This is a genomic window from Nonomuraea sp. NPDC004354 (assembly GCF_053602555.1).
Window position 1 is genome coordinate 968,613 of the sequence record NZ_JBSGDV010000002.1, and the last position, 56,342, is coordinate 1,024,954.

Genomic DNA, 56,342 nt, shown 5'->3' on the forward strand with positions numbered 1-56,342 from the left:
TCGGCCTGTCGCCGATCTTCGCCAAGGAGGCCTACCAGTCCGGCGCGAGCGTGACGGAGCTGCTGACCGGCAGGTTCGTCATCGCCGCCGTCGTGCTGTGGGCCATATGCGCCTGGCGCAGGCCCGCGCTTCCGACGAGAAAGGTGATCGCCACCGCGGTGGGGCTCGGCGCCGTCGGCTACGCCGTCCAGGCGCTGTGCTACTTCGGCGCGGTCGCCAGGATCGACGCCTCGCTGGCCGCGCTGCTCCTCTACACCTTCCCCGCCCTGGTCACCGCCCTGGCCGTGGCGCTGCGCAGGGAGTCGCTCGACCGGCGCAAGCTCGCCGCGCTCGCCTGCTCGGCCGTGGGCCTGGTGCTGCTGCTCGGCCTCGGCGGGGTGGCCGAGGGCGGGACCACCGGCGTGCTGCTCGCGCTCGGCGCGGCCGTCGCCTACTCCCTCTACCTCACCGTCGCCGACGGCCTGCCCGCCGACGTCGACGTCTACCTGCTGTCGGCCATCGTCTGCACGGCCGCCGCCATCACGCTGGGCTTCGCCGGCGGCTTCCAGGTGCCGGCGACCGCCGAGGGCTGGCTGTGGACGGGCCTGCTCGGCCTGGTGTCCACCGTGCTGGCCATGGCGACCCTGTTCGTGGGCGTGCGGATGCTCGGCGCGCCCACCGCGGCGATCCTGTCGTGCGCGGAGCCGGTGGTCACGCTGCTGTCCACGTCCCTCGTGTACGGCGAGATCCTCACGCCGGGCCAGCTCGCGGGCGGCGTCGCGGTCCTGACCGCGGTGCTGGTGCTGCGGCTAGACCTCGACTTTGTACGGCAACGCCAGCTCGTCGGCAGGCACGCCCCTGATGCCCCAGTTCACAGCGGGCATCTCGATGATCGTTAGCTCGATGTCGTCGGTCGTGATCCCGAGGGCCGGAGCCTTCGCGAACACCTCGCGGATCAGCGCCCGCTTGGCCTCGTCGCTGCGCCCGGTGAAACAGACGATCTCCACGATGAGGTAGCCGTCGCCGCGCTGCGGGCAGATCAGGTCGTCGGCGTCGAGCAGCAGGAAACGGTGGAACCTCTTGTCCTCCGGCAGCCCCCACGCCTTCGTGACGCACGCGTGCAGCAGGTCGGAGACCTCCCGCTGCCGCCCCGCCCACACGTCCCGCCGTCCGAAGACCTTCACCTGCGCCATGTCGGGCACTATACAAAAGTGGTACGTATCCTCCTCGCCGATGACGAGGCCATGATCAGGGCCGGGGTCGGCGCGATCCTCAGCGTGGACCCCGCCTTCCAGGTAGTCGCGGAGGCGGGCGACGGCAGGCAGGCCGTCGACCTCGCGATCAGTCACCGGCCCGACGTCGCCCTGCTCGACATCCGCATGCCGAAGCTCGACGGCCTCGCCGCCGCGGCCGAGATCCGCCGGGTGGCCCCCGCCACGGCGGTCATCATGCTCACCACCTTCGGCGAGGACGACTACATCGCCAAGGCGCTCGACGTCGGCGCCAGCGGCTTCCTGCTCAAGGCGGGTGATCCGCGCGAGCTCATCGCGGGCGTCCACGCCGTCGCCGGCGGCGCCGCCTACCTGTCGCCCAAGGTCGCCCACCGGGTCATCACCCAGATCAGCGGCGGCAGGATGGGGCGCGGCGCCCACGCCCGCGACCGGATCGACGTGCTCACCGAACGGGAGAAGGAAGTGCTCGCCCTGGTCGGCGAGGGGCTGTCCAACGCCGAGATCGCCAGGCGGCTGTTCATCGTCGAGGGCACCGTCAAGGCCTACGTCAGCACGATCCTCACCAGGCTGGAGGTCCGCAACAGGGTGCAGGCGGCGATCGTCGCCTACGAAGCGGGCCTCGTGATCGGGGTCACCGGGGACCGATAGCCTGGCCTTGATGTACCGACTCCTGTTCACGCAGGTCTTGCGGCGGTTCGACGCCGAGGCCGTGCACCACGCGACCGTCAGAGCGCTCGCGCTGCTCTCCACGTTGCCGCTGCTGAAGCGGCTGCTCCACCGGCTTCTCGCACCCAGCGATCCCGCGCTGCGGGTGACGGCCTTCGGCGTGCACTTCCCCGGGCCGCTCGGGCTCGCCGCCGGGTTCGACAAGGACGCGGCCTGCGCCGAGGCGCTGTCGGCGTTCGGCTTCGGCCACGTCGAGGTCGGCACGATCACCGCCCACGCCCAGCCCGGCAACCCGCGGCCGCGCCTGTTCCGCGACCTCGGGAAGCACGCCGTGATCAACCGGATGGGGTTCAACAACGCGGGCGCCCACGCGGCGGCCCGCAGGCTCCGCCGTACCAGGGGCGTGCCCGTCGTGGTCGGGGTCAACATCGGCAAGACCAAGGTCGTGCCGGAGTCCGAGGCGGCGGCCGACTACGTCGCCGGCGCCAAGGAGCTCGCGCCGCTGGCCGACTACCTCGTCGTGAACGTCAGCTCGCCCAACACGCCTGGGCTGCGCAACCTGCAGGCCGTCGAGCTGCTGCGGCCGCTGCTCGTGGCTGTCAAGGAGGTCGCCGACGCCACGCCGCGCCGTACGCCGCTGCTGGTGAAGATCGCGCCCGACCTGGCCGACGCCGACGTCGACGCGGTCGCCGACCTCGCGCTGGAGCTGGGGCTCGACGGGATCATCGCGACGAACACCACCATCCAGCACGGCGGGGAGACCGGCGGGCTGTCGGGGCGGCCGCTCAAGGGGCGCTCGCTCGAGGTGCTGCGCCGGCTGCGGGCGCGCGTGGGCGACCGCCTGACGCTGGTGTCCGTGGGCGGCGTCGAGGACGTCGACGACGTGTGGGAACGGCTGCTCGCCGGGGCCACGCTGGTGCAGGGCTACACGGGGATGATCTACGGCGGGCCGCTGTGGGCCTCGCGCATCCACCGGCAGCTCTCGCGCCGCCTGCGCCGCCACCGCACCACGGTCCCCCAGCTGATCGGCCGTACGGCCCGCTGACCCGCGCGCCCCGACGAGCCCTCGGACGGGCTCGCCGGCGGCGGTGCGGTCTCCCCCTTTCGGGGGTGCCGCGACGGATACTGCTGTCGTAGCTTGTGGCAACCAGCGAGAGGAGTTGCCGCCATGGGCGCGACCAGCAACACCGAGATCTATCGCACGGCCCGCGACCTGCTGCTGAACCTGGGCGGGCGGCACGCCGAAGCGGTCGAGCAGTTCGCCTGGCCGCGGTTCGGGGCGACCTTCAACTGGGCGGTCGACTGGTTCGACGCGATCGCCCGCGGCAACGACCAGACGGCGCTGTGGGTGGTGGAGGAGGACGGCTCCGAGGCCCGCTACACCTACGACGAGATGGCGCGGCGATCGGACCAGGTCGCCGCCTTCCTCGCCGGGCAGGGCGTCTCGCGGGGCGACCGGGTGATGCTCATGCTCAACAACCAGGTCGAGCTGTGGGAGTCGATGCTGGCGGTGATGAAGCTGGGCGCGGTCATCCTGCCGGCCACCACCGCGCTGGGCCCGTCGGACCTGGCGGACCGCATCGACAGGGGCGGTGCCCGCTACGTCGTCGCCAACGCCGCCGACACCGCCAAGTTCGACGAGGTGAAGGGCGACTACACCAGGATCTGCGTGGGTGACGCCCCGGAGGGCTGGGCCGCCTACCGCGACGCGTACGCCGCTCCCGTCCCTCCGGCGAAGCACCCCGGAACCGCGCCCGCGGACCCGCTGCTGCTGTACTTCACCTCGGGCACCACCAGCAAGCCCAAGCTGGTCGAGCACACCCAGGTCTCCTATCCCGTCGGACACCTGTCGACGACCTACTGGATCGGCCTGCGACCCGGCGACGTCCACCTGAACATCAGCTCGCCCGGCTGGGCGAAGCACGCGTGGAGCTGCTTCTTCGCGCCGTGGATCGCCCAGGCGACGATCTTCGTCTACAACTACGGCAGGTTCGACCCCGCCGCCCTGCTCGACCAGATCCGGCGGGCCGAGGTGACGACGTTCTGCGCGCCGCCCACCGTCTGGCGGATGCTGATCAAGGCCGACCTGTCGGGCGGCCCCGGGCGGCTGCGCGAGGCGGTGTCGGCCGGCGAGCCGCTGAACCCCGAGGTGATCGAACAGGTCCAGCACCACTGGGGCCTGACCCTGCGCGACGGCTTCGGCCAGACCGAGACCACGCTGTCGGTCGGCAACATTCCCGGCATGCCGGTCAAACCCGGCTCGATGGGGCTGCCGGCGCCGGGCGTGCCGGTGGTGCTGGTCGATCCCATCACGGGCGAGCCCGCCGACGAGGGCGAGATCTGCATCGACCTGAGCCGCAGGCCGGTCTCGCTCATGACCGGCTACCAGGGCGACGAGCGGCGCCACGCCGAGGCCATGGCCGGCGGCTACTACCACACCGGTGACGTGGCCGCCCGCGACGCCGACGGCTACATCTTCTACGTCGGGCGCACCGACGACGTGTTCAAGGCCTCCGACTACAAGATCTCGCCCTTCGAGCTGGAGAGCGTGCTCATCGAGCACCCGGCCGTGGCGGAGGCGGCCGTCGTGCCGTCCCCCGACGAGGTACGGCTGGCGGTGCCCAAGGCGTACGTGGCGCTGGCGCCCGGCTGGGAGCCCGGCAGGGAGACCGCGCTGGCGATCCTGCGCCACGCCAGGGAGAAGCTGCCGCCGTACCAGCGGGTGCGCCGGCTGGAGTTCTTCGAGCTGCCGAAGACGGTGTCGGGGAAGATCCGGCGGGTGGAGCTGCGCGGCCGGGAGGAGCAGGCTGCGTCGGGACAGAGCGCTCTGCCCGAGTGGCGGGACGACCAGTTCCCCGAACTGCGCTCGTGACGCTCGGCGCCGCGGTGGCATGGTGGTCACCGGGGAGGTGAGGGGGGCCGGGAGCCCCCCCCGAGCGAGCTTGCCCTCAGATGCTGGGCCGGGTCGAGGTGGCCGACTGCGTCTTCTCGTCCAGGCGCTCCATCGCCGACGCCACCTGCACCGTCGCGGGCCGGTGCGGGCGCCCCTTCTGCCACGGGCGCGGCCCCGACAGCGGCCGGTACTCCACGCCGAGCGCGTCGAGCCGCCCCAGGTGCCGCTCCAGCCGTGCCATGAAGTCGGAGCCGGCCTCCCCGCTCCACGCCACCTCGGCCAGCGCGCACGTCCGCGGCCACGCCCGGTAGTCGAGGATCCGGGCGTCGGGGATGCGCTCGCTCCACAGCTGCCCCTGCAGGCCGACCACCCGCTCCCGCTCCTCCGGCGCCCACGAGGACGGCGCGGGCTCGAAGGAGGCGACGTCCGTCACCGTGATCGTGTCGCCGATGGCCATGGGCTCGTCGGAGGACGAGGCCTCGGCGTAGTCGAAGTACAGCGGGAAGACGGGGGTCGCGATCACCGAGTGCCCGGCGGCGGCGGCCCTGCGGCCCACGCCCATGCCGCGCCACGGCATGACCAGCGTGTCCTGGCGGAGCGTGCCGCTGACGAACGCCTCGTCCCACACCACCGCCCGCGCGCCGCGCTCGGCCAGCACGTCGGCCAGTCGCCGCAGGAACCAGGCGTGCAGCGCGCCCACGTCGGCGAGCCCGAGCGACTCCCGGTAGGCGCTGATCTCCGCCGAGGCCTCCCAGTCGTCGAGCACGCACTCGTCGCCGCCGACGTGCACGTACGGCGTCTCGCCCAGCGCCCCCAGCAGCTCGTCGAAGATCGTGGTGAGGAAGTCGACGGTCGCCGGCAGCGGCGACAGGATGGCGGGGGAGATGCCCCACCGGTCGAGCACCTCGAACGGCTCGCCCGTCGCCCCCAGCGCCGGGTAGGCGGCCAGGATGGCGCTCGCGTGGCCGGGCACGTCGATCTCGGGGACCACCACGATCTGGCGCTCCCTGGCGTACTGCGCGATCTCGGCCAGGTCGTCGAGCGTGTAGTAGCCGCCGTGCGGGATCCCGTCGTAGGTCGACTCGTCGCGGAAGTAGTTGGTGGCGGTGCGCGCCCGGTGGGAGGCGACCTCCTGCAGGCGCGGGTAGGCCCTGCTCTCCACCCGCCAGCCCTGGTCGTCGACCAGGTGCAGGTGGAGCCGGTTGAGCTTGTGCACGGCCATCAGGTCGATCGCCCGCAGGACCTCCCGCTTGGGCAGGAAGTGCCGGGCCACGTCCAGGTGCAGCCCGCGCCAGCTGTGGGCGGGGAAGTCCTCGATGCGCACACCCGGCACCACCCACGCCGCGGCCGGTACGGCACTGCGGTAGGTCGCGTCGGGAAGCAGCTGGTGCAGCGACTGCGCCGCGTAGAACGCGCCTGCCCTGCCGCCCGCGGTGATCTCGACGCCGCGGGAGCCGACGACCAGGCGGTAGGCCTCCTCGCCGAGCGCGGGGTCCAGCCTGACGTCGACGGCGCCCGTGTCACCGGGGCGCAGGTCGAGGATCGGCAGCGCCCGCCGTACGGCGTCGGCCAGGTCGGCGGGCCCCGAGACGGTGGCCCCGACGGTGAGCTCGTAGGAGCCGGACAGCGCGGACAGAACAGTCGGGCGAGGCAGCAGCGTGTTCATGCCGCAAATGATGTCACTTCAAATAGTTTTGCAAACCGTTCGCCAGGCCCTGCGCGATCTGCTGCCGGAACGCGGGGTCCTGGAACTTGGCGGCCTCGCCCGCGTTGCGCATGTTGCCGGACTCGATGAAGATCTTCGGGACCGTCGACAGGTTGAGCCCGCCGAGGTCGTCGCGGAAGCTGAGCGCCTTCGCCCCGATGTAGGTGGAGTACGGCAGGCCCGTCTCCTTCTTGAACGCGTCACGCACCGCGAGGCCGAGCCGGCGCGAGTCGTCGACGACGGGGTCGACGGGGCCGTTGATCTTCTTGGGCATGATGACGTGGAAGCCGTGGTTGGCCGGGGCGGAGCCGTCGGCGTGCACCGAGATCGCCGCGTCCGCCTTGGCCTTGTTGCCGATGGCGGCCCGTTCGGTGATGCAGGGCCCGACGCTCGTGTTGTTCTTGCGGGTCAGCTTCACGGTGGCGCCCCGCTCTTCGAGGATCTTCACCAGGCGCTGGGAGACGTCCCAGGCGAAGGCGGCCTCGCTGTAGCCGTTGTTGGTGGCGGTGCCCGTGGTGTCGCAGGGCTTCCACTGGGTCAGGACGTTGACCTGGCGGTTGATGGCTTTCGGGTGCTTGGCGTTGCCCCCGTTGTGGCCCGGGTCGACCACGATGACCTTGCCGTCGAGCGGCTTGTCGCGGACGGCCACCGCCGCGGCGGCGGCAGCGGCGGCCGGTCGGGTCTCCACGGGTGCGGCGACTCTCTCACCGCCGGCGTCGCTGCCGCAGGCGGCGGCGGACAGGCCGAGAAGGGCGAGAGTGGAAGCGGCTAGAACACGCATGCGCTCCAAAATACGTGACGCCGCGAGGTCACCAGACGTGTTCGCCGACTTCCTGCCGCTGCAGCAGGGCGGCGAGTTCCCTCGCGTCCTCGGCGTCGAGGCCCAGGACGACGCGTGGGCGGCCCCATGGATGGTCGAGGGAGTGGGCCACGTAACTGGCCACCGACTCGGCCCCGCCGTCCGTTCCCCGCCCGCGTTCCGCGCGCCAGTGCGCCCAGGCGCGCTCGAGCTCGGCCGCCGCGCGCTGGGCGCATGACACAAGTTCTGGATCACGCATGACTGTCCCCCGGGTCAGATACAGCAGTGACCCGTCCGAGTTAACAACCGAGGCGGGAGGGCGCCCCGGTGTTTGACCAATCTTTAGGCGGGGCCTGTGCTCCGCCGTACGATCAGCTCCGGTGTGACCTGACGCAGCCTGGCGACCTTACCGGGATCCTGGATCCGGTCGCTGAGCAGTGCGGCCGCCGATCGGCCCATGGTTCGCCTGGGCTGGTCGACGGAGGTGAGTGAGATGTGGTGGACGGCCGACAGATGGGTGTTGTCGTAACCGACCACGGACAGGTCCTCGGGCACGCGCAGCCCGAGCTCGCTGGCCGCCGACAGCACGCCGAGCGCGACGACGTCGTTGGCGGCGAAGATGGCGGTGGGCCGGGGATCGCGGGTCAGCAGCGCGCGTGCGGTGCGCCTGCCGCCCTCCTCGGTGCTTTCACCGTGCTCGACCATGATGTACGGCGCCAGCGCGTGGCGCCGCATCGCGACCAGGTAGCCCTCGCAGCGTGACGAGCGCGTGCCCTCGATGTGCGCGATCCGCTTGTGGCCGAGCTCGACCAGGTGGTCGATGGCCAGGCGGGCGCCGAGCTGGTCGTCGTCGACCACGATGTCGACGTTGTCGAGCTCGATGTCACGTTCCCCTACGACGACCGTGGGAGTGTAGGAGGTCGCCTCGATGAGGGTTTCGCTGGTCGGAGCGATGCCGAGCAGCACCAGTCCGTCCACCCTCAGTTCGAGGAACGCTTCAACGGCTTCGTCCTCGAAGGCCGGGTCCCACTGGCTGTTGCCGATCAGCATCCTGAGACCGTCGCCGTGCAGGCTCTCCTGCAGGCCGTCCAGGAACTCGGCGTAGAAAGGGTTGTGCAGGTCGGCGACGAGCGCGCCGACGAGGTGCGTGCGGCCCTCGACGAGACTGCGCGCCACGGCGTTGGGGCGGTAGCCGAGCTCACGAGCGGCCTGCAGTACGGCTTGCCGGCGATGCTCGCTGACGTGCGGAGATCCGCGAAGCACGAGCGACACCAGCGATTTGGAGACGCCGGCACGTTCGGCGACATTCCGGATGGTGGGTCTAGGGCGGGGCAGCGTGTCCACTACCCCGACGACGGTTGTGTTGACTGGCGGTCCTGACATGTGTCTCCCCCGCGATGCGTTGGATGGGCACCTGTCTCACCAAACGATCGAGGACGCGGCAGGGTACGGGCCCGAGCGTTATTCGGCATCGGCTCCGCTAGTGTGCAGGTGTGACACCCGGGAAATCCGCAGGCAGCGGCACCCGTCCTGCGCGGCGCAGACTGAGCGTGGACCGGCGCCGCGAAGAGCTCATGGCGGCCGCCCTGGAGCTGTTCAGCAAGCATGATGCCGAGGACGTCTCGATCGACGACGTCGCCTCGGCCGCGGGTGCCTCGCGTGCCCTCGTCTACCACTACTTCGGCGGCAAGCAGGAGCTCTACGTGGCCGCGCTCAGGAGCGCGGCCGAGCAGCTGGAGTCGCGCCTGCGGCCGCAGGACGGCGGCAGGCCGCTGGAGCAGCTGGCCCTCGGGCTGCGGCGCTACTTCGACTTCGTCGAGGAGCACGCCGCGGGGTTCGCGGCGCTGTTGCGGGGCGGGCCCGCCAACCGCGCGGGCGAGGTCGGCGAGATCGTCGACGGCGTACGGCAGCGGCTGTTCCTGATGATCCAGAAGCAGATGCGGGTCGACGAGCCGAGCCCGGTACTGCGCACGACCGTGCGCTCGTGGATCGCCTCCGTGGAGACCGCGGGCCTCGACTGGCTCGAGCATCGCGACATCGACCGTGCCACGCTCGAGAAGATGCTCGTCGACCACATGGTGGCGCTGCTCGGCGTGGCCGCCGTCTACGACCAGGGCGTCGAGCGGTTGCTGGTCGACCTGGCCTGATTCCTGGCCTGGTTCATGGCGGGTCGCGTCCACCGTGGCCGACAGGCCGTGGGGGACCGTACCAGGTGGTGGACCTCGCGCACGCTTCCCGCCGTTGAGTGGGGTGGAAGAATGGCGCCGGGCGGGCGGCGCCAACTCCCGTTTGCGTCCCCCGACGCGCTGGGGACTTGACGTCGTCACGCGGGTGGACCGGGCCGTGGACCCAGGCCCACCGTGAACCCCCCTGAGGATCGTGACGACCCCGGACTCACTCCGAACGCTGCTGCGGGATGCCCGCGAGCAGGGCGCGAACCTCGGTCTCCCGGTAACGCCGGTGTCCCCCCAGGGTGCGAATCGACGTCAACTTACCCGCCTTGGCCCACCGCGTGACGGTCTTGGGGTCGACCCTGAACATGGTCGCGACCTCGGCGGGCGTGAGCAGTGGCTCGGCCTCGGGTGTACGAGCTGACATTTGTGCGGCCTCTCCTCCGTGTGGACCGGCTCAGCGATCCTGCGACTGCTTCTGCGCGTGTCACGGATGTCCCTCTATGGCCCAGTGCGTGCGGCTTTTCTGGACCATAGGCGGCATCACCCGAAGTGACCATACCGCCACGTAGAGCGATTGGCGAGCCCTTCTTTGACCCAACTGCCCGCCCCTGTGGCGATGTCACGCTCGGTGATTCTAGCGACACGTTTCGTGGTATCGCAGTGAAAACGGCAAACTACTCAGTTCGCAGAAGCCAGCAGCCGCGACACGTGACCTACTCATGCAGGTCAGACCGTTGTTTTGGGGTTCAGTTGGCAGATTCCAGAAGTTGCATTTGCTTCCACCGCAAGATCACGCGTTGATACATGGCAAAGGCAAGTTCTTCTTGACCCGTGTCCAGACCCGTGAGCGCCGCCGACAGCTCGGCCACCGACTGGTCGGCCTGCAACGCATCGTCGTCCATGAGGTGGACCAGGCCGCCGTAGTCGAGCTCGACCAGCGAGTGGGGATGGAACTCCTCCAGCCACCTGGCGATCTCCTCGACCTCGATGCCGGTGGCCACCTCGCCCACGTGCCTGCGGATGACCTGCAGCGCGCGGGCCGAGCGCCGCCTGGCCTGCGCCATGGAGGTGACGTAGATGAGGTTACGCCCCGTGGTCGTGGTCGTGTCCTGGCCGTTGGCCGGCTTGCCCAGCACCAGCCACCGCTCGTTGCCGTCGAACGGCACGAACCAGGCGGGCGGCACGTTCCACTTCGTCGTCCTGATGTGGGTGCGCAGCGCGGCCGAGCCGCCCTGACGCTTGTACCTGTCGAAGTCGTCGGCCGTCTGCTCGGCGATCGTCTGCGGCACGAAGTTGTCGAGCAGTTTCACCGGAGCGCTCCCGCGAAACTCTGAGAACGCCAGCCACGAGCGCAACCGGCTCTGCCATGGGCAGACATAGAGACGGTCCTCGACACGCCGGAGATAGGCGTTGGGGCTCTCCTGGGCCGGAGCGGGATGGGGAGGCTTGGCGAGCAGCCGTCGGATGGACTCGCCGTGCTCGGCCTCGAGCGCGGTGGCCCTGCGCGGACGGACGCGTGAGTCCGCGTACTCGGCCCAGGCGGCGCGGTCCGGCTCCGGAAACGCGGTCAGCGGCTCGTAGACACGAAGGTAAGCGGCATAGGGCAGCACGGTGGCATCGTGTCACGAAGACAACCCGCTTGCACCGTTGTGGTCGCACCGACCTTCGCGACCTGCCCACTTGCCTCACTCCTGAGGCGACGACATACCTCCACGACCTCTACCCTGAGAGGATCTCCGCCGCGAAGGGGCGGCGGACCGGACAGGGAGTCACTACCGTGACCGACGTCTTCGGGGTGTCCCACAAGGACACGCATGAGCAGGTCGTCTTCTGCGCCGACGAGCAGAGCGGGCTGCGTGCCATCATCGCCATCTACAACACCGCGCTCGGCCCCGCACTCGGGGGCACCAGGTTCTACCCGTACGAGAGCGAGCAGGCCGCGCTGGCCGACGTGCTCAACCTCTCCAAGGGCATGGCCTACAAGAACGCGCTGGCCGGGCTCGACCTCGGCGGCGGCAAGGCCGTCATCATCGGCGACCCCGCCACGATGAAGAGCGAGGCGCTGCTGCGCGCCTACGGCCGTTTCGTCCAGTCGCTGAACGGCCGCTACTACACCGCCTGCGACGTGGGCACCTTCAGCGAGGACATGGACCTCGTGGCCCGCGAGAGCCGCTTCGTCACCGGTCGCACGGTCGCCAACGGCGGCGCGGGCGACTCCTCCATCCTCACCGCGTTCGGCGTCTTCCAGGGCATGCGCGCCTCCGCCTCCTTCCTCTGGGGTACGGCGTCGCTGCGCGGCAAGCGGGTCGGCGTCGAGGGCGTCGGCAAGGTGGGCCACCGCCTCGTCGAGCACCTCGTCGAGGACGGCGCCGAGGTCGTCGTCTGCGACGTCAACGCCGCCGCCGTCGAGCGAGTACGGCAGCGCCACCCCTCGGTCGAGGCCGTGGCCTCAGCAGCCGAGCTGACCGCCGCCGACATCGACGTCTACGCCCCCTGCGCGCTCGGCGGGGCCCTCGACGACCCCACGGTCGCCGGCCTCCGGGCGAAGATCGTGTGCGGTGGCGCGAACAACCAGCTCGCCCACGCGGGAGTGGAGAAACAGCTCGCCGACCGCGGGATCCTCTACGCCCCCGACTACGTGGTCAACTCCGGCGGCGTCATCCAGGTCGCCGACGAGATCCAGGGCTTCGACATGGAGCGGGCACGGGCCAAGGCGAGCCAGATCTTCGACACCACGCTCAAGATTTTCGGGATCGCCGCCGAGGAAGGCGTGCCACCGGCTGTGGCAGCGGATAGGCTGGCTGAGCGCAGAATGTCGGAAGTCGGGCGAATTCGAGCCATCTGGTTGGGCGGCTGACGTCCCGCGACCATACGACGTACCGAGCTGAGCGCAAAACAGGTACGGTAATAGGCGAACGAGAGACTGGCGCCCGAGTCACGGCGTCAGTATGTGGTGCGTTAGCGACGAGGGGTCGGGGACGACCCCACACGAGGGGGTCGAGCCAATGGGGCGCGGCCGAGCAAAGGCCAAGCAGGTCAAGGTTGCTCGCCAGCTGAAGTACAACAGCGGTGGCACGGATCTTGAGCGTCTTCGCAACGAGCTCGGAGTCTCTGACTCCAACCACAATGACGCCGACGACCTCAACGATGAGCTGGCGGATCGCTATGCCGATTACGCCGACGACTACGGCGACGAAGACGACGACCGGCCGTCCGGGCGTCGATAGCTGACCTGTTGTCAGGATGGGCCCCACGGGCGAACCGCCCGTGGGGCACTTCCGCGTTTCCGCTCGTACCCGGGACTCCTTGAGCGCTGGACGCCGTAGCGCCGGCCCGCCGACCGCGCTCCTCCCGGCCCGCCGCGCCGCCTGTTTGCCGCCCCGCCTGGGGGCTCGGCTTGCCGTCCCGTGTGCCCGGTCGGCGTGGTCAGGGCCGCTTTTCTCGGGTGACCGGCTTCGCTCCTTCCGGCCAGGTGGCCCGCAGGACCCGCCGGGAGCCCGCAGCGGCCCCACCGCCGACCAGGGCCGACGCCGACCGGTAAACCAACCTAGTGCGGTGTCCACTAACGTGCACCAGCTCTGGGCTTCCGGAGCGGCGAAGTTGACGGCCCACGCCGACCCGGTGAAGGTTCGTGGACACCGCACTAGACGTGCCGCGGCCGGGCTCCTTCGGTCAGGAGCCCGGCCGGGGGTGATCGACGTCGCCCGCCGCCCGAGGTGCCGGGCATCGCGGACCGGCGTGGGTCAGCGGTAGCGCGCCTGGCCGGTGCCGTCCGCCACGACCTCGCCGAGCACCCACGCGTCAAGCCCGCGCGCCGCCAGCAGCTTGATCGCCGGGTCGGCCGCCTCGGCCGGGACGATCGCCGCCATGCCGACGCCCAGGTTGAACGTGCGGTCCATCGCCTGCTGCCCGATGCCGCCGTGTCGCGCCAGCACCTCGAACACCGCCGGCACCGTCCACGACGAGCGGTCGAGCAGCGCGTCGAGGTGCCCGGGCAGCGACCTCGACAGGTTGCCCTCGACGCCGCCGCCGGTGATGTGCGCGTAGGCGTGCACCTCGACCGTGCGGGCGAGCTCCAGGCAGTCGAGCGCGTAGATCCGCGTCGGCTCCAGCAGTTCCTCGCCGAGCGGGCGGCCGAACTCCGGCACCTCGGTGTCGAGGGACAGCCCTGCCTGCTTGATGACGTGCCGTACCAGCGAATAGCCGTTGGAGTGGACGCCGGACGAGGCCAGGCCCAGCACCACGTCGCCTGCGCGGACGCGGTCGGCGCCGAGCATCGCGTCGGCCTCGACGACGCCGGTGCCGGCGCCCGCCAGGTCGTACTCGTCGGCACCCATCGCGCCGGGGTGCTCGGCCGTCTCGCCGCCGACCAGGGCCGCCCCCGCCAGGCGGCAGCCCTCGGCGACGCCGCCGACGATCTCGGCGATGCGCTCAGGCACCACCTTGCCGCAGGCGATGTAGTCGGTCATGAACAGCGGCTCGGCGCCGCACACCACCAGGTCGTCGAGGACCATGCCGACCAGGTCGATGCCGATCGTGTCGTGCTTGCCGTACTGCTGGGCCAGCATGACCTTGGTGCCGACGCCGTCGGTGGAGGTCGCCAGCAGCGGCCGCCGGTAGCGCAGCAGCGCGGAGGCGTCGAACAGCCCCGCGAACCCGCTGGCGTCGTCCACCACCTCCGGCCGCCGCGAGCGCGCGACCTTGTCCTTCATCAGCTCGACGGCGCGCTCGCCCGCCTCGATGTCGACGCCTGCGGCCTCGTAGGTGCTCACTTGGGCGAACTCTCCAGTACGTACTTGCCGACGTTGTCCTGGTCGATCGGGATCGGGTACGAGCCGTCGAAGCAGGCCCTGCACAGGCGCTCGGCGGGAATCGTGGTCGCCTTGGTGAGGCCCTCGAGCGAGATGTAGCCGAGGGAGTCGGCGCCGAGCGACTGGCGGATCTCCTCGACGCTGAGCGAGCCCGCGATGAGCTCGGCGCGCGTGGCGAAGTCGATGCCGTAGAAGCAGGGCCAGGCGACGGGCGGCGAGGAGATGCGCACGTGCACCTCACGCGCGCCCGCCTCGCGCAGCATGCGGACGATCTGCCGCTGCGTGTTGCCGCGCACGATCGAGTCGTCCACGACGACCAGGCGCTTGCCCGCCACGACTTCCCTGAGCGGGTTGAGCTTCAGGCGGATGCCGAGCTGGCGGATGGTCTGCGACGGCTGGATGAAGGTCCGGCCGACGTAGGAGTTCTTCACCAGGCCCTGGCCGTACGGGATGCCGCTCTCCTCGGCGTAGCCGACGGCGGCGGGCGTGCCGGACTCGGGGGTCGGGATGACCAGGTCGGCCTCGACGGGGTGCTCGCGGGCCAGGATGCGGCCCACCTCGACCCTGGTCGTCTGTACGCCACGGCCCGCGATCGTGGTGTCGGGGCGGGCGAGGTAGACGTACTCGAACAGGCAGCCCTTCGGCTCGGCGAGGGCGAACCTGCGCGAACGCACCCCGCCCTCGTCGATCGTCAGCAACTCGCCCGGCTCGACCTCGCGCACGAACGTGGCGCCCACGATGTCGAGGGCGGCGGTCTCGGAGGCCACCACCCAGCCGCGCTCCAGGCGGCCGAGCACCAGCGGGCGGATGCCCTGCGGGTCTCGGGCGGCGTAGAGGGTCTTCTCGTCCATGAAGACCAGCGAGTAGGCGCCCTTGACCTGCGGAAGCAGCTCGGCGGCGGCGTCCTCGATGGAGCGGGTGCGGTCCTGGGCGAGCAGGTTGGTCAGGACCTCGGTGTCGGTGGTCGCCCTGGTCACCCCCGGGGCGAGGCGCTCGGCCAGCTCGGGGGTGTTGATCAGGTTGCCGTTGTGGGCGAGCGCCAGGCCACCCACGTCGGTCGAGCTCAGCGTGGGCTGCGCGTTCTCCCACACGCTCGAACCGGTCGTGGAGTAGCGGCAGTGGCCGACCGCGATATGCCCGCGGAGCGTGCCGAGCACCGACTCGTCGAAGACCTGGGCGACCAGGCCCATGTCCTTGTAGACGAGGATGCGGCTGCCTTCGCTGACCGCGATGCCCGCGGACTCCTGTCCGCGGTGCTGCAACGCGTACAGCCCGTAGTAGGTGAGTTTGGAGACTTCTTCGCCTGGCGCCCAGACGCCGAAGACGCCACAGGCGTCCTTCGGTGCGCGGTCATCGGGGTCCAGGTCGTGGCCCAGTCGGCCGTCGCCCTTCAGCACGTGGTTCAGTTTAGGTCGGCGACAACTCTGCTCGCACACCCGGGGCCCTGATCACATCAGATGGCCGGTTCGTCCCGTGCTGGATCCTTCTCGGATGATCTCGCCGGTGAGGTTGCGATGGGCCGTCTGGCCGAGGAAAGCGGCATGCACTCGTCTTGCCCTGGGCGCTTGGCGCACTGTGACCCAAGGATCGCCACTCTTTTGCCGTGTCGCACCGTTTCGTGAGGGTAATCCGGGGGAGTGTGGGGAGGTTCCGGCATGCCGACACGTCGGGGGAGACGTAGACCGTGACCACACCTCGAGACCCCAATCACCCTCGGCCGGGGCAGGACCCGCAGGGCGAGCCCACGGGTGATCCGACCGAGCCGAGCTCCGAGCCGAGCGCCTCCGAGCCAACCTCAGCGCCAGAGGCGGCGCCCTGGCCTGACGAGGCGTCCACGACGCCGCACGGAGAGCCGATCGCGCCCGAGCCGCCGGCCTCCCCGGGGGCGGAAGCCGGGTGGGGCGCCTCCCACGAGCGCGGTCCCGACGTGCCCGTCTGGCCCGCGCCCGACCATCCGGCGCGGCAGGGGGAGCCGAGCGAGGGGTACTCTCCGTGGACCTCGGCGGAGGCGGCCTCGCGGTGGTCGTCCGACGAGGCCGACTGGTCGACCGGGGCCTCGTCCGCGGAGTCGGCGTGGGGCGGTCGCGGTACGCGCGAGCACTTCGGCACGCCCACGCCGTCCGAGCAGTCGGCGTGGTCGGGGGGCCGCTACACCGACGACTCCGGATGGCCCGACCTGTCCGAGCCCGAACAGGGACGCCAGGAGTGGTCGGGGCGTTACGAGCCCGAGCGACCCGCTTCCGAGCCGCCCGCCACGCCGGAGCAGCCGTTCGCATCGGAGCGGCCGTTCGTGTCGGGGCGGTCGTTCGCGGCGGAGGAGCCCGGCACGCCGCGACAGCCGGACGAGCCGGGAGAGCCCGTCAGCCCCGAGCAGCCCGCCGAGCCGGGAGAGCCGGTCACTCCGGAGCCGCCCATCGAGCCCGGCGAGCCGGTCACTCCCGAGCCGCCGTTCACGCCCGTGCCGCCCGTCGAGCCGGGACGGCCGGTCTCCCCCGAGCCGCCGATCGCGCCCGAACCGCCCGTGGTGCCGGGGCCGCCCTCGTTCCCGTCGCAGCCGGACGCTCCCGAGCCGCCGCCGGCTCCCGGGCCCGGCCACCCCGATTTGCCGGAGGCACCCGAGGTTCCCTCGCCGAGCCAGGGCGAGCCCTCCGGCACCCGGTGGTCGTCCGACTGGGGCAGCGAGGACGCCGACCGCACGCAGACGTTCACCGATTGGGGCCGGCCGGAGCCCAGCCCGCAGCAGCCCTACCAGGTGCCGGGCGCGACGCCCTCCTACCCTGGATGGTCGGCCGAGGACCAGACGCGTGAGGTGCCGCTGCCGTCCAGCCCGTCCCGCTACGACCCGCCCACCCCGTCCACGCCGCCGTACGGCCAGCCCGCGCATCCGGTCTCGGACGACGACACCACCCCGACCGCCTTCCCGAGCGCTTCGCCGTACGCGGGCGGGCCGAAGGAGTACCCGTCGGGCACTCCCGGTGGCACGGGCGCCACGCCGTACCGCGAATCCCGCGATTCCCTCGAATCCCGTGAATCCCGCGAGGAAGGCGCGCCGTACGGTGCGGGTCCGGCGGGCGGCGGGCACTACGGCGGCCCCCAGCAGGGGACGGCCCCCTACGGCGGTTCCCGGCCCTTCGGTTCGGCAGGTAGCGGGCCGCAGTCCGCCGGTCCGGCCGGTGGGGGAACCCGGCCTTTCGGTCCCGGAAGCGGGCCGCAGTCTCCGGCCGGTGGTGGACCGCGTCCTTTCGGTTCGGGGGGCAGCGGGCCGCAGTCCGCCGGTGGTGGACCGCGTCCCTTCGGTTCGGGAGGTAGTGGGCCGCAGTCTGTCGGGCCGGCCGGTGGTGGACCGCGTCCCTTCGGCTCCGGTGGCAGCGGGCCGCAGTCCGCCGGTCCGGCTGGTGGTGGATCCCGGCCCTTCGGTTCGGGGAGCGGACCGCAGAGCGCCGGCCCGGCCGGCGGCGGGTTCGGGCGCGACTTCCCGTGGGGGCCGTCGGTCGCCGGGAAGGCGGGCGCCGGCGGCTACGTCGCCGGCGCGTTCTCCAGCGAAGCTCCCGGCGGGGGCGCCTCGGGCACTCCGGGAGGCTCCGGCGCGCCAGGCGGTCCCGGGACTCCGGGCACCCCTGGGACCCCGGGCGGCCCTGGCGCTCCGGGCGGTCCAGGAACTCCGGGCGGCCCCGGAACTCCAGGCGCGGCGGGTGCCTCCTCGGGAAGCGGCGAGCACGAGCGCGGCGGCCCCGGCGGCGGCACTCCGGGCGGCGGCACCCCCGGCGGCACCCCCGGCGCCACTCCAGGCGGCACTCCCGGTGGTGGGCCCTACGGCGGTGCGCCCGGTGGCGGCGGACCCTACGGACCGGGAACCCCTCCCGGCGGCGGCCCCTACGGCGGCGCGCCAGGCGGCCCCTACGGGCCGGGCGCCCGACCAGAGGGACCGTCAGGCGCCGAGCCGACCTCGCCCTACGCCGCCCCCGCAGGGGGAGTCGCCTACCCGCCGCCTCCCGGCGGCCCCGTGCCGTACCAAGGTGGCGACTGGCGTCCCGCCAGGCCGGGCAGCGGTCTGGCCACCGCCTCGCTGGTGCTCGGGATCGCGAGCCTGTTCCTGCTGTTCGTCTGCTTCACCGGCGTGCTGACCGCCCTGGTCGGCATCGTCCTCGGCGTGGTCGCCCTCGCCAAGGGCGGCGGCAAGGGCAAGGCGTGGACCGGCATCGGCCTCAGCGTGCTCACGCTGGTGCTGGCCGTGGGCGCGGCCGTGTGGGTGTCCAACTACTTCGCCGAGTGCGCGAACCTGCCGCAGCGGCTGGCCGAGCAGTGCGTGGAGAACAAGATCCCGTGGATCCGCTAGACCGGTAGGTGGTCGGACAGGTCGGCGCGGGCGCCGCTCGCCAGGACGGCGCCCCTCGCCATGGCCTCCGACCAGGTGACGCGGCCGATCGCCAGTTCGAGCCAGGTGCGCGGGTCGGTCTCGACCACGTTCGGCGGGGTGCCCCTGGTGTGCCGGGGGCCCTCCACGCACTGCACGGCCGCGTACGGCGGCACCCGCACCTCGACCGTCCGGCCGGGCGCCTTCTCGACCAGCCGGTCGAGCAGGTGCCGTACGGCGAAGCGCCCCGCCTCCCGCTCCGGCTTGCGCCCCTTGTCGTAGGCGGTCATGACGGCCGCGACACACGCGTCGGCGAGAGCGGAGGCGGGCCCGTCGAACGGCGGCTCGTCGAGCGCGACCAGTTGGGCGTCGAGGGCGGATCTGAGCTTGTCCTGATCCATCTTGCGGGGCGGCATTCCCTTATTGTCTCGCGGGAAGGGTTCATCGGGGAGGCGGTCGTCGTTCACCTCAGGTTTCAGCGCTCGCCGTAGCGTCCCGGCGGAACGACCGCATGAATCTGGAGGACCCGTGCCTAACCCGGGCAGGCTGCTGCCGTTGCTCTCGACCCCGCACAAGAGCGGTCGAAGTGCCCTGACGTGCCAATTCCGTTGCGGCAACGCGTGCGCACACGAAGTCGCCAACATCAGTGACAACACCTATTTCGGTGACATCGCCGCGCAGGCTCTGTCGCGTCGTGGCGTTCTGCGCGCGGGTGGCGTGGGCGCTCTCGGCGCGCTGGTCGTGGGCGCGGGAGCCGTACCGGCCTTCGCCGACCCCGAGATCGCCGGACAGCATGGTGACCCCGAGTTCGGGCGTGGTCGGCTGACCTTCACCCCGGTGGCGCCCAACACCGAGGACGCGTTGACCGTCCCCGACGGCTACTCCTCGTCGGTCGTGGTGCGCTGGGGCGACCCCGTGCTGCCGGACGCCCCGGCGTTCGACTTCGACAACCAGACGGCTGAGGCGCAGAGCAAGCAGTTCGGCTACAACTGCGACTTCGTGACCATGTTCCCGATGGGCCGCCACCGCGCGCTGCTGTGGGTCAACCACGAGTACTCCGACGAGAACCTCATGTTCCGCGGCTACACCGGCGGCGCCGCCGCCACCGAGGAGCAGATCAAGATCGGGCTGGCCGCGCACGGCGGCTCCGTCGTGGAGATCGAGCGGGTGGGCAACACCGGCCAGTGGAAGCTGGTCACCAACGGTCGCCGCCGCTACAACCGGCGCATCACCGCTCAGACGCCCATGCGTTTCAGCGGCCCGGCCGCCGGTCACGAGCTGCTGAAGACGGCCGCCGACAAGGACGGCACCACGCCGGTCGGCATGCTCAACAACTGCGCCGGCGGCACCACCCCGTGGGGGACCGTGCTGACCGCCGAGGAGAACTTCGACCAGTACTTCGTCAACGGCGACAAGAACGACCCGAAGGTGACCCGGTACACGCTGCCGACCAGCGCGTCGGGCGGTCGCCGGTGGGACCGGGTCGAGGAGCGCTTCGACCTGGCCAAGCACCCGCACGAGGCCAACCGCTTCGGATGGATCGTCGAGATCGACCCGTTCGACCCCGACTCCACCCCGATCAAGCGGACCGCGCTCGGCCGCTTCAAGCACGAGGCCGCCAACACCACCCTGACCAAGGACGGCCGCCTGGCGGTCTACATGGGTGACGACTCGCGCTTCGAGTACATCTACAAGTTCGTGTCCAAGGAGCGCTACATCCCCGGTTTCGACCGGCACAACCGCAGGCTCCTCGACGAGGGCACCCTCTACGTCGCCAAGTTCACCGGCGACAGCCCCGCCGCGGAGATCGACGGCTCGGGCAAGCTGCCCTCCGACGGCGCCTTCGACGGCTCTGGCCAGTGGATCCCGCTGGTCAGCGGCGACAAGAGCTTCGTGGACGGCATGAGCGCGGCCGAGGTGCTGATCTTCACCCGCGTCGCGGCCGACAAGGTCGGCGCCACCAAGATGGACCGGCCCGAGGACATCGAGCGCAACCCGGTCAACAAGGCCGTCTACGTGGCGCTCACCAACAACTCCAACCGGACCGCCGCGCAGGTGGACGAGGCCAACCCGCGTCCCTCCAACAAGCACGGGCACGTGCTGGAGATCGTGGAGCGCCGCGACGACGCCGCGTCGACGACCTTCGCCTGGTCGCTCCCGCTGGTCTGCGGTGACCCGAACGACGCGGCGACCTACTTCGCCGGGTTCGACAAGACCAAGGTCTCGCCGATCTCCTGCCCCGACAACCTGGCGTTCGACAGGGACGGCAACCTGTGGATCTCCACCGACGGTAACGCGCTGAAGAAGAACGACGGGCTGTTCGTCATGCCGGTGCAGGGCAAGGAGCGCGGTTACGTCCGCCAGTTCCTGACCGTGCCGGTCGGCGCCGAGACGTGCGGGCCGATGGTCACCCAGGACCAGCGCAGCGTGTTCGTCGCGGTGCAGCACCCGGGCGAGGTGGACGGCGCCTCGCCCGAGGCCCCGGCCAGCCACTGGCCCGACGGCGGCGCGGCGCAGCCGCGGCCGGCGGTGGCGGTGACGTGGCACGTGGACGGCGAGAAGATCGGCTCCTAGCCGGTCGGCATCTGCCAGCCCGTGACCTTCCGGGGTCACGGGCTGGCGTCGTCCCCGGACCTTCCTGGAAAGGCGTCCTCGGGCGGCTCTTCCGGGCGTGGCGGGCTTGACCTCAAGTGAACTTGACCTTTTACCGTCGTCCCCATGGACATGGAAGTCACCGCCTGGAACCAGCTCTACGGCGCCATGAACGCCCGGCATGAGCGCCGCCCCTTCTCGCTGGCCACCCTCCGCAGGATCGGTGGTTTCGCCCGGCCGCACCGGGCCCGACTTGCCCAGTTCCTCCTCCTCAGCATCGTCATGGCCGCGCTGGCCGTCGCGGCCCCCGTCCTGGCCGGCCGGGTCGTCGACGCCATCGTCAAGGCCGAACCCTTCGACGTGGTCCTGGAGCTGGCCGCGCTCATCGCCGTGCTGGCGCTGGCCGAGGCGGGCCTCGGCCTGCTCACCCGCTACCTGTCCGCCGGCATCGGCGAAGGCCTCATCCTCGACCTGCGCACCGCCGTGTTCGACCACGTCCAGCGCATGCCGATCGCCTTCTTCACCCGCACCCGCACCGGCGCGCTGGTCTCCCGCCTCAACAACGACGTGATCGGCGCCCAGCGCGCCTTCACCGACATCGTCTCCAGCGTCGCGGGCAACGTCGTCACCCTGGTGCTGACCCTGATCGTCATGATCGGCATCTCCTGGCAGATCACCCTGCTCGCGCTGCTCCTGCTGCCCGTCTTCGTGCTGCCGGCCCGGCGCATGGGCGGACGCATCGCCCGGCTGCGCCGCGAGGCCGCCGACCACAACGCCGCCATGGGCACCCAGATGACCGAGCGGTTCTCCGCTCCGGGCGCGACGCTGGTCAAGCTGTTCGGCCGCCCGGCCAAGGAGTCGGCGGACTTCGCCGCCCGGGCCGGCAGGGTGCGCGACATCGGCGTCCGCACCGCCATGACCCAGTCACTGTTCGTCACGGCGCTGACCCTGGTCTCGGCGCTGGCCCTGGCCCTGGTGTACGGCCTCGGCGGCTTCTACGCCCTCGCCGGCCGGCTCGACCCCGGCTCGGTGGTCGCCCTGGCCCTGCTGCTGACCAGGCTCTACTCCCCGCTGACCGCGCTGGCCAGCGCCAGGGTCGACGTCATGAGCGCGCTGGTCAGCTTCGAGCGCGTCTTCGAGGTGCTCGACCTGGAGCCGCTCATCAAGGAGAAGCCCGGCGCCCGCGCGGTGCCCGACGGCCCGGTGTCGGTGGAGTTCGACGGCGTGCGCTTCGCCTACCCCTCGGCCGACAAGGTGTCGCTGGCCTCCCTCGAGGAGGTCGCCACCCTCGACTCGCGCGGCGGCGTCGAGGTGCTGCACGACGTCTCCTTCCGCGCCGAGCCCGGCCAGATGGTCGCCCTCGTCGGCTCGTCGGGGGCGGGCAAGTCCACGATCGCCCAGCTGCTGCCGCGGCTCTACGACGTGGACGAGGGGGCGGTGAAGCTGGGCGGGGTGGACGTGCGCGACCTGACGGCCGACTCCATCAGGGACACCCTCGGCATGGTCACCCAGGACGGCCACCTCTTCCACGACACGATCAGGGCGAACCTGCTGCTGGCCCGCCCCGAGGCCGCCGAGGACGAGATCTGGGACGCGCTGCGCAGGGCGCGGCTCGCCGGCCTCATCGAGTCGCTGCCCGACGGGCTGGACACGGTGGTGGGCGAGCGCGGCTACCGGCTGTCGGGCGGTGAACGGCAGCGCCTCACGATCGCCCGCCTGCTGCTGGCCCGCCCCAGGGTGGTCATCCTCGACGAGGCGACCGCCCACCTGGACTCGACGTCCGAGGCGGCGGTGCAGGAAGCCCTCAGCGAGGCGCTGGCCGGCAGGACCGCGATCGTCATCGCGCACCGGCTGTCCACCGTCCGCGCGGCCGACCTCATCCTGGTCGTCGAGGACGGCCGCGTGGTGGAGCGCGGGACGCACGCCACCCTGCTGGCCGCCGGAGGCAGGTACGCCGAGCTCCACAGGACTCAGTTCGAGGCGCCCGCCATCGCCGCCTGAGCCGTACGGCGCAGCGAGTAGAGGCTGACGGGGATGCCCACGGCCACGATGACCGCGGCGATCACCAGGGTGGACTGGTAGGCGGGGAGGAAGCCGGTGGCGACCTGCCTGGCGTTGAGGATGGCGCCCAGGACGGTGATGCCCAGCAGGCCGAACACCTCGCGGGAGACGTTCAGGACGCCGGCGGCCACGCCCGCTCTGTCCTGGGGGAGCGCGCCGAGGATCATCGTGGTCAGCGGGACCAGCATGCCGCCGCCGAGGCCGTACAGGAGGAACCAGGGCAGGACGTCGAGGTAGCCGCCGCCCGCGCCGACGAACGAGATGCCGAGCACGGCCGTCGCCATGAGCGCCAGGCCGAGGGCGACCGTGCGGCCGTTGCCGAGGAGGCGGGCCAGCCGCTGCGCCTGGATCGCGACGGCCGCCATGAGCAGGGCCATCGGGACGAACGCGGCGCCGGCCTCGACGGGGGAGAAGCCCAGGGAGTTCTGCAGCCACAGGGCGCTGAAGAAGTAGATGCCGAACACCCCGAAGGACCACAGGCCCATCGCGAGCGTCCCGCCGGTGAAGACCCGGTTCCTGAAGAGGCTCAGGTCGATCATCGGCTCGGCCGACCTGCTCTCGACGACCACGAACGCGACGGCGGAGAGCACCGTGACGGCGGCGAGCGGAAGCGTCCATCCCTCGATGAGCGCGTACGTCAGGGCGAAGAGCGTGATCGCGGAGGTGGCCAGGCCGGGCAGGTCGAGCGCGCGGCGCACGCGCTCGGCGTCGGGCCTGATGGCCCACACGGCCAGCGCGAGCGTGCCCACGCCGACCGGCACGTTGATCAGGTAGATCCAGCCCCAGTGCAGGTGCTCGCTGATGAAGCCGCCCGTCGCGGGTCCGAGCGCCATCGACAGCGCGCCTGACGCGGTCCAGATGCCGACCGCGGTCCCGCGCTCGCGCGGGTCGCGGAAGGTGGCGGAGATGAGCGCCAGCGCGGTCGGGGTGAGCAGGGCCGCGCCGACGCCCTGGACGGCCCGCGCGGCGATCAGCGTGCCGCCGTCGGCGGCCAGTCCCGCGCCCAGCGACGAGAGCGTGAAGACGGCGAGCCCGCTCAGGAACGTCGTCCGCCTGCCGAGCACGTCGGCCAGCCGCCCGCCGACCAGCATGAGCCCGGCGAACACCAGCATGTACCCGGTCGCCACCCACTCCAGGCCGGACAGCGTCAACCCCAGTTCCCGCTGGATCGTCGGGAGGGCCACGTTGACGATGTTGTTGTCCAGATACGTCATGAACGTGCCGAGGGTCACCGCGGCCAGCGCCCACCATCTCATCACATTGCCTCCTATACGCCGTACTTGTACGCCGTACAGTTGACCTTGTACGGCGTATAGTTGTCAACCGTGATGGGAAAACTGACCGCTGAGGCGATCGTCGAGAAGGCGTTGGAGATCGGCGACGCCGAGGGGCTCGACGCGGTGACCATCCGGCGGCTCGCCACCGACCTCGGGGTCACGCCGATGGCGCTGTACTGGCACTTCAAGAACAAGGAGCAGCTGTTGATCGGCATGGCCGATCACCTGATCGCCGGGTTCACCCCCAAGGACGCCGGCGACCGCCCGTGGCACCAGGAGCTACGCGACCTCGTCCTCGGACTGATCAGGACGCTGCGCCGCTATCCCTGCGCCAAGAACGTGCTTGAACAGATCGACCAGACCACCGTGCCCAGCTTCCTCACCGTCTGGGACCGGGCGCTCGGCCTGGCCCACTCGGCCGGGTTCAGCCAGGAAGAAAGCTGCCTGATCACCAAGTACCTGCTGCAGAGCGCCATCTCCATCGCCGACGCGCCCGTCCACTTCCGGCCCGGCCGTACGCCGGAGGAGATCACCGAGCTGCTCAGGGTCAAGCGGCTGGGCCTGCAGTCGCTGCCCGCCGACACCTACCCGAACCTGGTGGCGATGGCGCGGCCCATGGTCGAGGGTGTCAGCGAGGAGTTCTACGACAGCTTCGGCGTCGATCTCGTACTCGGCGGCGTCGTCGCGCTGGCCGCCCGCCGATAGGCTGCCGGGCATGACTTTCCAGCTGGTCTGCGAGATCGAACCGCCTACCAAGCCCGACCTCACGCACGTCCGGCACCAGATCGGCACCCTGGGCAAGCTCGCCCATTCCTTCCTCATCCCCGACAACCACATCGGCAGGGCGACGGTCTCCAGCGTCGCCGTCGCGCACGAGGTCCAGGCCATGGGCGGGCGCAGCATCGCCTGCCTCAACTCGCGCGACCGCAACCTGCTCGGCCTGCGCCGCGACCTGCTGACCGCGGCCGCCTACGGGGTCGATCACTTCCTGTTCGTCTACGGCGACAAGCCCACGAGCGGCAACAGGACCAGCGACCTGACGGTCCGCTCGATGATCGAGGAGGCCAGGGAGTTCTCGCCGGCGTTCCGCGTCGGCGCGGCGGCGGGGCTGCGGCCGCTGCCCGCGTGGAAGCGCGCGGCCGACTTCCTCTTCGTCCAGGTCAGCTTCTCGCTCGACGCGCTGCTCAGGTGGCGCGAGGCCAACCCCGTCGACGTGCCCGTCTACGCCGGGGTGATGGTGCTGGCCAGCCAGTCCCACGCCCAGCGGCTCGCCGCGGCCATTCCCGACATCGACATTCCCGAGGAGCTGGTGGAGCGCCTGGGCGACGACCGGATGGCGGGCGTGGAGGCGGCCTGCGAGCACGTCCTCAGGATCCGTGACTCCGGCGCCTTCGACGGCGTGCACCTCATCCCGGTCACCCGCTACCGCGACGTCGAGTCCCGCCTCCACGACACCCTCTGAGCGGCCGGTCGGGCGCTCAGTCCCACCGGCGGGCGTTGTCGGCGTTGATCCCGGGATCCTTCACCACGCAGAACGGCTGGCCCGCCGGGTCCCGCATCACCCACCAGTTGGGGGCCTGCCGGACGCGGGTCGCACCCAGCCCCTCCAGCCGCGAGACCTCGGCCTCCAGGTCGTCGGTGTGGAAGTCGAGGTGCACGCGGGGCTCCCCGTCGTCCAGCCGCTGCACCAGGAGCCCGAACTCCTGGCCGGGCAGCATGCCGCCGTGGAACTCGGGATGCTGGGGAATGCGAGGCAGCTCGTGCCCCGTCGCGCCTCGCCAGAACGCCAGTGCCTCGTCGTGCTCGTCCCCAGGCACGTCGATCACGGCCAGGTGCAACCTGCTGTGGTGCGTCATCAGCCCTTCTTCCCGTGTGCCGCGCGCCGGCGATCCCGTCGTCGCACGATCTTCACCGCCGTTCATCGTACGGCGCGGGGGCCGCGGGCCAGCGCCGCGAACACGGCGCCCGCCAGTGCCACCCCGAACAGCACGCCGTACGTCAGCCGGAACCCGGCCATCAACTGCTCCACCGCCACCGGCGACAGCCGCGACAGCGTGCCCGCGTACACCTGCGCGCGCAACGACGGAGCGACCGCGCTGGTCAGCACGCTCAGCGACAGGCCCACGCTGAGCACGATCCCGACATTCATCACCATGAGCCGGAAGCCGTTCACCACGCCCAGGCTCCCCGCCGGCAGGGCGCTCATCACCTGCGTGGTGTTCCCGGTCAGGAACGTGCCGCTGCCGCATCCGGCCAGGAAGAGCCCCACCCCGATGATCCAGTACGGCGTGCCGGGCCGGGCCGTCGCCATCAGGGCCGCCAGGCCGGCCGCGCTGAACAGCGACCCCCCGATCGACAGCGCGTACGGCGAGACGCGCCGCCCCAGCACGCCCGCGACGGGGGAGGCGAGCGCCATCCCGACGGGAACCGGCAGCACGGTCAGACCGGCGGTGAACGCGTCGACGCCGCGGGCCGCCTGGAAGTGCAGCGCCACCAGGAGGATCAGCGCCGCCCTGGCCAGCGCGTTGCAGAAGGAGGCCAGGTTCGCCCACGCCAGCATCCGGCCGCCGAACAGCCGCAGGTCGAGGACCGGATGCGCGGCCCGCCGTTCGACCAGGAGGACGAGCGGTGCCAGCACCGCGGCCACCACCGCGCCCACGACCACGACGGGACCGCCGTTGCCGATCTCGGACAGCGCCAGGAGGAGCGCGGTCAGCGTGGCGAAGATGAGCAGGTTGCCGAGCGCGTCCACGGGCTCGCGCGGCCCCCGCGGCATCCCGCGCAGCGTGAGCGCCCCCCAGACCAGCGCGATCACCCCCGCGGGGACGTTCACCCAGAAGATCCACTGCCAGCCGGCCGCCTCGGCGATCAGGCCGCCGACGGTCGGCCCGGCGAGCTGCGCGATGGACAGCGTGCCGATGTAGACGCCCATGCCCTGGCTGAGGCGGTCCGGCGGGAAGGCGGCCGTGATGATCACTGTCCCGTTGGCCAGGATCATCGCCGAGCCGATCGCCTGTAACACCCGCATCGCGACCAGGAACCAGACGCCGGGCGCGAGGCCCGCCAGCAGCGAGCCGACCGTGAACAGCGCGAACCCGGCCAGGTAGACCTCCCTGCGGCCGAGCAGGTCGGCGATCCTGCCGAAGAAGACCAGGCTGGCGGTGTTGACCAGGAGGAAGGAGAGCAGGATCCAGCCCGACTCGAAGGGGGTGGCGTGGAAATGGCGGACGACGGCCGGGAGGGCGACGTTGAGCGTGCTGCCGGCGATCCCGATCAGCACCAGGCCGAGGCTGGTCACCGAGCAGACACGCCAGGCGTAACGGAGTCGGCGGGTGTAGTCGGGGGAGACGGCGACCATGCTCCCACTATGACGTACGACGTACGTCCGCTTGATCCCGCCACCCCCCGAGCCGCCCGCGAGAAGCGATGCCGTCAGCGGGCGCGTTTGCGCAGGCCCTCCAGGTCGTGGATCACCACCCGGCGCCGCCCCGTCTCGATCAGCCCCCGGTCGCGCAACGTCCGCAGCGCCTTGCTGACCGCCTCCCTGGACGCGCCCGTCCACCCCGCGAGCTCGTCCTGCGACAGCGGCAGCGCGACCCGCAACCCGGTGCTCGTCTGCTCGCCGTACCGCTCGGCCAGCTCCACCAGCCGTGTCGCCACCCGCCCCGTCGTGTCGAACGCGCCGTACTCGACCCGCTTGCGGTCCGCGTCTCTCAGCCGCCCGGTGACCAGCTGCATCAGCAGCACCGCCACCCGCCCGTGCGCCCGCAGGAACCCGGCGAAGTCGCGGACCACCACCCCCGCCACCGGCTCCAGCGCCGTGACGGTCGCCGAGCGGGGCGAGCCGTCGATGGCCGACATGTCGCCGATCAGTCCGCCGGGCCCGCGCACCGCCAGCACGACCTCCGTCCCGCCGCTGGTGTGGGAGGACACCTTGACCCGCCCTTCGAGCAGCAGCAGCACCCAGTCGGAGGTGTCTCCCTCCGTCATCAGTACCTCGCCCCGCTCCCAGCGTCTGGGGCGACCGGCGGCCTTCAGGGCCTCGGTCTCGTCAGGGGTCAGCATGGACAGGAACTCTCCGGCCTCTGCGGTCATGACCCGATTATGCGGGGCAGGGCCGCCAGCACGTAGGCCTCCACCTCCTGTTCCTTCCCCTTCAACCGCAGCGCCCCGAGAGGTGTGGCCGTCACGCCGGCGCCGAGCTGGGCCAGAGTCGTGGCGCCGATCACCACCGTGCCGGGCTCCGCCATGGCCTCCAGCCTGGCCGCGACGTTCACCGCGTCGCCCATGGCGTTGAAGCCCCTCAGCTCCGGGCTGCCGATGTTGCCGACCAGCGCCATGCCGGTGTTGATGCCGACCCTGAAGGTCGGCCAGCCGTCGGCGGCGACTTGCCTGGCCGCCTCCTGCATGGCCAGGGCGGCCCGGCACGCGGCCAGCGCGTGGTCCTCCTGGGTGGCGGGCGCGTTGAAGAGCGCGAGTAGCGCGTCGCCCACGAACTGCACGATCGTGCCGCCGTTGCCGAGGATGCAGGGCACGGCCGCGGTGTGATAGCGGTTCAGCATCTCGACGATCTCCCCGGGCGTGACCCGCTCGGAGAACGTGGTGAACCCCTTGAGGTCGGCGAACAGCGCCGTCAGCTCGCGCAGCTCGCCGCCGAGCGCGGCCTGTCCGGGGTCGGCCAGCAGGCGGTTGGCGACGTCGGGCGACATGTACTGCCGGAACAGCGTGTCGAGCTCGGCGTACAGGCGGGCGTTCTCCAGCGAGATCGACAGCTGGCTGGCCAGGGTCGAGGCCAGGGCCTCGTCCTGCGCGGTACGGCCGAGCGGCACCTCCAGCGCGCCCGCCAGGTGCCCCTTCACGGTCAGCGGATAGGCGACCAGGCCCTCGCGCCTGATGGGCGCGGTGCCGTCGAAGACGTACTCGCGCGAGCCGATGCTCACCCTGCCGTCGGCGACCAGGCCGATGCGCACGTCGCCGTACGCCTGCCGTACCCGCTCCAGGGCGCCGGTCAGCAGGTCGGACTCGGCCAGCCGTACCCTCGTCTGCGTCCCGACGTCGACGAGCGCCGCGAGGCGCTCGGACAGCTCGCGCTCGCTGGCCAGCGCCTCTCCGGCGCGGTCGAGGACCGCCGCCTGGCCCTCGGTCAGCTGGAAGCGCCCCGCCAGCCGTACGGCAGGCAGCTTGGTGCCCTTGCGGACGTGCTCGACCAGTTCCTCCAGCGCCTGCTCGTACTGCGCCTGGATCCTGACCACCGTCGCCGACAGCGCCACCGAGTCGAACAGGCCGGCGCTCGACCCCTCGCGCCGGAACTGCAGGTAGGCGCTGTAGGCGACGAAGACGAAGGCCAGTGTCAGCAGGATGTGCCACTCCCACCACGACAGGTGCCAGTTGAGCTGGGACATCCCCGCGATCATGGCCTCGGCCAGCAGCGCGTAGGCGGTCATCAGGCTCACCAGGATCGCCGAGCGCCGCCTGCGGTGCAGAAGGAACATCATGACGCCGGCCGCGACGAACAACACCATGCCGGGCACCGAGAACCAGCCGAACCACGGGATGGGCGCCTCCGCCGGCGGCCTGCTCAGCGGCGTCAGTCCGGGCACCAGCGAGGCCACGCCCCACACCGCCATGATCCCCAGCAGGACCGCCCTGATCAGGTCCTGCGCCGCCAGCACCGTCCTGGCCTGCCCCTCGCCGAGCGGGAACGCCGACGCGAAGGCGAAGACGGCCGCCACCGTCAGTCCGACCTGCTGGCCGACGTCGAACCCGAGGGAGGGCGCCGCGAGGATGATCTGCGGCGTCGCCAGGCCGTGCAGGAAGAAGAAGCCCGCGCTGCTCAGGAACACCATCGACACCAGGAACAGCCGCGCGTCCTCCCGCCTGCGCGCCGCCTCGCTGATCATCAGGCCCAGCACCACGTTGATGCCGGCCACGACGAGGATCATCCAGAAGTGGCTGGGGTTGTGCTGCCACCTCACGTTGATGCCGCCCGGGTCGGCGAGCAGCAGCCACAGCCCGAGCAGCGGCAGGACCAGGTGAATCGCCCACACCACCGCTCTGACGGGCTGGCTGGCGGGCGGCAGGTAGGTGTTCACGGACGATTATCCCCACGCCCGGGAGGAATCCAAGGCGTCGATTCACCGGCTCGGCGCGTTGGTCTGCCCGGGGCCTGGTCGCTCGTGACCGCTCCGGGAGTGTTCGCGGTTTCCGGCGACGGCTGACCGCCGGTCAATCCCGCCTGTCACCCTCTGTTTCGTGACATACACGTTATGTAGTGGCGTAATCCCTTGGAACGGTTGAAGCGTGAACCTCATGCACAACATGCGCACCATCTCTGTTCCATCTGGAAGGTATGCCGTGGCAATCAAGGTTCGCGGTGGGCGCGCGCTCACCCTCGCCACCGTCGGAGCGCTCGCCGCTTCGCTGTTCACCATCGGTGGCGTCGCCACCGCGTCGTCCGCCGCCAACGAGGTGCACGCCTGCGTGCACAAGAAGACCCGCTACGCCCGGATCGTCAACCCGGCGACGCCGTGCCGGACGACGGAGATCAGGGTGCTGATCGGGGGATCGTCGCCCAACGGGCTGGCCGGCACGCGCGAGCAGGGCCCGCAGGGTCCGGCGGGTCCGAAGGGCGAGACCGGTCCCCAGGGTCCGGCGGGCCCGGCCGGCAAGAACGGCGTCGACGGCAAGCCCGGCCCCCAGGGTCCCAAGGGGGAGACCGGTCCCGCCGGTCAGCAGGGCAAGCCTGGTGAGAAGGGCGAGCAGGGTCCCAAGGGTGAGACCGGGCCGCAGGGCAAGCCTGGCGAGCAGGGTCCGAAGGGTGAGACCGGTCCCGCGGGGCCGCAGGGCAAGCCCGGCGAGAAGGGCCCCGAGGGTCCGAAGGGCGACACCGGCCCCGCGGGGCCGCAGGGTCCCGCCGGTCCGAAGGGCGACAAGGGCGACGCGGGCGGCATCAAGTCGATCGTCGTCGTGAGCAAGAACTTCAGCGGCAAGGAAGGATCCGTCTCCTGCCCGGCCGATTCGGTGGCCACGGGCGGCGGCTTCTCCGGCGTCAACGGCACCGTCACGACCAGCGCGCCGTCGGTCTCCGGCGGCACCCCGACGGGCTGGGAGGTCGAGCTGAGCGGCGGCAGCCACGGCAACGACCTCGCGCCGCAGACGGCCACCACGCCGGGCACGGACACCAAGACCGTCACCGGCCAGGGCTCCGGCGGCGGCAGGGGCGGCACGGTCTACGCGATCTGCGCCGCCAAGTAGGAACGCCGCCAAGTAGGAACGCCGCGCAGGAGGAACCGCGCAGGAGGAACGCCGCGGGGGCCGGTACGGCATGCCGTACCGGCCCCCGCGAACGAAGGAACCTTAGCCGAACAGCGCGGGCAGCGCGCCCGTGTGGACCTCGCGCAGCTCGGAGACGGGCACCTCGAAGGCGCCCTCCACCACCAGCGACTCGCCGCCGGTCTCGCCGAGCCCGTAGCAGGGCACCTCGAACGACGCGCACAGCGCCGCGAACTCCTCGAAGTGCTCGGCCTTCACCGCCACCAGCGCCCGCGCCGACGACTCGCTGAACAGGGCGACGAACGCGTCTTCGGGCAGCGCGACCTTCGCGCCGACCCCCTGGGCCAGGCACGCCTCGGCCAGCGCGATCGCCAGGCCGCCGTCGGACAGGTCGTGCGAGCCGGCCACCAGGCCCTTCGCGGCCGCCTCGACCATGACGGAGGCCAGGCCCTGCTCGGCCACCAGGTCCACCTCCGGCGGCAGGCCGCCGAGGTGGTCGTGGGCGACGCGCGCCCACTCCGAACCGCCGAACTCGTCGCGGGTCTCGCCGAGCAGCGCGATGCGCAGACCCGGCTCGGTGAACCCGGAGCGGACACGCTTGGCGACGTCGTCGATGACGCCGAGCACGCCCACGACGGGCGTCGGGTGGATGGCCGCCGCGCCGGTCTGGTTGTAGAAGGACACGTTGCCGCCGGTCACCGGGACGCCGAGGGTCCGGCAGGCGTCGGCGAGCCCGCGGACGGCCTCGGCGAACTGCCACATGACCTCCGGGTCCTCGGGGGAGCCGAAGTTGAGGCAGTTGGTGACGGCGAGCGGCCGCGCGCCCGTCACCGCGACGTTCCGGTACGCCTCGGCCAGCGCCAGCTGGGCACCCGCGTAAGGGTCGAGCTTGGCGTAGCGGCCGTTGCCGTCGGTGGCCAGCGCGATGCCGCGGGTCGTCGGCGTGGCGCCCTCCATGACCTCGGAGATGCGCAGCATGCCGGCGTCGGCGGGCTGGGCGAGCACCGTGTTGGAGCGGACGTACCTGTCGTACTGGGAGGTCACCCACTCCTTGGAGGCGAGGTTGGGCGAGCCGAGCAGCTGGAGCAGCGTGGCCTTCAGGTCGGCGGGCCGCGGCAGGTCGACGACCTCGTTCAGCGCGGCCTGGCCCGCGGGCTCGTGGAAGGGCCGCTCGTAGACGGGGCCCTCGTCGGCCGCGGTGCCCGGCGGGATGTCGACGATGACCGAACCGTCCCAGGTCATCACGAGCCTGCCGGTGTCGGTCACCTCGCCGATCACGACGGCGGGCACGTCCCACTTCTCGCAGATCGCCATGAAGGCGGGGATGTCGGACGGGGCCACCACGGCCATCATCCGCTCCTGCGACTCGCTCATCAGGATCTCCTCGGGCCTGAGCGAGGGGTCGCGGAGCGGGACCAGGTTGAGGTCGACGTGCATGCCGCCGGTGCCCTTGGCGGCCAGCTCGGTGGTGGCGCAGGAGACGCCCGCCGCGCCGAGGTCCTGGATGCCCACGACCACGTCGGCCGCGTACAGCTCCAGGCAGCACTCGATGAGCAGCTTCTCCATGAACGGGTCGCCCACCTGGACGGCGGGCCGCTTGGCCGAGGACTCGTCCTCGAACGTCGCCGAGGCCAGCACCGAGGCACCGCCGATGCCGTCGGGGCCGGTGGAGGCGCCGAAGAGCACGACCTTGTTGCCCGGTCCAGGCGCGGTGGCCAGCTTGATCTGGTCCTTGCGCAGCAGGCCCACGCAGAGCGCGTTGACCAGCGGGTTGCCGATGTAGCAGGGGTCGAAGACGACCTCGCCGCCGATGTTGGGCAGGCCCAGGCAGTTGCCGTAGGAGGAGATGCCCTCGACGACGCCGGGCAGCACGCGCCGGGTGTCGGCCTGGTCGGCGCCGCCGAAGCGCAGCGCGTCCATGACCGCGATCGGGCGCGCGCCCATCGACATGATGTCGCGCACGATGCCGCCGACGCCGGTCGCCGCGCCCTGGTGCGGCTCGACGTACGACGGGTGGTTGTGCGACTCGATCTTGAAGGTGGCGGCCCAGCCGTCGCCGATGTCGACGACGCCGGCGTTCTCGCCCATGCCGACCAGCAGCGCCTCGGACGCGGGCGCCTTGCTGGCGAACTGGCGCAGGTGCACCTTGGACGACTTGTACGAGCAGTGCTCGGACCACATGACCGAGTAGATGGCCAGCTCGGAGGAGGTGGGACGGCGGCCGAGGATCTCGCGGACCCTGTCGTACTCGTCCTGCTTCATTCCCAGCTCGGCGAACGGCATCGCCTCGTCGGGCGTGTCCGCGGCTCGCTTCACCGTGTCGAGGCTCATGCGTTCACCAGCTTCTTGAGGATGGAGGTGAAGAAGCCGAGGCCGTCGGTGCTGGGGGCGCCGACCAGTTCCTCGACCGCGTGTTCCGGATGCGGCATGAGACCGACGATGTTGCCCGCCTCGTTGCAGATGCCCGCGATGTCGTCGAGCGAGCCGTTGGGGTTGCCGCCGAGGTAGCGGAAGACCACCTGGCCGTTGGCCTCCAGCTCCTGGAGCGTCTCGGCGGAGGCGACGTAGCGCCCCTCGCCGTGCTTGACCGGCAGCACGATCTCCTGGCCGGGCGCGTAGTCGGCGGTCCAGGCCGTCGCGTTCGTCTCGACCTTGACGCGCTGGTCGCGGCAGACGTAGTGCAGGGAGGCGTTGCGGGTGAGTGCGCCGGGCAGCAGGTGCGCCTCGCACAGGATCTGGAAGCCGTTGCACGTGCCGAGCACCGGCAGCCCGCCGCGGGCGGCGGGGACGAGCTCCTCCATGATCGGGGCGAACCGTGAGATCGCGCCGCAGCGCAGGTAGTCGCCGTAGGAGAAGCCGCCGGGCAGGAAGACCGCGTCGACTCCCTTCAGATCGTGGTCGCCGTGCCAGAGCGGCACCGCCTCCGCGCCCGCCAGCCGTACGGCACGGGCTGCGTCCTGGTCGTCGAGAGTTCCTGGAAACGTGACAACGCCCACACGGGCAGCGCTCATGACTTTCGTCCCCTCCGGAGGAATGCGCACGCCACGCCACCGTCTCATGGTGTGGACGGCGGTCTGCGGCGGTGCCTCCAGGGTATCGGCTGCTGCCCGATGCCCTCTCGCGGCCTGTCAGGAAGGCGGCCGACCTGCGGGGAAGCGGCTCAGGGACCTGCGGGGAAGCGGATCAGGACCTGCGGGGGAGCCGGACCAGGACCTGGGAAGGGAAGCGGATCAGGGCCTGCGGGGAAGCCCGATCGGGACCTGACGGGGGAAGCGGATCAGACGGCGGCGAGCTCGCGGGGGCGGGCGCCTTCCTCGTGGTCCCACGCCAGGTGCTTGCGCAGGTGGACGGTGGTGCCGCGGCCGGGCGTGATGCCGAAGGAGATCTCGTCGACGACGGAGCGCATGATGAGCAGACCGCGACCGTTCTCCGTCTCGGGCGGCGGGTAGTGCAGCGGCATCGACGGCAGGCCGGTGCCCGCGTCGGCCACCTTCACGTCGCAGCGGCCGTAGCCGATGGACGCGCTGACCTCGTACCTGTTGGCGGGACCGCCATGGCGCACCGCGTTGGAGCAGGCTTCCGACACGGCCAGCAGCATGTCGGAGATGCAGCTCTCGCTCACGCTGAGTGAGCGCATCGCGTCACCTAGCACCCGTCTGACCATCGGTATGCCGATCGCATCCCGCGGCAGCGCCAACGAGAACTCAATGTCCACCGGACTCCTCCGAGTGCGGGAATCTCACCTGGAGGAGGTTTCCCCGTGAAATCAGGGCTAACCGCAAAATCACGTTGTTGTTATTTAGTGTTGGTAAGCCCGTGGGATTGTGGCACGGCCAAACCCGGCTTTAAACCGCGATGGTGATTTCTGGCCGCCAAATGTGCCGTTCTACCCCTCGACCCGCACGGTGTACTCCTCGATCACCGTGTTGGCCAGCAGGGTCTCGGCCATCTTCCGGACCTCCGCGAGGGCCGCCTCGTCGGCGACGCCCTCCACTTCGAGCTCGAACCGCTTGCCCTGGCGCACCTGGGAGACGCCGGAGAAGCCCAGGCGCGGCAGCGCGCGGGCGATGGCCTGGCCCTGCGGGTCGAGGATTTCCGGCTTGAGCATGACGTCGACGATGACGCGCGCCACGGCGCTCCTCCTGAAGCTGAGGTACGGGGTTGCGGCGTTCAGCCTAACGCCCCGCCCGTGGTGAACCCGCCCCACCCCTGCCTCCGACCTCTCCATCCGGCCCCACACCGCCTCTGACGAGACCGGCCCGCGTGTCGGGCGCGGGGTTGGCGCGGGGCAGGGCTCTCTTGACCTGCCGTTGGGGATCCGGACGGCTGCCAACGTGATCCCCGCCGGGAAGGTTCGTGCACGATCCACCGGGAACGGGGAGGACATGGGGCTTGCGCGTAGGGCTGTGACCTCTGCCACCATGTCCCCAAACGCGTACGAACCACCACCAGATGGGCCGTACGCCAGAAAGGCCGGGAAAAGTATGGCAACCCCAGCGAACCGGCCCCGACCGCACAGGAGTGGCACGTGACCGTCGACGCCTCTCGTGGTGCAGAAGCACCCCCAGAGCTCGTGCAGTTGCTCACCCCCGAAGGGGAGCGGATCGAGCACCCCGACTATGACATCGACCTGACGCCCGACGACGTGAGGTCGCTGTACCGCGACCTGGTGCTCGTCCGCCGCGTGGACCTGGAGGCCGTCGCCCTGCAGCGCCAGGGCGAACTGGGCATCTGGGCCTCGCTGCTCGGCCAGGAGGCCGCGCAGATCGGCTCGGGCAGGGCGCTCACCGACGCCGACATGGCCTTCCCCACCTACCGCGAGCACGGCGTCGCCTGGTGCCGCGACGTCGACCCGGTGAAGCTGCTGGGCCTGTTCAGAGGGGTCAACCACGGCGGGTGGGACCCGTCCGAGCACAACTTCCACCTCTACACGATCGTCATCGGCAGCCAGACCCTCCACGCGGTCGGCTACGCCATGGGCATCCAGCGCGACGGCGCCAACGCCGCCACGATCGCCTACTTCGGCGACGGCGCCACCTCCCAGGGCGACGTCAACGAGTCGTTCATCTGGGCCAGCGTGTTCAACGCCCCGATCGTCTTCTTCTGCCAGAACAACCAGTGGGCGATCTCCGAGCCGCTGGAGAAGCAGACGCGCATCCCGCTCTACCGGAGGGCGTCGGGGTTCGGCTTCCCCGGCATCCGGGTGGACGGCAACGACGTCTTCGCCTGCCTGGCCGTCACGAGGAAGGCCCTGGAAGCCGCGAGGACCGGCCAGGGGCCGACCCTGATCGAGGCCTTCACCTACCGGATGGGCGCGCACACCACGACCGACGACCCGACCCGCTACCGGGTGGCCAGCGAGCTGGAGGCGTGGAAGCTCAAGGACCCGATCGAGCGCCTCAAGGCGTACCTGTTCAAGAACGAGCTGGCCGACCAGGAGTTCTTCGACTCCATCGACGCGGAGGCCGAGGACCTCGGCGCCGACCTGCGCAGGCGCTGCCTGGAGATGCCCGACCCCGGGCCGCTCGACATCTTCGACCACGTCTACAGGGAACCCCACGCGCTGATGGAGCAGGAGCGCGCCCAGTACGCCGCCTACCTGGAGGGCTTCCAGTCATGACCATGCTGACCCTCTCGAAGGCGATCAACGAGGGCCTGCGCAGGGCGATGGAGGACGACCCGAAGGTCCTCATCATGGGCGAGGACGTCGGCAAGCTCGGCGGCGTCTTCCGCGTGACCGACGGCCTGCAGAAGGACTTCGGCGAGGACCGCGTCATCGACACCCCGCTGGCCGAGTCGGGCATCATCGGCACCGCCATCGGCCTGGCCCTGCGCGGCTACCGGCCGGTCTGCGAGATCCAGTTCGACGGGTTCGTCTTCCCGGCCGCCGACCAGATCATCACCCAGCTGGCCAAGATGCCGCTGCGCTCGCTGGGCGCCATCAAGCTGCCCGTCGTGGTCCGCATCCCGTGCGGCGGCGGCATCGGCGCGGTCGAGCACCACAGCGAGTCCCCCGAGGCGCACTTCACGCACACCGGCGGCCTGCGTGTGGTCGCCTGCAGCAACCCGGCCGACGCCTACACGATGATCCAGCAGGCCATCCGCAGCGACGACCCGGTGATCTTCTTCGAGCCCAAACGCCGCTACTGGGAGAAGGCCGACGTCGACACCACCGCCACCGACTGGTGGGCTCCCTTCGACCGGGCCGCCGTGGTACGGCCGGGCGACGACGTCACGCTGTTCGCCTACGGGCCCATGGTCAAGACCTGCCTGGAGGCCGCCGCGTCCGCCCAGGAGGACGGCCGTTCCGTCCAGGTGGTCGACCTGCGCTCGCTCAACCCGCTCGACTTCCCCACGGTCATGGAGTCGGTGCGCAGGACGGGCAGGGCGGTGGTCGTCCACGAGGCGCCGGTCTACAACGGCTTCGGCGCCGAGCTCGCGGCCAGGATCACCGAGGAGTGCTTCTACCACCTGGAGTCCCCCGTGCTGCGGGTCGGCGGCTTCTCCACCCCTTACCCGCCGTCGAAGCTGGAGGAGCACTACCTGCCCGACCTGGACAGGATCCTCGATGCCGTCGACCGTACCTTCACCTACTGAGAGGGGGATCTCGAATGCGTCGTGAATTCAAGCTCCCCGACGTGGGAGAGGGCCTCACCGAGGCCGAGATCGTCCGCTGGCACGTCAAACCGGGCGACTCCGTCAAGGTCAACCAGATCGTCGTGGAGATCGAGACGGCCAAGTCGATCGTCGAGCTGCCGTCCCCCTGGGCCGGCGTCGTCGCCGAGCTGATGGCGGAGGAGGGGCGGACGGTCGACGTCGGCGTGCCGATCATCGCGGTCGACACCGACGAGCCCGCTCCCGCGGGTACGGCGGCGCCCGCCCCCGGGGAGCCGGCCGGCCGGGCCGCCGCACTGGCCGACGACATGGTGCCGAGCCCGCCCGCCGAGGGCGCCGTCGAGCCGGGCGTGCACGGCAGCCCCGCGCCCAAGGAGGAGCGCACTCCCGTCCTGGTCGGCTATGGCGTCAAGGCCGGTGCGGCCAAGCGCCGCCCCCGTAAGAAGGCCACCACGCCTCCCGCCGCCTCCGCCCCCGCCGGGCCGCAGGCCGTCCGGGCTCCGGCGCCGCCTGCTGCTCCGGCGCCGCCCGCTGCTTCGATGCCGCCCGCTGCTTCGGTGGCCAACCCCGAGCGCGTGGCCGTCCCCGGGCCCGGCGCCGCCCAGCCGCTGCCCGAACCCTGGCCCGCCGGGGGACGGGTGACCCCGCTCGCCAAGCCGCCGGTCCGCAAGCTGGCCAAGGACCTGGGTGTGGACCTGGCGGCGCTGCGCGGCACGGGCCCGCAGGGCTCCATCACCCGCGACGACGTGCATGCCGCCGCGCAGGCCGCCACCGCGCTGCGGGCCGCCGAGCCCGCCCGCCTCGCGCCGCGGGACGGGGAGGAGCGCATCCCCGTCAAGGGCGTGCGGAAGATGACCGCGCAGGCGATGGTCGCCAGCGCCTTCACCGCGCCGCACGTCACCGAGTTCCTGCAGGTGGACGTCACCGAGACGATGGCGGCCGTCCAGCGGCTCAAGCAGCTTCCCGACTTCGCCGAGGTCAGGGTCTCGCCGCTGCTGCTGGTGGCCAAGGCGGTCCTGGTGGCCGCCCGCCGCTATCCGATGATCAACTCGGCGTGGGACGAGGCCGCCCAGGAGATCGTGGTCAAGCACTACGTGAACCTCGGCATCGCCGCCGCCACACCGCGCGGGCTGGTCGTGCCGAACATCAAGTCCGCCCACACCCTCGACCTGCCGGGCCTGGGCAGGGCGCTGGGTGAGCTGACGGAGACGGCACGGGCGGGCCGTACGCAACCGGCCGAGATGGCCGGCGGCACGATCACGATCACCAACGTGGGCGTGTTCGGCGTCGACACCGGCACCCCGATACTCAACCCCGGCGAGTCGGCGATCCTGGCCTTCGGCCAGGTCAAGGACGCGCCGTGGGTGGTGGACGGGCAGCTGGCCGTCAGGAAGGTGACCACGCTCGCGCTGTCGTTCGATCACCGGATCGTCGACGGCGAGCTCGGCTCGCTGTTCCTGCGCGACGTCGGCGCGATGCTCGAGGACCCGCTGCGCATGCTGGCCTGGAGCTGAGCTCAGGACGCCGACGGGCGGGCGCCGGTCACCGGCGCCCGCCCCACGGCTAGGCTGAAGCCATGATCCGTCACATCGTGCTGTTGACCTGGACCGACGCCGCCACCGAGGAGCAGAAGGCCGCCGTCGAGAAGGGCCTGGCCGCCCTGCCAGCCGTGATCCCCGAGCTGCGCCGCTACGAGCTCGGCAGCGACCTCGGCCTCGCCGGCGCGGGCAACGCCGACTTCGGCATCGTCGCCGAGTTCGACTCGGTCGCCGACTTCGAGGTCTACCGCGACCACCCGCAGCACCACGCCGTCATCAACGAGCACATCGTCCCGATCAGGAAGGCTCGCACCGCCATCCAGTTCGAGGTCTAGAGCCGCGCGGAGCACTTGCGGCAGCCGGGGGGCGGCACCGGCCGCACGTCGGTCCACCCCGCCTTCGTGACGATGGTCGCCGCATACGGAACCCCGTCGGGCGGCCGCGACACGCTGAGCACCTTCCCCGTCAGCGGGTCGATCGTCGCCTGCGCCTGCGCGGGAGGCAGCTGCTGCGTTCCGAGCAGTTCCCCGGTCGCGGGGTCGATCACCACCTGCGTCCCGTTGAGGGACCGCAGGGCGATGCCGCGCAGCCCGAAGTCGCCCGGCACCCGGTCGAGCACCGTCACCCCCGGCACCTTCGCCAGCAGGAGGTAGGCCGCGGCCCTCGTGGCGGGTGTGGCAGGGACGCGCGTGACGAGGGAGAAGGCCGCCCGCTCCAGCCACTCCTCGCGGCGGGGGGTCCGGCCGGGGTCGTAGCTCTCCAGCAGCCTGGCCCGCAGGGCGCCGGGCTCGTCGGGCAGGTTCCGCAGCTCCGTCAGCGTCGGCTCCAGCCCGTCGGCCAGGGTCAGGCTCCGGCGCAGGTCCGTCGTCGGGTAGGCGGGCAGGTTCGGGTCACATCCTCGCGCGGGACACAGCCTCGGCGAGCCCGCCCGCTTCCAGGCCTTCCTGGCCGCCTCCCCGTACGGCTTCGCCGACACCGGCTCGTGCCAGCTGTAGACCTCCTGGCTGGGCCCGAAGGCGAGCGACTCGACGGCCCGTTCCTCGACGAGGTACCCGTCCCCCTTCAGCCGGACGACCCGTTCGGAGTCCTGCCGCCAGTAGCGGCCCTTCGCCTCCGGCGTGGCCGCCAGTCTGGCCGCCGCCACCTCCAGCTTCCGCAGCGGGGTGACCGCGGCCGGCTGCTCGTCCGCCCGCGGGATCAGGGCCGCCACCGCGCCGACGACGAGGACGACGGCCGCGGCCGCGAGCGCCGTCCCCGTCCACGCCCACCATCCCGCCCATCGGCCGCTCGCGCGCCGCGGCTGGACGGCCGGCGGGAGCGCCTGCCCGGACAGGACCCGGTCCCGTGTCGCCGCGAGCTGTTCGGGCGAGGCGGGCGGCACGTCCGGCATCACCGAGTCGATGACCTGGAACTCGTTCATCCCATCACCTCACGCAGCTTGGTCCTGGCCCTGCTCAACCGGGAGGCGACCGTCCCCGTGGCGATCTTGAGCGCCGTGGCCACCTCGTCGTATGTCAGCCCGCCGTACGCGACGAGCAGCACCACGTCACGCTCACCGGGTGACAGCCGCGCCAGCGCCCCCGCCAGCCGGTCGGCCCGCACGTCGGCGGTGAGCCTGTCCACGATCCGCTGGTCGTGCCCCTCGTCGTCGGGTGGCGGCCCTGACCTGGCCATCGCGCGGTACCTGCGCACCTCGGCGCGGCGATGGCGGCCGATGAGGTTGGTCGCGATGCCGTACAGCCACGGCCTGACCTCTCCGAGGGCGGAGTCGAAGCGGTCGCGCTGCCGGAAGGCGATGAGGAAGGTCTCCGCGGCGAGGTCCTCGGCCACGTCGAGGTCGAGCCTGCGCCCGATGTAGCGCCGGATCTCCTCGAAGTGGGCGTCGAAGACGGCCTCGAAGACGCCTGGAGCGGTGATCACACCCTTGATTGCCCGCAGCGGGCCGGTCCTTCCCGACGATTTCAGACTTCGGGCGGGTTGTTCTCCCGGTGCATCAGCCGGTCCTCGGAGGTGTGGCCGCGGCGCGGGGCCAGCACGATGCTCAGCACCACGCCGACCCCACCGACGATCATGAAGATGACGCCGATCCTGTCCATGTGGACGGCGCTGCCGAACACGTCGGGCTCGATGGCGAAACGGAGGATGGCGCCGAGCGTGAGGAAGAAGATGCTGACCCCGACACCCATGACGACCTCCGGAGGGTAAAGACCACGTACGGAGACGGTCATACCCTCCTGGTGAAGATCACACCCTCAGGCGTGACACGTCAGCGGTCGCCCGCCGTTGAAGGCGATCATGTCGAGGACGGCGGCCGCCAGGTCGACGTCGCCGCCGGTGGCGTCGGCGTAGGCCCGGTGCAGGTTGCCGACGATGCGCTCGCCGTCGACCAGCGCGCCGTACTCGCCGAGATCGGTCTGCCGGGCCAGCTCCAGCGGCGACAGCCCGGCCGCCATCCCCGCCTCGGCGGTCTGCCGGACGAACCGCAGGTAGCCGCGCACCGTGTCGATCGCCGAGGGGCCGCACACGTCGCCGTGCCCCGGCACGATCGTCTCCGCGCCGAGCGCCTCCAGCTGGTCGAGCGCGGCCAGCGCGCCTTCCACCGAGCCCATCAGCACGAACGGCGTGCCGCCGTTGAAGACCAGGTCGCCCGCGAACAGCACCTTGCGCGACGGGATCCACACGTAGGAGTCGTTGGTGGTGTGCGCGGCGAACCCGACGTGCCTGACCTCGCAGCGCAGGTCGTCGGAGTAGAGGGTGACGCCGTCGGTGTAGGTGAGGAACGGCGGCACGGGATCGAGCGTGCCCCATTCGACGTCGGGAGACCACGCGCCCAGGTAGGTGGGCACCCCGTCGGCGAGGATCCGCTCCCTGGTCCGCTCGTGCGCCACGATCGTCGCCTCAGGGAACAGGTGGTTGCCGAAGGTGTGGTCGCCGTGGTGGTGGGTGTTGACCAGCGTGGTGATCGGCCGGTCGGAGACCTGGGCGATGGCCTCGCGGTAGGCGCGGGTGCGGCGCTCGGTGGAGCAGGCGTCGATGGAGATGACGCCCCTGCGTCCGGCCAGGAACCCGGTGTTGTTGATCCACCAGCTCCCGTCGGGCTGGATGTAGGCGTAGACGCCCTCGGACACCTCTTCGACACGTGGGGACATGTCGTGAAGGTACACGGAAGGCCGCCCACCGCGGGGGTGGACGGCCTTCCGGACCTGCCGCGGGAGCAGGTGGTCTAGAACGCCTCTTCCGGCAGGTCCATCAGGTCGAGGCCGGTGCTCTCCAGCACGGCCCGCTCGGCGGCCAGGCGCGGCAGCACGGTCGTCGCGAAGAACGACGCCCCCGCCACCTTGCCCTGGTAGAACGGGTCCTCGCCCTCGGCCAGCCGGGCCAGCGCGATCTCCGCCTGGCGCAGCAGCAGCCAGCCGATGATCAGGTCGCCGAGCGACAGCAGGAAGCGCGTGGTGTTGAGCCCGACCTTGTAGATCTCGCGCTGCGCCTCCAGCGAGCCAAGCGCCCAGCCCGCCAACGTGTCGCCCATGGCCTTGACGTCGGCGGCGGCCTGGGCGAGAAGCCTGCGCTCCTGCTTGAGCCTGCCGTTGCCGGCCTCGGAGGCGGCGAAGGCGTTGATCTCGGCCATGAGGGAGCCGACCGCCGCGCCCTGGTTGCGCAGGATCTTGCGGAAGAACAGGTCGAGGCCCTGGATCGCGGTCGTGCCCTCGTACAGGGAGTCGATCTTCGCGTCGCGGATGTACTGCTCGATCGGGTAGTCCTGCAGGTAGCCGGAGCCGCCCAGCGTCTGCAGCGAGCGCGACAGCAGCTCATAGGAGCGCTCGGAGCCGACGCCCTTGACCACGGGCAGCAGCAGGTCGTTCATCGCCTCGGCGTGCTCGTCGCCGGGGTTGACCAGCAGGGCGTCCTGGAAGGTGGCCGTGTAGAGGACCAGCGCGCGCATGCCCTCGGCGTACGACTTCTGCAGCATCAGCTCGCGGCGCACGTCGGGGTGGTGGGTGATGGTCACGCGCGGCGCGGACTTGTCGGCCATCTGGGTCAGGTCGGCGCCCTGGAGGCGGGACTTGGCGTACTCCAGCGCGTTGAGGTAACCGGTCGACAGCGTCGCGATGGCCTTGGTGCCGACCATCATCCGGGCGTGCTCGATCACCATGAACATCTGCCTGATGCCCTCGTGCACGTCGCCGACCAGCGTGCCGATCGCCGGGTGCTTGTCGCCGAAGGTCAGCTCGCAGGTCGTGGAGACCTTCAGGCCCATCTTCTTCTCGACGTTGGTGACGTAGACGCCGTTGCGCTCGCCGAGCTCGCCGTTCTCCAGGTTCACGTGGTACTTGGGCACCAGGAACATCGACAGGCCCTTGGTGCCGGGGCCCGCGCCCTCGGGCCTGGCCAGCACCAGGTGGAAGATGTTGTCGGCCATGTCGTGCTCGGCGCTGGTGATGAAGCGCTTGACGCCTTCGATGTGCCAGGTGCCGTCGGGCTGCTGGATGGCGCGGGCGCGCCCGGCGCCGACGTCGGAGCCCGCGTCGGGCTCGGTCAGCACCATGGTGGCGCCCCAGTTGTTCTCGATCGCCAGCTCGGCGAACCGCTGCTGGTCGGGGGTGCCGACCTTCCACAGCGTGTAGGCGAAGTTGGGGCCCGCGGCGTACATGTAGAGAGCCGGGTTGGCGCCCAGGATCATCTCGGCGGCCGACCACGCCAGCGAGCGGGGGACACCGGGCCCGCCGAGCTCGGCGGGCAGGTCGAGGTGCGCCCATCCGCCGTCCATGAGCGCCTTGAACGACTTCTTCACGCCGGCGGGTACGGTCACCGTCGAGGCGGCCGGGTCGAAGACCGGAGGCGTGCGGTCACCCTCCTCGAAGGAGTCGGCCAGCACACCCGTGGCGAGCCTGTTGACCTCGTCGAGGATGCTGCGGGCGACGTCCTCGTCCACTTCCGAGAACGGGCCGTTACCGAGGATCTCGCGGCGACCGAAGACCTCGAAGAGGTTGAACTCCAGGTCCCGCACGTTGCTCTTGTAGTGGCCCATGGCCGCTGTCTCCTTGAACCGGGGGCGTTAGTACTGGCGAGTAACCTTACTCCCAATGCTACCCATGGGTAACCTCCGCTAAGCACATACTCTCGTCACATGGATGCCGAGGCGCTGAACGAACGATGGCGGCGAAACCTGGAGTCATGGGCCATCCCGCCGGAAATCCTGGCGAAGGCGCCCGTCGACCCCTGGGGCCACTCACCCACCCGTTTCGCGGCCAGGACCGACCGCGCGCTGGCCGAGCCCGGCGGGCCGACCCTGGACCGGGTGGCCGAGGCCCTGCCCGAGGGCGGGACGCTGCTGGACGTGGGCTCGGGCCCGGGCGCGGCCTCCCTCCCGCTGGCCGACAGGATCGGCGAGCTGATCGCCGTCGACACCTCGGCCGCGATGCTCGGCGAGCTCACCGTCAGGGCGGACAAGGCCGGCGTCCGCGTGACGACCGTCGAGGGCAGGTGGCCGCAGGTCGCCGAGGAGGCCGGCACGGCCGACGTCGCGGTGGCCGCGCACGTCGTCTACAACGTTCCTGACCTGGCGGTGTTCCTGCGCGCCCTCGACGCCCACGCCACCCGCAGGGTGGTCGTCGAGCTTCCGCACCGCCATCCGATGAGCTGGATGAGCCCGCTGTGGGAGCACTTCCACGGGATCAGGCGCCCGGTCCGGCCCATCGCGGAGGACGCGGTGGCGCTGGCCGCCGCGCTCGGCTTCGAGGTGCGGGTGGAGGAGCGGGAGGCACCCATCGAACGCTTCGACACGATCGAGGAACTGGCCGCCAGCGTCTGCCACCGGGCCTGCCTCGAGCCTTCGCGGGCGGAGGAGGTGGCCGAGACGGCCATGTCGATGGGCATGTGGCCGGTGCCCCGCGACCGCTGGGTCACGCTCTGGTGGAATCGGCGCGCCACCTGAACCGTTGGGATGAGTGAGCGACCCGCTCCCGGACGAGACGCGCCGTACCCGGAAAGCCAAGACGACGCACCCCTACGACAGAAGGAGTGCTTCGCATGGCTTGGGTCATTCTCGTCGCCGCCGGCCTGCTCGAGGTCGCCATGGCCTACTCGCTGAAGATGAGCGACGGCTTCTCGCACGTCTGGTGGGCGGTGAGCTTCCTCGTCTTCGCCGTGCTGAGCTTCGGCGCGCTCGCCTTCGCGCTCAAGAGCCTGGAGGTCGGTACGGCCTACGCGGTGTGGACGGGCATCGGCGCCGTCGGTACGGCCACGCTCGGCATGCTGATGTTGGGCGACGACGTGTCGGCGGTCAAGCTGGGCTCGATCGCGCTCATCCTGGTCGGGGTCGTCGGTCTCAATCTCGCCGGGGCGGGCCACTAGCCTTGCCCGCATGATTGAGATCCACGCCGTGACCGTCGACGCCGCGGACCCGTACGAGCTCGCCACCTGGTGGAGCAAGGCCACGGGCCTGCCGCTGTGGGGTGACTGCGCGCCCGGTGACGACGAGGTCGCGATCCGCACCCACCAGGACCCGTTCGTGCTGTTCATCAAGGTGCCCGAGGGCAAGACGGTGAAGAACAGGGTCCACCTCGACGTCAACGGCATCGACGGCAGCTCGCGCGACGAGGAGGTCGAGCGCCTGCTGGGTCTCGGCGCGACAGTCCACCAGGACCACCGCAATCCTGACGGCACCGGCTGGGTGACCATGCTCGACCCGGAGGGCAACGAGTTCTGCGTCTGCCGCTCGCAGGCCGAGAAGGACGCGGCGTCGGCGTGAGGCCGCCGGCGGTGCGTGGGCGGCGGCGCCGCCCACGCACCGTGCGCCGCTCTCTCGAAGGGTCGAACGGCTAGCGCGCCCTGCCCTTCATGGTCAGCGTCAGGATGCCCGCGATGAGGTACACCAGCGCGCCGCCCCACAGCGCGTCCCAGGCGGCGCCGAAGATGCCCTCGCCGTCGATGACCAGCTGGATCGGGTAGGTGGCGACCGCCGTGATGCCGGCGGGCAGCAGGGCGAACTTCCACGGGTGGCGCAGCGACCAGTGGCGCGCCTGCCGGGTGACCCGGTCGCCCTCCTCCGGCTTGGCGATCGCGCCGATGGCCGCGATCAGGGCGAACAGGCTGACGCCGAGCCCGAGGGCCCACGGCAGGTCGGCCGGGCCCGGCAGGATCACGCCCATGCCGTAGCTCGCGGCGGCCACCACGCCACCGCCCACGGCGGCGGCCTTCCAAGGGGCGCCACGCAGCGCGGCGCCCGACAACGACAGTTCTTCGCGTCGGGAGAGCTCGTTCATGTAGCCAGAGTGCCGTTCGGCGGCCCCTGTTCACATCGGGGAATCACCCTGAGAGTCCCCGGAGGCCGGCCTGCCATGATTTCGGGCATGCAGGAACTCCGCATCGAGCGTCTCGGCGCCGACGAGACCGACCGGCTCAGGGCGATCAGGCTGCGCGCGCTGGCCGACGCCCCCGACGCCTTCGCCTCCACCCACGCCAAGGAATCCGCCTTCCCTGAGGACAAGTGGGCCGAGCGGCTTGCCGCCCCCGGCTCCGCCTGGTTCGTCGCCACCCGTGACGGCCAGGACACCGGGCTGGCCTGCGGTTTCGAGGAGCACCCCGGACACGTGCACCTGGTGTCGATGTGGGTCGCCCCCGAAGCGAGAGGCCAGGGGCAGGCGGACCGCCTGCTCGACGAGGTCGTCGCCTGGGCCCGTGCCCGCGACGCCGAGGAGATCGGCCTGTGGGCCGTCGACGCCAACACCGCGGCCCGCGCGCTCTACACGCGCAGGGGCTTCATCCCCTCGGGCAAGGTCATGGCGCTGCCGTCCAACCCGGACCTGATGGAGTCGCACTACGTGCTCTCCCTGGTCTTCCGTACGGCACGCGCCGCCGACGTGCCCGTCATCGTCGCGCTCATCACCGACGACGCGATCTCCGCCGCCAGGACGGGGGAGTACGGCCACGACCACCGGGCCGCCTTCGAGGCCATCGACGCCGACCCCAACAACGAGCTGATCGTGCTGGAGCTGAAGGGGGAGGTCGTCGGCACCATGCAGCTCACCTACATCCCCGGCATCTCCCGGCGCGGCGCCACCCGCCTGCAGGTCGAGGCGGTGCGGATCGCCGCCCAGCTGCGCGGGCAGGGCTGGGGCCGCAAGATGATGGAGTGGGCGCACACCAGAGGCAGGGCGCGCGGCTGCGCGATGGTGCAGCTCACCTCCGACAAGCGGCGCGAGGACGCGCACCGCTTCTACCGCTCCCTCGGCTACGCCCAGTCACACGAGGGGTTCAAGCTCCAGCTCGACTAGGTTGTCGTGGTAGACGGCGCCCCTGCCCATGTCGGCGTCGCGCTCGTCCACCACGGCGTTCGGATTCGAGCCGCCGATGGTGTGCTTGGGCCACCTGCCCTTGGGGCTGGCCACCACGCCCTTGGCGACGCGGTCGCTGACCTCCACGTCGGCCAGGAAGTAGCCGTTGTGGTTGACCACCCTGACGCGCTGGCCCGTGGACAGGCCCCTGGCGTGCGCGTCGGCGGGGTTGACCAGCACGACGGGGTCCTTGGCCCTGCGCAGCAACTCGGGGTTGTTGCCGAACGTGGTGTTGAGGAAGGTGTGCGAGGCCGGCGTGATCAGGGTCAGCTTGTCGCCCGCCGGATTGGCACGGGCGGAGAGGGAGGGCACGTAGGCCTTGCCGCGCCGGGGGAAGCGCAGCCGGCCCGACGGGGTGGGGAAGCCCTCGGCGAAGGGCGCGAAGGGCGTCGGGTAGCTCATCCGCACCCAGCCCTCCTTGCGCAGACGGTCGAGCGTGATGCCGTCGAGGGACGGGTGGCCGCTGGACAGCAGCTCGGCGGCCAGCTCCAGGTCGGAGTCGTACAGCGACGGCTCGGTCATGCCCATGTGGGCGGCCAGGCGGCGGAAGGTCTCGGTTGTGGACAGAGCCTCGCCCGCGGGTGCGACGGCGGGCTCGTTCCACATCAGGTACATGTGGCCGTAGCCGGCGTGCAGGTCCATGTGCTCGGTCTGCATGGTGGCCGGCAGCACGATGTCGGCGTAGTCCACCGTGTCGGTGGGGAACTGCTCCATGACGACCGTGAACAGGTCCTCCCGCAGCAGCTTGCGCCTGATCCTGTTGGAGTCGGAGGTGGAGCCCACCGGGTTGGCCAGGTAGACCCACAGGCACTTCACGTCGTCGAGGTCGGCGGCCAGGCGGGTCATGAACCTGGTCCTGACCGGACCGGCCAGCAGGTCGAAGCGGCGGTCGATGTTCAGGCGGACGTGGCCGGTGGTGGAGTAGGCGACGCCGCCGCCCGGGTGGCGCCAGTCGCCCGTGACGCCGGGGATGGCGGCGATCGTCCGCATCGCCGTGCCGCCGCCCTCGTGCCGCTGGATGCCCATGGTGGCGCGGATCGCGGTCGGGCGGGTGCGCGCCAGCCGTATCCCCAGGCTGTGGACGGCCTCGGCCGGGATCCCGGTGACCTCGGCGGCCCGCTCGACCGGCCACTCCTCGATCTCCGCCCGGAACTCCGCCCAGCCCTCGGTGTGCTGCGCCAGGTACTCCTCGTCCTGGGCGTTCTCCGCCAGCACGACGTTGAGCAGCCCGAGCGCCAGCGCCGCGTCCGTGCCCGGCCTGATCGCCAGGTGCTCGTCGGCCTGGTCGGCCGTCCTGGTGCGGATCGGGTCGATCGCCACCACGTAGGCGCCGGCCGCCCGGCCGTCCTGGATGAACTTCCACAGGTGGTGGCCGCTCGTCAGGGTGTTGGTGCCCCAGAGGATGATCAGCCTGGCCTGGGCGAAGTTCTCCGGGTCCATGCCGCCCGCGGTGCCCTGGGTGCGCGCCAGGCCGAGGCTCCCGGCGACCGAGCAGATGTTGAGGGAGTGCTTGCCCGCGCCGAGCACGTTCCAGAACCTGCGTCCCGCCACGCCCTCGCAGCCCTGCAGGTAGCCGAGCGAGCCGGTGCCGAGGTAGGGCCAGATCGCCTCGCCGCCGTGCTCGTCCACGATCGCCCGCAGCCTGGTGGCGATCTCGTCGAGCGCCTCGTCCCAGGTGATCCGCTCGAACCGGCCCGAGCCCTTCGGCCCCGTACGGCGCAGCGGGTACAGGATCCTGTCGTCGGCCCTGGTGTGTTCGAGGTACCGGTTGACCTTCACGCACAGGGCGCCCCGCGTGTACGGCTGGTCGGGATTGCCGCGCATTTTGACGGCCTGGCCGTCCTTGACGGTCACGACCCAGGAGCACGTGTCGGGGCAGTCAAGCGGACACGCCCCCAGAACCCGCAGTTCCCCCGACTTTCCCGACGTCCCCGACTTTCCCGACTTGGCCGACATGGCATCGAGTGTAGGCGCAGCGCCCCCACCGGGACGCTGCGCCCGGCAGCGTCAGCTCAGCGCCTTGGGCGCGTCGAGCCCGTGCGCGCCCTTGCCGTGAGAGGTGGTGGTTTTGGAGGTGACGGCGGGCGTGTGCGGCCCGTTGGTCAACGAGGAGTCGAAGGCGTAGGTGCCCACGACCGTGGCGATGGCGTCGGCGTTGACGTCGAGCGCCGTGTCGCTGATGTTCTTGATGGTGTCGCAGGCCTGGTGGTAGCACCGGTCGTAGCGCTCGCCCGCCGTACCGCCCCACAGGGCGACCTCCTCGGGCGTCTTGCGCTTCTCCGCCCCCGTGAACAGGCCGCCGGCGGGGATCCCGACCGCGATGAACGGCCCGTAGTCGGAGCGGCCGTCGAAGTCGGTGCCCTTGAAGGCGAGATCGCGCCCGGCGTAGAACTGCTCGAAGTACTTCTCGATCTGCGCCGAGCCCTCGGGGCCAGGGCCCGCGCCCACACCGTCGGAGTCGTCGCCGTCGTAGACGTGGTAGACGAAGTTCGGCGAGGCGATCATGTCGAAGTTCAGGTAGAGGGCGATGTTCGCCTTCTCCTGCTCGGTCAGGTTCGCCACGTAGTGCTCGGCGCCGAGCAGGCCGAACTCCTCGCCGCCCCAGAAGGCGAAGCGGACCTTGTTCTCCGGCTTCGCCTTGGCCATCCGGAGCGCCACCTCCAGGATCGCGCCGGCACCCGAGCCGTTGTCGTTGATGCCGGGGCCGTCCTCGACCGAGTCGAGGTGACCGCCGACCATCACGACCTTGTCCGCGCGGCCGTGCCGCGACTCGGCCAGCACGTTGTACGACTCGTAGGTCTTGACCTCCGTCTCCCACGAGAAGGTGAAGCCCACCTCCGCGCCGGGGGTGGCCGCCAGGTCCCTGCCCTCCCAGAAGCTGGTGAACAGCACCGGGATGTCCTGCCGGCCGCCCAGGTCGGGGTTGACGTCGGCCTCGGTACGGCCCGGCTGCCCCTCGTTGAACAGCACGACGCCGGTGGCGCCCGCGGCCTTGGCGTTGGCCACCTTGATCGCGAAACTGCAGGTGCCGCGCTGGATCAGCGCGAAGTCGCCCGCGGTGAACCCGGCGAAGTCGGCCGGCTCGCACCCCGAGGTGGAGGAGCTGGGCGCCGGCCCCGGCGGGATCTGCACGTCGACAGGCTGGATCTTGGCGGTGAAGCTGCCCTCGGCGGTGTGGCCCGACGGGATCCAGTCGAGGCCGAGCGCGTAGACCTTCGGGTTCGGTGACTTGCGCTCGAAGACCGGCTTGGTCTTGAACTCCTCGTTCTCGAAGGTGAACTTCTGCGTCGAGACCTGGTATCCGGCCAGCCGCAGCAGGGCGGACACGTAGTCACGCGACAGCTCGAAGCCCCGCGTGCCGTCCACGCGGGTGTTGCCGTTGGCTTTGGCGATCAGGTCGAGCACCTTGAGGTGCTTCTTGACGTTCCGGCCGTCGACGGCCTTGACGAGCTTGCGGACCGAGTTGTTGTTCGGGTCGGCGTGCGCCGTTCCCGAGGCTGCCAGAGGCGTGATGAGGATGGCCGTGGCCAGCGCGGCGCTGAGCAGGCCCTTCTTCCGGCGATGACTCATGAGACTCCTCGATGACGGTTGGTCCCCCGAGAGCACACGAGCGGCGGCCCGCCGAGCTGTCGACGGGCCGCCGGTGGGATCTAGCTCAGCTCGACCTTGTCGTGGTCGTGGCCGTCGCCGGTGGCGCGGGCCACGCCCGCGGTCGTGCGGGGGCCCGCCGCCCTGAGGCCGTTGACGGCGCTCGCGTCGAAGGCGTAGGTGCCGACCAGCGTGGCGATCGCGTCGGAGTTGACGTCGAGCGCGGTGTCGTCGATGTTCTTGATGGTGTCGCAGGGGGCGTGGTAGCAGGGGTCGTACTCGATCCCCGCGGTGCCGCCCCAGATCGCGACCTCCTCCGCGGTCTTGATCTTCTCCGCGCCGGTGAACAGGCCGCCGCCGGGGATGCCCGCGTCGATGAAGGCCTTGTAGTCGGACCTGCCGTCGAACTCGCTCGGCTTGGACCGCAGGCCACGCGCGGTGTAGAAGTCCTGGAAGGCCTTCTCGACCTGCGCCGAGCCCTCGGGTCCCGGCACGCCGAAGGCGTCGCCGTCGCCGTCGTACACGCCGTAGGTGAAGTTCGGCGAGGCGATCATGTCGAAGTTGAGGTAGAGGGCGATGTTCGCCTTCTCCTGCTCGGTCAGGTTGGCCACGTAGTGGTTGGACCCGAGCAGCCCGAACTCCTCGCCGCCCCAGAACCCGAAGCGGACCTTGTTGGCCGGCCGGTGCGCGGCCAGTCGCAGCGCCACCTCCAGTACGCCGCCGGCGCCCGAGCCGTTGTCGTTGATGCCGGGGCCCGGCTGGACCGAGTCGAGGTGCGCGCCCGCCATCACGACGTTGCCGCCGTCGCCCCACCGGGACTCGGCGATCACGTTGTAGGTGGTCCGCGTCTCGACCAGCTTGTCGAACGACACCTTCACCGTGGTGCCCGGCTTGGCGGCCAACTCGTCGCCGACCGCGAAGCTGGTGAAGAAGACGGGCACCGGCACGTTCTCGCCGATGCCCGGGTTCACCCGGGCCGTCGTCCGGCCGGGCTGGCCCTCGTTGAAGATGATCACCGCGGAGGCGCCCGCGGCGACGGCGTTGGCCACCTTGTCGGCGAAGTTGCAGGTGCCGCGCTGGACGAGGGCGATGTTGCCCCTGGTGAAGTTCGCGAAGTCGCTCGCCTCGCACCCCGAGGTCGAGCCGGGGGTCGCCGGCGGCGGCAGCACGACGTCGACCGGCTGCACCGGGGCGGTGACCGTACCGGCGGCGCTCGCGTCCACCTCGGTGAACTCCGTCACGTGGGCGAACGACTTCGGCTCTGGAGCGGTCCGCTGCAGGACCGGCGGCGTCTTGTAGCCCTCGAACTCGAACTCGAACGGCTGGACCGTCACCTTGTAGCCCGCGAGCCGCAGCAGGGTGGCCACGTAGTCGCGAGACAGTTCGTAGCCGCGCGTGCCGTCCACGCGGGTGTTGCCGTTGGCCTTTCCGATGAGGTCGAGCACCTGTAGATGGCGCTTGACATTCTCGCCCTTGACCGCGTTCACGAGCTTGCGCACCGTGTTGGCGGGCGCGTCCGCGTGGGCGGTGCCGGTGAGCGTCAGAGGTGCGACGAGAACCGCGGCCAGCAGGCCCTTGCCCAGACGGGAACGCATACGTGCTCTCCTCGGAGAATGAAAATGCTTGTCCTCGACGGCTAAGTGCATGCTCGGAAAGGTATATTGGCGACCCTTTATCGGAAAGATCCCGAATGCATTTCGTTATCGACGCCAGGCCAACTCGGTGATCACCGTCGCCATCGCGTCGGCGGACACGTCCAGCGCGTGCGCGTCGATGTTCTGCGTGGTGTCGCAGGCCTGGTGGTAGCACGTGTCCATCGGGGCACCCGCCTGCCCGCCGAACAGCTTCGCCTCCCGCTCGGTCTTCTCCGTCTCGGCGCCGGTGAACAGCCCGCCCGCCGGTATTCCGACGCCGACGAATGGCCCGTAGTCCGAGCGCCCGCTGAAGTCGGTCCCCTTGTACGGCAGGCCGCGCTCCGCGAAGAACCGCACGAACTCCTGCTCGATCTCGGCCGACCCCTCCGGTCCCGGGCCCTCGCCCACCCCGTCGGAGTCGTCGCCGTCGTAGATCCCGAACGTGTGGTTGGGAGAGGCGATCATGTCGAAGTTCAGGTACATCGTGATTTTCTCGCGCTCCTCCGGTGAGAGGGAGCTCACGTAGTACGTCGATCCGAGCAGTCCCAGCTCCTCGGCGCCCCACCAGGCGAAGCGGACCGCCCGCTCGGGCTGGTAGGCGGCCATCTTCAGGGCGACCTCCAGGACGGCCGCGCTGCCCGAGCCGTTGTCGTTGATGCCGGGGCCCTGCCGTACCGAGTCGAGATGGGCGCCGACCATCACCACGTCGTCGGACGCGCCGCCCTTCGTCTGCGCGATCACGTTGCTCGTGATCTGCCGCGTGGTGTCGGTGCTGGTCGCGACCCGCAGCTGCCGGGCGTCCGCCACCTCCATGCCGGTCGTCGCGTCGACGCCCACCACGGGAATGCGCTGAGGAGCACCCGTGCTGCCGGCGAACGTGCCACCCTGGTTGACGACCACCAGCGCGCCCGCGCCCGCCGCCGTGGCGTTGGCCGCCTTGGCGGCGAACGTGCAGCCACCCCTGTCGACCACCGCGACCCCGCCCGATGGGAAATCGGTGAAGTCGGCGTTCAGGCAGCCCGTTCCCGCCGGTTGGGGGCGTCCGGTGACGTCGCCACTCGCCGAAAAGGACAGCGTTGTGATCTTTCCGACATCCTTTCCGTCCGCCACCAGCCGGGCCGGGAACAGTTCCCGGTAGTGATCGAATTGAAAGAATTGCTGCTCGACGTCGTATCCCGCCTCACGCAGGCGCGCCGCCACATAGTCGGCCGAAGCGTCATAGCCTGGAGTTCCCGCCGCTCTGTTACCGCCGTGGGCGTCGGCGATTGCCTGGAATGCTCGCAGATGGCCGAGAATGTTGGCGATCTGTACATCTTCGGCGAGAGGGGCGCCGGGCAGGGCCACGGCGAAGGCGACGAGCAAATGGGTGATCATGCCGCACAGAGTGGCAAGCTTTCACCACCGGGTATGGCAAGGCACGTCGTTGCTGGTAGAGACGTTACCCGGGGCAGTGGCCGCGGTGGGGTGGACGGACACTGGAAGCTGGAGATCGCACGGTCACCCGGGAAAGGTGCAGAATCGCTGTCGGTGGCAGACATCAGGGAAAGCGAGAAATCGGCGGACTCCGCGAAGGAGCGTCCAGTCGTGTCTGAGGCGCGCGACGAACCGGCCGTGTTCGTCGTCGAACCACTGCTGCCGCAGCGGCTGCGCCGCCCGTCCGACGCGCTCCGCTTCCTGGCCACCCTGCTCGCGCTCACCGCGGTCATCCTGCTCATGCTCGTGGCCCAGCAGACGCTCATCGGCCTCGAACAGGACGTCACCCAGGGCACCGACCGCGCGCCCGCCCTCCTGACCCGTATCGCCACCTTCCTGAGCGGCGCGGCCGTCCTGGTCGTGCCCGCCGCGTTCGCCGTCGAACGGGTCTTCCACCGTGACGGCCTGCGCGTCGCCGAAGGCCTGATCGCCGCCATCATCGGCATGGCCGGCTCCTACCTGATCGGCCAGTGGCTGGTCACCAACGGCCCCGGCGACCTGGCGACCCTGCTGACCGGCGGCCGCGACCTCGAACCGCTCAACGCGCTGCTCAGCTCCGTGATCGCCTACGCCACCGCCGTCCGCATCTCCAGACGCCCCACATGGCGGGCGCTCATGTGGACGGTGACCGCGCTGTCGATCTTCGCGCTGTTCACCGGCAAGCAGATCACGCTGCCGAGCGCCATCGTGACCGTCCTGTTCGGCATGGCCGTCGGCTACGGCACCCTCTACGGCGTCGGCAGCCCCAACACCCGCCCGCCGGGCAACGCCGTCATCTCCGCGCTACGCAAGCTGTCCTTCTCGCCCGTCTCCGCCAGGCGGATCGACGACGACCACCAGGGCAGCCGCCGCTACGCCGTCGGCCTGTCCGACGGCACCAGCCTCGACGTCACCGTGCTCGACCGCGACCGCCAGGTGGCCGGCCTGCCGTACCGGCTGTGGCGGCGCATCAGGCTCCACTCCGAGACCAGGCGCCGGGCCATCCGCTCGCTCCGCGCCGAGCTCGAACGCGAGGCGCTCATGGCCTACGCGACCCAGGCGGCGGGCGCCAACACCCCGCGCCTGCTCGGCACCAGCGAGATCGGCACCGAGGCCGCCCTCCTCGCCTACGAGCACCTGGAGACCCGCCCCCTCGACGACGTCAAGGACAGCGAGCTCGACGACGACCTGCTGGCCCAGATCTGGGAGCAGGTGCTGCTGCTCCGCATGCAGCGCCTGGCCCACCGGCGGCTCACCGGCGACAGCATCCACCTCGATCGCGACGGCCGCGTCGTCCTCACCGACCCGCGCAGCGGCGAGGTCGCGGCGGGCGACCTGCTGCTCCGCATCGACATCGCGCAGCT

At 71.0% G+C, this 56,342-nt stretch carries 51 protein-coding genes and 1 riboswitch (2 of these 52 cut by a window edge); of the genes, 22 read left to right on the forward strand and 29 right to left on the reverse strand.

Translation table 11 applies throughout. The features are described from left to right. A protein-coding gene (locus ACWENQ_RS10465) for a DMT family transporter (RefSeq protein WP_452413762.1) crosses the window boundary here: on the forward strand, positions 1-878 show its 3' portion. The gene continues 37 nt to the left of window position 1, outside the view; the window shows 878 of its 915 coding nt (coding positions 38-915); the start codon falls outside the window, past its left edge; its stop codon occupies positions 876-878. Here ACWENQ_RS10465 and ACWENQ_RS10470 read toward each other — a convergent pair. After that, on the reverse strand, positions 789-1,172 hold the full coding sequence (locus tag ACWENQ_RS10470) for a tautomerase family protein (protein ID WP_354919921.1): 384 nt from the start codon (positions 1,170-1,172) through the stop codon (positions 789-791). The two genes, ACWENQ_RS10465 and ACWENQ_RS10470, sit on opposite strands and share 90 nt — an antisense overlap. 18 nt (positions 1,173-1,190) lie before the next feature. Between ACWENQ_RS10470 and ACWENQ_RS10475 the strand changes: the two genes are divergently transcribed. From ACWENQ_RS10475 to ACWENQ_RS10485, 3 genes are all read left to right on the forward strand, one after another. Beyond that, positions 1,191-1,859 (forward strand): response regulator transcription factor, encoded by a 669-nt coding sequence (locus ACWENQ_RS10475; protein WP_354919923.1) that lies wholly within the window; start codon positions 1,191-1,193, stop codon positions 1,857-1,859. Positions 1,860-1,869: 10 nt separating this feature from the next. After that, positions 1,870-2,922, forward strand: coding sequence for a quinone-dependent dihydroorotate dehydrogenase (locus ACWENQ_RS10480; RefSeq protein WP_354919926.1), 1,053 nt, complete (start codon positions 1,870-1,872; stop codon positions 2,920-2,922). Positions 2,923-3,045: 123 nt separating this feature from the next. Beyond that, positions 3,046-4,749 (forward strand): AMP-binding protein, encoded by a 1,704-nt coding sequence (locus ACWENQ_RS10485; protein WP_452413764.1) that lies wholly within the window; start codon positions 3,046-3,048, stop codon positions 4,747-4,749. 76 nt (positions 4,750-4,825) lie between these two features. Here ACWENQ_RS10485 and ACWENQ_RS10490 read toward each other — a convergent pair whose 3' ends face one another. The 4 genes from ACWENQ_RS10490 to ACWENQ_RS10505 form a co-directional block, all read right to left on the reverse strand. After that, positions 4,826-6,436, reverse strand: a complete 1,611-nt coding sequence (locus ACWENQ_RS10490) for a beta-N-acetylhexosaminidase (protein ID WP_452413766.1) — start codon at positions 6,434-6,436, stop codon at positions 4,826-4,828. A 13-nt stretch (positions 6,437-6,449) separates the two neighbouring features. Then, complete coding sequence (locus tag ACWENQ_RS10495; protein ID WP_449921534.1) at positions 6,450-7,256, reverse strand: N-acetylmuramoyl-L-alanine amidase; 807 nt, start codon at positions 7,254-7,256, stop codon at positions 6,450-6,452. Between the two features lie 28 nt (positions 7,257-7,284). After that, positions 7,285-7,533 (reverse strand): hypothetical protein, encoded by a 249-nt coding sequence (locus ACWENQ_RS10500; RefSeq protein WP_354919938.1) that lies wholly within the window; start codon positions 7,531-7,533, stop codon positions 7,285-7,287. Between the two features lie 83 nt (positions 7,534-7,616). Continuing rightward, complete coding sequence (locus tag ACWENQ_RS10505; protein WP_452413768.1) at positions 7,617-8,657, reverse strand: LacI family DNA-binding transcriptional regulator; 1,041 nt, start codon at positions 8,655-8,657, stop codon at positions 7,617-7,619. Positions 8,658-8,767: 110 nt separating this feature from the next. Between ACWENQ_RS10505 and ACWENQ_RS10510 the strand changes: the two genes are divergently transcribed. Next, positions 8,768-9,421 (forward strand): TetR/AcrR family transcriptional regulator, encoded by a 654-nt coding sequence (locus ACWENQ_RS10510; protein ID WP_452413770.1) that lies wholly within the window; start codon positions 8,768-8,770, stop codon positions 9,419-9,421. A gap of 247 nt (positions 9,422-9,668) precedes the next feature. Here the strand turns inward: ACWENQ_RS10510 and bldC are convergent, their stop codons facing one another. Both bldC and ACWENQ_RS10520 read right to left on the reverse strand, forming a co-directional pair. Continuing rightward, the gene (gene bldC / locus ACWENQ_RS10515) at positions 9,669-9,872 is read right to left on the reverse strand and encodes a developmental transcriptional regulator BldC (RefSeq protein ID WP_013133571.1); all 204 of its coding nucleotides are present in this window, start codon (positions 9,870-9,872) and stop codon (positions 9,669-9,671) included. A gap of 322 nt (positions 9,873-10,194) precedes the next feature. Beyond that, positions 10,195-11,058 carry a hypothetical protein gene (locus tag ACWENQ_RS10520; protein ID WP_354919947.1) on the reverse strand — a complete coding sequence of 288 codons (864 nt, stop codon included), beginning with the start codon at positions 11,056-11,058 and terminating at the stop codon, positions 10,195-10,197. A 167-nt stretch (positions 11,059-11,225) separates the two neighbouring features. Between ACWENQ_RS10520 and ACWENQ_RS10525 the strand changes: the two genes are divergently transcribed. Continuing rightward, positions 11,226-12,305 carry a Leu/Phe/Val dehydrogenase gene (locus tag ACWENQ_RS10525; protein ID WP_354919950.1) on the forward strand — a complete coding sequence of 360 codons (1,080 nt, stop codon included), beginning with the start codon at positions 11,226-11,228 and terminating at the stop codon, positions 12,303-12,305. 148 nt (positions 12,306-12,453) lie between these two features. Further along, positions 12,454-12,675, forward strand: coding sequence for a DUF3073 domain-containing protein (locus tag ACWENQ_RS10530; protein ID WP_354919953.1), 222 nt, complete (start codon positions 12,454-12,456; stop codon positions 12,673-12,675). A 516-nt stretch (positions 12,676-13,191) separates the two neighbouring features. Here ACWENQ_RS10530 and purM read toward each other — a convergent pair. After that, positions 13,192-14,220 (reverse strand): phosphoribosylformylglycinamidine cyclo-ligase, encoded by a 1,029-nt coding sequence (gene purM / locus ACWENQ_RS10535; RefSeq protein WP_452413772.1) that lies wholly within the window; start codon positions 14,218-14,220, stop codon positions 13,192-13,194. Then, positions 14,217-15,656 (reverse strand): amidophosphoribosyltransferase, encoded by a 1,440-nt coding sequence (gene purF / locus ACWENQ_RS10540; RefSeq protein WP_354919959.1) that lies wholly within the window; start codon positions 15,654-15,656, stop codon positions 14,217-14,219. Before purF ends, purM begins: the two co-directional genes overlap by 4 nt. Positions 15,657-16,186: 530 nt before the next feature. On the opposite strand from purF, the gene ACWENQ_RS10545 reads away from it, so the two are divergent. Continuing rightward, entirely contained in the window at positions 16,187-18,595 is a 2,409-nt protein-coding gene (locus ACWENQ_RS10545; protein ID WP_452413773.1) for a hypothetical protein, read from the forward strand. Here ACWENQ_RS10545 and ACWENQ_RS10550 read toward each other — a convergent pair. Beyond that, positions 18,592-19,029 carry a sterol carrier family protein gene (locus tag ACWENQ_RS10550; protein ID WP_354919965.1) on the reverse strand — a complete coding sequence of 146 codons (438 nt, stop codon included), beginning with the start codon at positions 19,027-19,029 and terminating at the stop codon, positions 18,592-18,594. The genes ACWENQ_RS10545 and ACWENQ_RS10550 overlap by 4 nt on opposite strands. A gap of 112 nt (positions 19,030-19,141) precedes the next feature. Here ACWENQ_RS10550 and ACWENQ_RS10555 point away from each other — a divergent pair, with 112 nt between their 5' ends. After that, the gene (locus tag ACWENQ_RS10555) at positions 19,142-21,187 is read left to right on the forward strand and encodes a PhoX family protein (RefSeq protein WP_452413775.1); all 2,046 of its coding nucleotides are present in this window, start codon (positions 19,142-19,144) and stop codon (positions 21,185-21,187) included. A 144-nt stretch (positions 21,188-21,331) separates the two neighbouring features. Then, positions 21,332-23,206 carry an ABC transporter ATP-binding protein gene (locus ACWENQ_RS10560; RefSeq protein ID WP_452413776.1) on the forward strand — a complete coding sequence of 625 codons (1,875 nt, stop codon included), beginning with the start codon at positions 21,332-21,334 and terminating at the stop codon, positions 23,204-23,206. On the opposite strand, the gene ACWENQ_RS10565 is transcribed toward ACWENQ_RS10560, so the two are convergent. After that, positions 23,176-24,522: an MFS transporter gene (locus ACWENQ_RS10565; protein WP_452413812.1), complete on the reverse strand. Its 1,347-nt coding sequence runs from the start codon at positions 24,520-24,522 to the stop codon at positions 23,176-23,178. The two genes, ACWENQ_RS10560 and ACWENQ_RS10565, sit on opposite strands and share 31 nt — an antisense overlap. 72 nt (positions 24,523-24,594) lie before the next feature. Here ACWENQ_RS10565 and ACWENQ_RS10570 point away from each other — a divergent pair, with 72 nt between their 5' ends. Together ACWENQ_RS10570 and ACWENQ_RS10575 are read left to right on the forward strand one after the other, a co-directional pair. Beyond that, the gene (locus ACWENQ_RS10570) at positions 24,595-25,248 is read left to right on the forward strand and encodes a TetR/AcrR family transcriptional regulator (protein ID WP_449922137.1); all 654 of its coding nucleotides are present in this window, start codon (positions 24,595-24,597) and stop codon (positions 25,246-25,248) included. 10 nt (positions 25,249-25,258) lie between these two features. Further along, positions 25,259-26,005: a methylenetetrahydrofolate reductase gene (locus ACWENQ_RS10575; RefSeq protein ID WP_452413777.1), complete on the forward strand. Its 747-nt coding sequence runs from the start codon at positions 25,259-25,261 to the stop codon at positions 26,003-26,005. A gap of 16 nt (positions 26,006-26,021) precedes the next feature. Here ACWENQ_RS10575 and ACWENQ_RS10580 read toward each other — a convergent pair whose 3' ends face one another. From ACWENQ_RS10580 to ACWENQ_RS10595, 4 genes are all read right to left on the reverse strand, one after another. After that, a complete protein-coding gene (locus ACWENQ_RS10580) occupies positions 26,022-26,399 on the reverse strand; it encodes a VOC family protein (protein ID WP_452413779.1) in 378 nt (125 codons plus the stop codon). 62 nt (positions 26,400-26,461) lie between these two features. Next, positions 26,462-27,901, reverse strand: a complete 1,440-nt coding sequence (locus tag ACWENQ_RS10585) for an MFS transporter (protein WP_452413780.1) — start codon at positions 27,899-27,901, stop codon at positions 26,462-26,464. A 74-nt stretch (positions 27,902-27,975) separates the two neighbouring features. Continuing rightward, positions 27,976-28,638 (reverse strand): Crp/Fnr family transcriptional regulator, encoded by a 663-nt coding sequence (locus ACWENQ_RS10590; protein WP_354919984.1) that lies wholly within the window; start codon positions 28,636-28,638, stop codon positions 27,976-27,978. Then, positions 28,635-30,635: an adenylate/guanylate cyclase domain-containing protein gene (locus tag ACWENQ_RS10595; protein ID WP_452413781.1), complete on the reverse strand. Its 2,001-nt coding sequence runs from the start codon at positions 30,633-30,635 to the stop codon at positions 28,635-28,637. Before ACWENQ_RS10595 ends, ACWENQ_RS10590 begins: the two co-directional genes overlap by 4 nt. 262 nt (positions 30,636-30,897) lie before the next feature. Here ACWENQ_RS10595 and ACWENQ_RS10600 point away from each other — a divergent pair, with 262 nt between their 5' ends. After that, on the forward strand, positions 30,898-31,797 hold the full coding sequence (locus ACWENQ_RS10600; RefSeq protein ID WP_449921510.1) for a hypothetical protein: 900 nt from the start codon (positions 30,898-30,900) through the stop codon (positions 31,795-31,797). 102 nt (positions 31,798-31,899) lie between these two features. Here the strand turns inward: ACWENQ_RS10600 and purL are convergent, their stop codons facing one another. The 4 genes from purL to purS all read right to left on the reverse strand — a co-directional run bounded on the left by purL (position 31,900) and on the right by purS (position 35,947). Continuing rightward, complete coding sequence (purL, locus tag ACWENQ_RS10605) at positions 31,900-34,146, reverse strand: phosphoribosylformylglycinamidine synthase subunit PurL (RefSeq protein ID WP_449921507.1); 2,247 nt, start codon at positions 34,144-34,146, stop codon at positions 31,900-31,902. Further along, on the reverse strand, positions 34,143-34,826 hold the full coding sequence (gene purQ, locus ACWENQ_RS10610; RefSeq protein WP_449921505.1) for a phosphoribosylformylglycinamidine synthase subunit PurQ: 684 nt from the start codon (positions 34,824-34,826) through the stop codon (positions 34,143-34,145). Before purQ ends, purL begins: the two co-directional genes overlap by 4 nt. 266 nt (positions 34,827-35,092) lie before the next feature. Next, entirely contained in the window at positions 35,093-35,479 is a 387-nt protein-coding gene (locus tag ACWENQ_RS10615; protein WP_354920068.1) for an ATP-binding protein, read from the reverse strand. A 222-nt stretch (positions 35,480-35,701) separates the two neighbouring features. Next, positions 35,702-35,947, reverse strand: a complete 246-nt coding sequence (purS, locus tag ACWENQ_RS10620) for a phosphoribosylformylglycinamidine synthase subunit PurS (RefSeq protein WP_449921503.1) — start codon at positions 35,945-35,947, stop codon at positions 35,702-35,704. Between the two features lie 396 nt (positions 35,948-36,343). Here purS and pdhA point away from each other — a divergent pair, with 396 nt between their 5' ends. From pdhA to ACWENQ_RS10640, 4 genes are all read left to right on the forward strand, one after another. Next, positions 36,344-37,435: a pyruvate dehydrogenase (acetyl-transferring) E1 component subunit alpha gene (gene pdhA, locus ACWENQ_RS10625; RefSeq protein ID WP_449921500.1), complete on the forward strand. Its 1,092-nt coding sequence runs from the start codon at positions 36,344-36,346 to the stop codon at positions 37,433-37,435. Beyond that, positions 37,432-38,412, forward strand: coding sequence for an alpha-ketoacid dehydrogenase subunit beta (locus ACWENQ_RS10630; protein WP_449921498.1), 981 nt, complete (start codon positions 37,432-37,434; stop codon positions 38,410-38,412). The genes pdhA and ACWENQ_RS10630 overlap by 4 nt, the downstream gene beginning before the upstream one ends. Before the next feature lie 14 nt (positions 38,413-38,426). Continuing rightward, positions 38,427-39,944 carry a dihydrolipoamide acetyltransferase family protein gene (locus ACWENQ_RS10635; RefSeq protein WP_452413782.1) on the forward strand — a complete coding sequence of 506 codons (1,518 nt, stop codon included), beginning with the start codon at positions 38,427-38,429 and terminating at the stop codon, positions 39,942-39,944. A gap of 62 nt (positions 39,945-40,006) precedes the next feature. Next, positions 40,007-40,303: a Dabb family protein gene (locus ACWENQ_RS10640; protein WP_449921495.1), complete on the forward strand. Its 297-nt coding sequence runs from the start codon at positions 40,007-40,009 to the stop codon at positions 40,301-40,303. Here ACWENQ_RS10640 and ACWENQ_RS10645 read toward each other — a convergent pair. The 5 genes from ACWENQ_RS10645 to ACWENQ_RS10665 form a co-directional block, all read right to left on the reverse strand. Beyond that, positions 40,300-41,388, reverse strand: coding sequence for a hypothetical protein (locus ACWENQ_RS10645; RefSeq protein ID WP_452413783.1), 1,089 nt, complete (start codon positions 41,386-41,388; stop codon positions 40,300-40,302). The two genes, ACWENQ_RS10640 and ACWENQ_RS10645, sit on opposite strands and share 4 nt — an antisense overlap. Beyond that, positions 41,385-41,888 (reverse strand): RNA polymerase sigma factor, encoded by a 504-nt coding sequence (locus tag ACWENQ_RS10650; RefSeq protein WP_449921491.1) that lies wholly within the window; start codon positions 41,886-41,888, stop codon positions 41,385-41,387. The genes ACWENQ_RS10645 and ACWENQ_RS10650 overlap by 4 nt, the downstream gene beginning before the upstream one ends. A 41-nt stretch (positions 41,889-41,929) precedes the next feature. Next, positions 41,930-42,154, reverse strand: coding sequence for a hypothetical protein (locus ACWENQ_RS10655; RefSeq protein WP_354920016.1), 225 nt, complete (start codon positions 42,152-42,154; stop codon positions 41,930-41,932). Positions 42,155-42,220: 66 nt separating this feature from the next. Further along, entirely contained in the window at positions 42,221-43,117 is an 897-nt protein-coding gene (locus tag ACWENQ_RS10660; RefSeq protein WP_452413785.1) for an MBL fold metallo-hydrolase, read from the reverse strand. Positions 43,118-43,191: 74 nt separating this feature from the next. After that, complete coding sequence (locus ACWENQ_RS10665) at positions 43,192-44,997, reverse strand: acyl-CoA dehydrogenase (protein WP_449921486.1); 1,806 nt, start codon at positions 44,995-44,997, stop codon at positions 43,192-43,194. 99 nt (positions 44,998-45,096) lie between these two features. On the opposite strand from ACWENQ_RS10665, the gene ACWENQ_RS10670 reads away from it, so the two are divergent. From ACWENQ_RS10670 to ACWENQ_RS10680, 3 genes are all read left to right on the forward strand, one after another. Beyond that, on the forward strand, positions 45,097-45,903 hold the full coding sequence (locus tag ACWENQ_RS10670; protein ID WP_449921484.1) for a class I SAM-dependent methyltransferase: 807 nt from the start codon (positions 45,097-45,099) through the stop codon (positions 45,901-45,903). Positions 45,904-45,913: 10 nt separating this feature from the next. Then, positions 45,914-45,974, forward strand: a riboswitch (guanidine-III (ykkC-III) riboswitch). Between the two features lie 24 nt (positions 45,975-45,998). After that, a complete protein-coding gene (locus tag ACWENQ_RS10675) occupies positions 45,999-46,322 on the forward strand; it encodes a DMT family transporter (protein ID WP_354920028.1) in 324 nt (107 codons plus the stop codon). A 10-nt stretch (positions 46,323-46,332) separates the two neighbouring features. Further along, positions 46,333-46,719, forward strand: coding sequence for a VOC family protein (locus ACWENQ_RS10680; RefSeq protein ID WP_449921481.1), 387 nt, complete (start codon positions 46,333-46,335; stop codon positions 46,717-46,719). A 70-nt stretch (positions 46,720-46,789) separates the two neighbouring features. On the opposite strand, the gene ACWENQ_RS10685 is transcribed toward ACWENQ_RS10680, so the two are convergent. Beyond that, positions 46,790-47,233, reverse strand: coding sequence for a hypothetical protein (locus ACWENQ_RS10685; RefSeq protein ID WP_354920034.1), 444 nt, complete (start codon positions 47,231-47,233; stop codon positions 46,790-46,792). An 87-nt stretch (positions 47,234-47,320) separates the two neighbouring features. On the opposite strand from ACWENQ_RS10685, the gene ACWENQ_RS10690 reads away from it, so the two are divergent. Then, a complete protein-coding gene (locus tag ACWENQ_RS10690; protein WP_452413786.1) occupies positions 47,321-48,244 on the forward strand; it encodes an N-acetyltransferase family protein in 924 nt (307 codons plus the stop codon). Here ACWENQ_RS10690 and ACWENQ_RS10695 read toward each other — a convergent pair. From ACWENQ_RS10695 to ACWENQ_RS10710, 4 genes are all read right to left on the reverse strand, one after another. Further along, on the reverse strand, positions 48,212-50,260 hold the full coding sequence (locus ACWENQ_RS10695) for a molybdopterin-containing oxidoreductase family protein (RefSeq protein WP_452413787.1): 2,049 nt from the start codon (positions 50,258-50,260) through the stop codon (positions 48,212-48,214). The two genes, ACWENQ_RS10690 and ACWENQ_RS10695, sit on opposite strands and share 33 nt — an antisense overlap. Before the next feature lie 51 nt (positions 50,261-50,311). Beyond that, entirely contained in the window at positions 50,312-51,874 is a 1,563-nt protein-coding gene (locus ACWENQ_RS10700) for a M28 family metallopeptidase (RefSeq protein WP_452413788.1), read from the reverse strand. Between the two features lie 80 nt (positions 51,875-51,954). Then, on the reverse strand, positions 51,955-53,487 hold the full coding sequence (locus ACWENQ_RS10705; protein WP_452413789.1) for a M28 family metallopeptidase: 1,533 nt from the start codon (positions 53,485-53,487) through the stop codon (positions 51,955-51,957). 105 nt (positions 53,488-53,592) lie between these two features. After that, positions 53,593-54,900: a M28 family metallopeptidase gene (locus ACWENQ_RS10710; protein ID WP_452413790.1), complete on the reverse strand. Its 1,308-nt coding sequence runs from the start codon at positions 54,898-54,900 to the stop codon at positions 53,593-53,595. 210 nt (positions 54,901-55,110) lie between these two features. Between ACWENQ_RS10710 and ACWENQ_RS10715 the strand changes: the two genes are divergently transcribed. Then, positions 55,111-56,342: the 5' portion of a flippase-like domain-containing protein gene (locus ACWENQ_RS10715; RefSeq protein WP_449921466.1), read on the forward strand. 1,147 nt of this gene lie beyond the right edge of the window; 1,232 of the gene's 2,379 nt are visible here — the first part of the coding sequence; its start codon is at positions 55,111-55,113; the stop codon falls past the right edge of the window.

Bases quoted from the DNA above. Each gene is read 5' to 3' on its own strand.
- ACWENQ_RS10655 (WP_354920016.1), bottom strand. From the start codon at position 42,154: ATGGGTGTCGGGGTCAGCATCTTCTTCCTCACGCTCGGCGCCATCCTC.
- ACWENQ_RS10550 (WP_354919965.1), bottom strand. From the start codon at position 19,029: ATGCCGCCCCGCAAGATGGATCAGGACAAGCTCAGATCCGCCCTCGAC.
- ACWENQ_RS10505 (WP_452413768.1), bottom strand. From the start codon at position 8,657: ATGTCAGGACCGCCAGTCAACACAACCGTCGTCGGGGTAGTGGACACG.
- ACWENQ_RS10640 (WP_449921495.1), top strand. From the start codon at position 40,007: ATGATCCGTCACATCGTGCTGTTGACCTGGACCGACGCCGCCACCGAG.
- ACWENQ_RS10490 (WP_452413766.1), bottom strand. From the start codon at position 6,436: ATGAACACGCTGCTGCCTCGCCCGACTGTTCTGTCCGCGCTGTCCGGC.
- ACWENQ_RS10695 (WP_452413787.1), bottom strand. From the start codon at position 50,260: ATGTCGGCCAAGTCGGGAAAGTCGGGGACGTCGGGAAAGTCGGGGGAA.
- ACWENQ_RS10685 (WP_354920034.1), bottom strand. From the start codon at position 47,233: ATGAACGAGCTCTCCCGACGCGAAGAACTGTCGTTGTCGGGCGCCGCG.
- ACWENQ_RS10670 (WP_449921484.1), top strand. From the start codon at position 45,097: ATGGATGCCGAGGCGCTGAACGAACGATGGCGGCGAAACCTGGAGTCA.
- ACWENQ_RS10645 (WP_452413783.1), bottom strand. From the start codon at position 41,388: ATGAACGAGTTCCAGGTCATCGACTCGGTGATGCCGGACGTGCCGCCC.
- ACWENQ_RS10705 (WP_452413789.1), bottom strand. From the start codon at position 53,487: ATGCGTTCCCGTCTGGGCAAGGGCCTGCTGGCCGCGGTTCTCGTCGCA.
- ACWENQ_RS10580 (WP_452413779.1), bottom strand. From the start codon at position 26,399: ATGACGCACCACAGCAGGTTGCACCTGGCCGTGATCGACGTGCCTGGG.
- ACWENQ_RS10690 (WP_452413786.1), top strand. From the start codon at position 47,321: ATGCAGGAACTCCGCATCGAGCGTCTCGGCGCCGACGAGACCGACCGG.
- ACWENQ_RS10500 (WP_354919938.1), bottom strand. From the start codon at position 7,533: ATGCGTGATCCAGAACTTGTGTCATGCGCCCAGCGCGCGGCGGCCGAG.
- ACWENQ_RS10530 (WP_354919953.1), top strand. From the start codon at position 12,454: ATGGGGCGCGGCCGAGCAAAGGCCAAGCAGGTCAAGGTTGCTCGCCAG.
- ACWENQ_RS10565 (WP_452413812.1), bottom strand. From the start codon at position 24,522: ATGAGATGGTGGGCGCTGGCCGCGGTGACCCTCGGCACGTTCATGACG.
- ACWENQ_RS10700 (WP_452413788.1), bottom strand. From the start codon at position 51,874: ATGAGTCATCGCCGGAAGAAGGGCCTGCTCAGCGCCGCGCTGGCCACG.
- ACWENQ_RS10630 (WP_449921498.1), top strand. From the start codon at position 37,432: ATGACCATGCTGACCCTCTCGAAGGCGATCAACGAGGGCCTGCGCAGG.
- ACWENQ_RS10570 (WP_449922137.1), top strand. From the start codon at position 24,595: ATGGGAAAACTGACCGCTGAGGCGATCGTCGAGAAGGCGTTGGAGATC.
- ACWENQ_RS10710 (WP_452413790.1), bottom strand. From the start codon at position 54,900: ATGATCACCCATTTGCTCGTCGCCTTCGCCGTGGCCCTGCCCGGCGCC.
- ACWENQ_RS10635 (WP_452413782.1), top strand. From the start codon at position 38,427: ATGCGTCGTGAATTCAAGCTCCCCGACGTGGGAGAGGGCCTCACCGAG.
- ACWENQ_RS10585 (WP_452413780.1), bottom strand. From the start codon at position 27,901: ATGGTCGCCGTCTCCCCCGACTACACCCGCCGACTCCGTTACGCCTGG.
- purL (WP_449921507.1), bottom strand. From the start codon at position 34,146: ATGAGCCTCGACACGGTGAAGCGAGCCGCGGACACGCCCGACGAGGCG.
- ACWENQ_RS10480 (WP_354919926.1), top strand. From the start codon at position 1,870: ATGTACCGACTCCTGTTCACGCAGGTCTTGCGGCGGTTCGACGCCGAG.
- ACWENQ_RS10590 (WP_354919984.1), bottom strand. From the start codon at position 28,638: ATGACCGCAGAGGCCGGAGAGTTCCTGTCCATGCTGACCCCTGACGAG.
- ACWENQ_RS10575 (WP_452413777.1), top strand. From the start codon at position 25,259: ATGACTTTCCAGCTGGTCTGCGAGATCGAACCGCCTACCAAGCCCGAC.
- ACWENQ_RS10660 (WP_452413785.1), bottom strand. From the start codon at position 43,117: ATGTCCCCACGTGTCGAAGAGGTGTCCGAGGGCGTCTACGCCTACATC.
- ACWENQ_RS10675 (WP_354920028.1), top strand. From the start codon at position 45,999: ATGGCTTGGGTCATTCTCGTCGCCGCCGGCCTGCTCGAGGTCGCCATG.
- purQ (WP_449921505.1), bottom strand. From the start codon at position 34,826: ATGAGCGCTGCCCGTGTGGGCGTTGTCACGTTTCCAGGAACTCTCGAC.
- ACWENQ_RS10665 (WP_449921486.1), bottom strand. From the start codon at position 44,997: ATGGGCCACTACAAGAGCAACGTGCGGGACCTGGAGTTCAACCTCTTC.
- ACWENQ_RS10470 (WP_354919921.1), bottom strand. From the start codon at position 1,172: ATGGCGCAGGTGAAGGTCTTCGGACGGCGGGACGTGTGGGCGGGGCGG.
- ACWENQ_RS10495 (WP_449921534.1), bottom strand. From the start codon at position 7,256: ATGCGTGTTCTAGCCGCTTCCACTCTCGCCCTTCTCGGCCTGTCCGCC.
- ACWENQ_RS10485 (WP_452413764.1), top strand. From the start codon at position 3,046: ATGGGCGCGACCAGCAACACCGAGATCTATCGCACGGCCCGCGACCTG.
- ACWENQ_RS10560 (WP_452413776.1), top strand. From the start codon at position 21,332: ATGGACATGGAAGTCACCGCCTGGAACCAGCTCTACGGCGCCATGAAC.
- bldC (WP_013133571.1), bottom strand. From the start codon at position 9,872: ATGTCAGCTCGTACACCCGAGGCCGAGCCACTGCTCACGCCCGCCGAG.
- ACWENQ_RS10680 (WP_449921481.1), top strand. From the start codon at position 46,333: ATGATTGAGATCCACGCCGTGACCGTCGACGCCGCGGACCCGTACGAG.
- ACWENQ_RS10615 (WP_354920068.1), bottom strand. From the start codon at position 35,479: ATGGTCAGACGGGTGCTAGGTGACGCGATGCGCTCACTCAGCGTGAGC.